60 protein-coding genes (2 of these 60 cut by a window edge) are annotated in these 56,229 nt (G+C 68.3%); 23 read left to right on the top strand and 37 right to left on the bottom strand.

All coding sequences use genetic code 11. The features are described 5' to 3' along the window. The 3 genes in view from GOPIP_RS01070 to fdxA are tightly spaced (at most 7 nt apart) and all read right to left on the bottom strand, a layout consistent with a single transcriptional unit that may run on beyond the window. A protein-coding gene (locus tag GOPIP_RS01070; RefSeq protein WP_210739580.1) for a helix-turn-helix domain-containing protein crosses the window boundary here: on the bottom strand, positions 1-658 show its 5' portion. The gene continues 89 nt to the left of window position 1, outside the view; the window shows 658 of its 747 coding nt (coding positions 1-658); it begins with the start codon at positions 656-658; its stop codon lies beyond the left edge, outside the window. Beyond that, positions 621-1,736: a succinyldiaminopimelate transaminase gene (gene dapC, locus GOPIP_RS01075; protein ID WP_006367639.1), complete on the bottom strand. Its 1,116-nt coding sequence runs from the start codon at positions 1,734-1,736 to the stop codon at positions 621-623. The genes GOPIP_RS01070 and dapC overlap by 38 nt, the downstream gene beginning before the upstream one ends. 7 nt (positions 1,737-1,743) lie before the next feature. After that, positions 1,744-2,076, bottom strand: coding sequence for a ferredoxin (gene fdxA / locus GOPIP_RS01080; protein ID WP_014360612.1), 333 nt, complete (start codon positions 2,074-2,076; stop codon positions 1,744-1,746). 357 nt (positions 2,077-2,433) lie between these two features. Here fdxA and GOPIP_RS01085 point away from each other — a divergent pair, with 357 nt between their 5' ends. Genes GOPIP_RS01085 through GOPIP_RS01095 form a run of 3 tightly spaced genes read left to right on the top strand, consistent with a single transcriptional unit; the run spans position 2,434 to position 3,886 of the window. Beyond that, positions 2,434-3,063: a cysteine dioxygenase gene (locus GOPIP_RS01085; RefSeq protein WP_006367641.1), complete on the top strand. Its 630-nt coding sequence runs from the start codon at positions 2,434-2,436 to the stop codon at positions 3,061-3,063. A gap of 18 nt (positions 3,064-3,081) precedes the next feature. After that, positions 3,082-3,456, top strand: coding sequence for a rhodanese-like domain-containing protein (locus GOPIP_RS01090; RefSeq protein ID WP_006367642.1), 375 nt, complete (start codon positions 3,082-3,084; stop codon positions 3,454-3,456). A gap of 13 nt (positions 3,457-3,469) precedes the next feature. Continuing rightward, the gene (locus tag GOPIP_RS01095; protein WP_006367643.1) at positions 3,470-3,886 is read left to right on the top strand and encodes a pyridoxamine 5'-phosphate oxidase family protein; all 417 of its coding nucleotides are present in this window, start codon (positions 3,470-3,472) and stop codon (positions 3,884-3,886) included. A 90-nt stretch (positions 3,887-3,976) separates the two neighbouring features. Here GOPIP_RS01095 and cofG read toward each other — a convergent pair whose 3' ends face one another. From cofG to typA, 7 genes are all read right to left on the bottom strand, one after another. Further along, positions 3,977-5,221, bottom strand: coding sequence for a 7,8-didemethyl-8-hydroxy-5-deazariboflavin synthase CofG (gene cofG, locus GOPIP_RS01100; RefSeq protein WP_006367644.1), 1,245 nt, complete (start codon positions 5,219-5,221; stop codon positions 3,977-3,979). Between the two features lie 6 nt (positions 5,222-5,227). After that, entirely contained in the window at positions 5,228-6,733 is a 1,506-nt protein-coding gene (locus GOPIP_RS01105) for a flavin-containing monooxygenase (RefSeq protein WP_006367645.1), read from the bottom strand. Continuing rightward, positions 6,730-7,857 carry a hypothetical protein gene (locus tag GOPIP_RS01110; protein ID WP_006367646.1) on the bottom strand — a complete coding sequence of 376 codons (1,128 nt, stop codon included), beginning with the start codon at positions 7,855-7,857 and terminating at the stop codon, positions 6,730-6,732. The genes GOPIP_RS01105 and GOPIP_RS01110 overlap by 4 nt, the downstream gene beginning before the upstream one ends. 50 nt (positions 7,858-7,907) lie before the next feature. Further along, positions 7,908-8,282 (bottom strand): hypothetical protein, encoded by a 375-nt coding sequence (locus tag GOPIP_RS01115; protein WP_006367647.1) that lies wholly within the window; start codon positions 8,280-8,282, stop codon positions 7,908-7,910. Further along, positions 8,279-9,187: an N-acetyl-1-D-myo-inositol-2-amino-2-deoxy-alpha-D-glucopyranoside deacetylase gene (mshB, locus tag GOPIP_RS01120; protein WP_006367648.1), complete on the bottom strand. Its 909-nt coding sequence runs from the start codon at positions 9,185-9,187 to the stop codon at positions 8,279-8,281. The genes GOPIP_RS01115 and mshB overlap by 4 nt, the downstream gene beginning before the upstream one ends. After that, positions 9,184-11,070, bottom strand: a complete 1,887-nt coding sequence (locus tag GOPIP_RS01125; RefSeq protein WP_006367649.1) for an ABC transporter family substrate-binding protein — start codon at positions 11,068-11,070, stop codon at positions 9,184-9,186. Before GOPIP_RS01125 ends, mshB begins: the two co-directional genes overlap by 4 nt. A gap of 91 nt (positions 11,071-11,161) precedes the next feature. Next, positions 11,162-13,087: a translational GTPase TypA gene (gene typA / locus GOPIP_RS01130; RefSeq protein WP_006367650.1), complete on the bottom strand. Its 1,926-nt coding sequence runs from the start codon at positions 13,085-13,087 to the stop codon at positions 11,162-11,164. A gap of 152 nt (positions 13,088-13,239) precedes the next feature. On the opposite strand from typA, the gene GOPIP_RS28965 reads away from it, so the two are divergent. Continuing rightward, positions 13,240-13,416 (top strand): hypothetical protein, encoded by a 177-nt coding sequence (locus GOPIP_RS28965; RefSeq protein WP_006367651.1) that lies wholly within the window; start codon positions 13,240-13,242, stop codon positions 13,414-13,416. 81 nt (positions 13,417-13,497) lie between these two features. On the opposite strand, the gene GOPIP_RS01135 is transcribed toward GOPIP_RS28965, so the two are convergent. Next, positions 13,498-14,100 carry a TetR/AcrR family transcriptional regulator gene (locus tag GOPIP_RS01135; RefSeq protein WP_006367652.1) on the bottom strand — a complete coding sequence of 201 codons (603 nt, stop codon included), beginning with the start codon at positions 14,098-14,100 and terminating at the stop codon, positions 13,498-13,500. A 66-nt stretch (positions 14,101-14,166) separates the two neighbouring features. Between GOPIP_RS01135 and GOPIP_RS01140 the strand changes: the two genes are divergently transcribed. Continuing rightward, complete coding sequence (locus tag GOPIP_RS01140) at positions 14,167-14,841, top strand: lysophospholipid acyltransferase family protein (protein ID WP_006367653.1); 675 nt, start codon at positions 14,167-14,169, stop codon at positions 14,839-14,841. A gap of 79 nt (positions 14,842-14,920) precedes the next feature. On the opposite strand, the gene GOPIP_RS01145 is transcribed toward GOPIP_RS01140, so the two are convergent. Genes GOPIP_RS01145 through GOPIP_RS01160 form a run of 4 tightly spaced genes read right to left on the bottom strand, consistent with a single transcriptional unit; the run spans position 14,921 to position 19,135 of the window. Further along, positions 14,921-15,331 (bottom strand): (deoxy)nucleoside triphosphate pyrophosphohydrolase, encoded by a 411-nt coding sequence (locus GOPIP_RS01145; RefSeq protein ID WP_006367654.1) that lies wholly within the window; start codon positions 15,329-15,331, stop codon positions 14,921-14,923. Next, on the bottom strand, positions 15,328-16,371 hold the full coding sequence (locus GOPIP_RS01150) for an ABC transporter ATP-binding protein (protein ID WP_006367655.1): 1,044 nt from the start codon (positions 16,369-16,371) through the stop codon (positions 15,328-15,330). The genes GOPIP_RS01145 and GOPIP_RS01150 overlap by 4 nt, the downstream gene beginning before the upstream one ends. Further along, positions 16,371-18,089, bottom strand: a complete 1,719-nt coding sequence (locus tag GOPIP_RS01155) for an ABC transporter permease (protein ID WP_014360623.1) — start codon at positions 18,087-18,089, stop codon at positions 16,371-16,373. Before GOPIP_RS01155 ends, GOPIP_RS01150 begins: the two co-directional genes overlap by 1 nt. Beyond that, entirely contained in the window at positions 18,065-19,135 is a 1,071-nt protein-coding gene (locus tag GOPIP_RS01160; protein ID WP_006367657.1) for a thiamine ABC transporter substrate-binding protein, read from the bottom strand. The genes GOPIP_RS01155 and GOPIP_RS01160 overlap by 25 nt, the downstream gene beginning before the upstream one ends. A 423-nt stretch (positions 19,136-19,558) precedes the next feature. Here GOPIP_RS01160 and GOPIP_RS01165 point away from each other — a divergent pair, with 423 nt between their 5' ends. The 4 genes from GOPIP_RS01165 to GOPIP_RS01180 all read left to right on the top strand — a co-directional run bounded on the left by GOPIP_RS01165 (position 19,559) and on the right by GOPIP_RS01180 (position 23,588). Next, entirely contained in the window at positions 19,559-20,419 is an 861-nt protein-coding gene (locus GOPIP_RS01165; protein WP_020170705.1) for an Rv1157c family protein, read from the top strand. A gap of 201 nt (positions 20,420-20,620) precedes the next feature. Further along, entirely contained in the window at positions 20,621-21,634 is a 1,014-nt protein-coding gene (locus GOPIP_RS01170; protein WP_035726817.1) for a hypothetical protein, read from the top strand. Next, the gene (locus tag GOPIP_RS01175) at positions 21,631-22,902 is read left to right on the top strand and encodes an alpha/beta hydrolase family protein (protein ID WP_006367660.1); all 1,272 of its coding nucleotides are present in this window, start codon (positions 21,631-21,633) and stop codon (positions 22,900-22,902) included. Before GOPIP_RS01170 ends, GOPIP_RS01175 begins: the two co-directional genes overlap by 4 nt. Then, positions 22,899-23,588 carry a lysoplasmalogenase family protein gene (locus GOPIP_RS01180; RefSeq protein WP_006367661.1) on the top strand — a complete coding sequence of 230 codons (690 nt, stop codon included), beginning with the start codon at positions 22,899-22,901 and terminating at the stop codon, positions 23,586-23,588. Before GOPIP_RS01175 ends, GOPIP_RS01180 begins: the two co-directional genes overlap by 4 nt. Before the next feature lie 7 nt (positions 23,589-23,595). Here GOPIP_RS01180 and GOPIP_RS01185 read toward each other — a convergent pair whose 3' ends face one another. Both GOPIP_RS01185 and GOPIP_RS01190 read right to left on the bottom strand, forming a co-directional pair. Beyond that, positions 23,596-25,083 (bottom strand): sugar porter family MFS transporter, encoded by a 1,488-nt coding sequence (locus GOPIP_RS01185; protein WP_006367662.1) that lies wholly within the window; start codon positions 25,081-25,083, stop codon positions 23,596-23,598. Positions 25,084-25,294: 211 nt separating this feature from the next. Next, entirely contained in the window at positions 25,295-25,768 is a 474-nt protein-coding gene (locus GOPIP_RS01190; protein WP_006367663.1) for a hypothetical protein, read from the bottom strand. Positions 25,769-25,989: 221 nt separating this feature from the next. Here GOPIP_RS01190 and GOPIP_RS01195 point away from each other — a divergent pair, with 221 nt between their 5' ends. Together GOPIP_RS01195 and GOPIP_RS01200 are read left to right on the top strand one after the other, a co-directional pair. Further along, entirely contained in the window at positions 25,990-26,568 is a 579-nt protein-coding gene (locus GOPIP_RS01195; protein WP_006367664.1) for an HhH-GPD-type base excision DNA repair protein, read from the top strand. A gap of 19 nt (positions 26,569-26,587) precedes the next feature. Beyond that, positions 26,588-27,550 carry a hypothetical protein gene (locus GOPIP_RS01200; RefSeq protein ID WP_006367665.1) on the top strand — a complete coding sequence of 321 codons (963 nt, stop codon included), beginning with the start codon at positions 26,588-26,590 and terminating at the stop codon, positions 27,548-27,550. Positions 27,551-27,569: 19 nt separating this feature from the next. Here the strand turns inward: GOPIP_RS01200 and GOPIP_RS01205 are convergent, their stop codons facing one another. From GOPIP_RS01205 to GOPIP_RS01240, 8 genes are all read right to left on the bottom strand, one after another. Next, entirely contained in the window at positions 27,570-28,907 is a 1,338-nt protein-coding gene (locus GOPIP_RS01205; RefSeq protein WP_006367666.1) for a hypothetical protein, read from the bottom strand. Between the two features lie 78 nt (positions 28,908-28,985). Further along, positions 28,986-29,183 carry a CsbD family protein gene (locus GOPIP_RS01210; protein ID WP_006367667.1) on the bottom strand — a complete coding sequence of 66 codons (198 nt, stop codon included), beginning with the start codon at positions 29,181-29,183 and terminating at the stop codon, positions 28,986-28,988. A gap of 130 nt (positions 29,184-29,313) precedes the next feature. Next, positions 29,314-29,871, bottom strand: a complete 558-nt coding sequence (locus GOPIP_RS01215) for an Asp23/Gls24 family envelope stress response protein (protein ID WP_006367668.1) — start codon at positions 29,869-29,871, stop codon at positions 29,314-29,316. Further along, entirely contained in the window at positions 29,868-30,476 is a 609-nt protein-coding gene (locus GOPIP_RS01220; RefSeq protein WP_006367669.1) for a DUF6286 domain-containing protein, read from the bottom strand. The genes GOPIP_RS01215 and GOPIP_RS01220 overlap by 4 nt, the downstream gene beginning before the upstream one ends. Beyond that, the gene (locus tag GOPIP_RS01225; protein ID WP_006367670.1) at positions 30,473-31,042 is read right to left on the bottom strand and encodes an Asp23/Gls24 family envelope stress response protein; all 570 of its coding nucleotides are present in this window, start codon (positions 31,040-31,042) and stop codon (positions 30,473-30,475) included. The genes GOPIP_RS01220 and GOPIP_RS01225 overlap by 4 nt, the downstream gene beginning before the upstream one ends. After that, entirely contained in the window at positions 31,035-31,217 is a 183-nt protein-coding gene (locus GOPIP_RS01230) for a hypothetical protein (RefSeq protein ID WP_006367671.1), read from the bottom strand. The genes GOPIP_RS01225 and GOPIP_RS01230 overlap by 8 nt, the downstream gene beginning before the upstream one ends. Continuing rightward, positions 31,210-31,623: a hypothetical protein gene (locus tag GOPIP_RS01235; RefSeq protein ID WP_373278816.1), complete on the bottom strand. Its 414-nt coding sequence runs from the start codon at positions 31,621-31,623 to the stop codon at positions 31,210-31,212. The genes GOPIP_RS01230 and GOPIP_RS01235 overlap by 8 nt, the downstream gene beginning before the upstream one ends. A gap of 5 nt (positions 31,624-31,628) precedes the next feature. Then, the gene (locus tag GOPIP_RS01240; RefSeq protein ID WP_006367673.1) at positions 31,629-32,132 is read right to left on the bottom strand and encodes an Asp23/Gls24 family envelope stress response protein; all 504 of its coding nucleotides are present in this window, start codon (positions 32,130-32,132) and stop codon (positions 31,629-31,631) included. 162 nt (positions 32,133-32,294) lie between these two features. Here GOPIP_RS01240 and GOPIP_RS01245 point away from each other — a divergent pair, with 162 nt between their 5' ends. Together GOPIP_RS01245 and GOPIP_RS01250 are read left to right on the top strand one after the other, a co-directional pair. Continuing rightward, positions 32,295-32,975 carry an RNA polymerase sigma factor gene (locus GOPIP_RS01245; protein WP_006367674.1) on the top strand — a complete coding sequence of 227 codons (681 nt, stop codon included), beginning with the start codon at positions 32,295-32,297 and terminating at the stop codon, positions 32,973-32,975. After that, complete coding sequence (locus GOPIP_RS01250) at positions 32,972-33,439, top strand: hypothetical protein (protein ID WP_006367675.1); 468 nt, start codon at positions 32,972-32,974, stop codon at positions 33,437-33,439. Before GOPIP_RS01245 ends, GOPIP_RS01250 begins: the two co-directional genes overlap by 4 nt. A gap of 58 nt (positions 33,440-33,497) precedes the next feature. Here GOPIP_RS01250 and GOPIP_RS01255 read toward each other — a convergent pair whose 3' ends face one another. Then, the gene (locus GOPIP_RS01255) at positions 33,498-34,670 is read right to left on the bottom strand and encodes an acyl-CoA dehydrogenase family protein (protein WP_006367676.1); all 1,173 of its coding nucleotides are present in this window, start codon (positions 34,668-34,670) and stop codon (positions 33,498-33,500) included. A 497-nt stretch (positions 34,671-35,167) separates the two neighbouring features. Between GOPIP_RS01255 and GOPIP_RS01260 the strand changes: the two genes are divergently transcribed. Next, the gene (locus GOPIP_RS01260) at positions 35,168-36,355 is read left to right on the top strand and encodes an AI-2E family transporter (protein ID WP_006367678.1); all 1,188 of its coding nucleotides are present in this window, start codon (positions 35,168-35,170) and stop codon (positions 36,353-36,355) included. A gap of 16 nt (positions 36,356-36,371) precedes the next feature. Here the strand turns inward: GOPIP_RS01260 and GOPIP_RS01265 are convergent, their stop codons facing one another. Further along, entirely contained in the window at positions 36,372-37,193 is an 822-nt protein-coding gene (locus GOPIP_RS01265) for an enoyl-CoA hydratase (RefSeq protein ID WP_006367679.1), read from the bottom strand. A 126-nt stretch (positions 37,194-37,319) separates the two neighbouring features. Next, positions 37,320-39,032 (bottom strand): LCP family protein, encoded by a 1,713-nt coding sequence (locus GOPIP_RS01270; protein WP_006367680.1) that lies wholly within the window; start codon positions 39,030-39,032, stop codon positions 37,320-37,322. A gap of 462 nt (positions 39,033-39,494) precedes the next feature. On the opposite strand from GOPIP_RS01270, the gene GOPIP_RS01275 reads away from it, so the two are divergent. Continuing rightward, a complete protein-coding gene (locus GOPIP_RS01275) occupies positions 39,495-39,824 on the top strand; it encodes a transglycosylase family protein (protein WP_006367681.1) in 330 nt (109 codons plus the stop codon). A 148-nt stretch (positions 39,825-39,972) separates the two neighbouring features. Here GOPIP_RS01275 and GOPIP_RS01280 read toward each other — a convergent pair whose 3' ends face one another. Further along, positions 39,973-41,190 (bottom strand): cation:proton antiporter, encoded by a 1,218-nt coding sequence (locus tag GOPIP_RS01280; protein ID WP_006367682.1) that lies wholly within the window; start codon positions 41,188-41,190, stop codon positions 39,973-39,975. 104 nt (positions 41,191-41,294) lie between these two features. Between GOPIP_RS01280 and GOPIP_RS01285 the strand changes: the two genes are divergently transcribed. Continuing rightward, on the top strand, positions 41,295-41,795 hold the full coding sequence (locus tag GOPIP_RS01285; RefSeq protein ID WP_006367683.1) for an acyl-CoA thioesterase: 501 nt from the start codon (positions 41,295-41,297) through the stop codon (positions 41,793-41,795). 15 nt (positions 41,796-41,810) lie between these two features. On the opposite strand, the gene GOPIP_RS01290 is transcribed toward GOPIP_RS01285, so the two are convergent. Both GOPIP_RS01290 and GOPIP_RS01295 read right to left on the bottom strand, forming a co-directional pair. Beyond that, positions 41,811-42,251, bottom strand: coding sequence for an Rv0313 family protein (locus GOPIP_RS01290; RefSeq protein WP_006367684.1), 441 nt, complete (start codon positions 42,249-42,251; stop codon positions 41,811-41,813). Positions 42,252-42,364: 113 nt separating this feature from the next. Next, entirely contained in the window at positions 42,365-42,853 is a 489-nt protein-coding gene (locus GOPIP_RS01295; protein WP_014360646.1) for a MarR family winged helix-turn-helix transcriptional regulator, read from the bottom strand. A 22-nt stretch (positions 42,854-42,875) separates the two neighbouring features. Between GOPIP_RS01295 and GOPIP_RS01300 the strand changes: the two genes are divergently transcribed. Continuing rightward, complete coding sequence (locus GOPIP_RS01300; RefSeq protein WP_006367686.1) at positions 42,876-44,144, top strand: multidrug effflux MFS transporter; 1,269 nt, start codon at positions 42,876-42,878, stop codon at positions 44,142-44,144. Positions 44,145-44,152: 8 nt separating this feature from the next. Here the strand turns inward: GOPIP_RS01300 and GOPIP_RS01305 are convergent, their stop codons facing one another. Then, the gene (locus tag GOPIP_RS01305; protein ID WP_006367687.1) at positions 44,153-44,806 is read right to left on the bottom strand and encodes a response regulator; all 654 of its coding nucleotides are present in this window, start codon (positions 44,804-44,806) and stop codon (positions 44,153-44,155) included. Between the two features lie 34 nt (positions 44,807-44,840). Then, complete coding sequence (locus GOPIP_RS01310) at positions 44,841-46,043, bottom strand: sensor histidine kinase (RefSeq protein ID WP_006367688.1); 1,203 nt, start codon at positions 46,041-46,043, stop codon at positions 44,841-44,843. A gap of 124 nt (positions 46,044-46,167) precedes the next feature. On the opposite strand from GOPIP_RS01310, the gene GOPIP_RS01315 reads away from it, so the two are divergent. From GOPIP_RS01315 to GOPIP_RS01330, 4 genes are all read left to right on the top strand, one after another. Continuing rightward, positions 46,168-47,088 carry an ABC transporter ATP-binding protein gene (locus GOPIP_RS01315; protein WP_035726820.1) on the top strand — a complete coding sequence of 307 codons (921 nt, stop codon included), beginning with the start codon at positions 46,168-46,170 and terminating at the stop codon, positions 47,086-47,088. After that, positions 47,088-47,888, top strand: a complete 801-nt coding sequence (locus GOPIP_RS01320) for an ABC transporter permease (RefSeq protein WP_006367690.1) — start codon at positions 47,088-47,090, stop codon at positions 47,886-47,888. The genes GOPIP_RS01315 and GOPIP_RS01320 overlap by 1 nt, the downstream gene beginning before the upstream one ends. 137 nt (positions 47,889-48,025) lie before the next feature. Then, positions 48,026-49,471: a S1C family serine protease gene (locus GOPIP_RS01325; RefSeq protein WP_006367691.1), complete on the top strand. Its 1,446-nt coding sequence runs from the start codon at positions 48,026-48,028 to the stop codon at positions 49,469-49,471. A 64-nt stretch (positions 49,472-49,535) separates the two neighbouring features. Next, positions 49,536-50,624 carry a hypothetical protein gene (locus tag GOPIP_RS01330; protein WP_231386640.1) on the top strand — a complete coding sequence of 363 codons (1,089 nt, stop codon included), beginning with the start codon at positions 49,536-49,538 and terminating at the stop codon, positions 50,622-50,624. On the opposite strand, the gene GOPIP_RS01335 is transcribed toward GOPIP_RS01330, so the two are convergent. Continuing rightward, positions 50,546-51,178, bottom strand: a complete 633-nt coding sequence (locus GOPIP_RS01335) for a TetR/AcrR family transcriptional regulator (RefSeq protein ID WP_006367693.1) — start codon at positions 51,176-51,178, stop codon at positions 50,546-50,548. The two genes, GOPIP_RS01330 and GOPIP_RS01335, sit on opposite strands and share 79 nt — an antisense overlap. Positions 51,179-51,306: 128 nt before the next feature. Here GOPIP_RS01335 and GOPIP_RS01340 point away from each other — a divergent pair, with 128 nt between their 5' ends. Next, on the top strand, positions 51,307-52,404 hold the full coding sequence (locus tag GOPIP_RS01340) for an oxygenase MpaB family protein (protein ID WP_006367694.1): 1,098 nt from the start codon (positions 51,307-51,309) through the stop codon (positions 52,402-52,404). On the opposite strand, the gene GOPIP_RS01345 is transcribed toward GOPIP_RS01340, so the two are convergent. The 3 genes from GOPIP_RS01345 to GOPIP_RS01355 form a co-directional block, all read right to left on the bottom strand. Next, a complete protein-coding gene (locus tag GOPIP_RS01345) occupies positions 52,368-53,513 on the bottom strand; it encodes an acyl-CoA dehydrogenase family protein (protein WP_006367695.1) in 1,146 nt (381 codons plus the stop codon). The genes GOPIP_RS01340 and GOPIP_RS01345 overlap by 37 nt on opposite strands. Before the next feature lie 20 nt (positions 53,514-53,533). Next, positions 53,534-54,775 carry an acyl-CoA dehydrogenase family protein gene (locus GOPIP_RS01350; protein ID WP_006367696.1) on the bottom strand — a complete coding sequence of 414 codons (1,242 nt, stop codon included), beginning with the start codon at positions 54,773-54,775 and terminating at the stop codon, positions 53,534-53,536. A gap of 115 nt (positions 54,776-54,890) precedes the next feature. Beyond that, entirely contained in the window at positions 54,891-55,868 is a 978-nt protein-coding gene (locus GOPIP_RS01355) for an AraC family transcriptional regulator (protein ID WP_006367697.1), read from the bottom strand. Between the two features lie 214 nt (positions 55,869-56,082). Here GOPIP_RS01355 and GOPIP_RS01360 point away from each other — a divergent pair, with 214 nt between their 5' ends. Next, positions 56,083-56,229 carry the beginning of a cytochrome P450 gene (locus GOPIP_RS01360; RefSeq protein WP_006367698.1) on the top strand. Its footprint extends 1,128 nt past the window's final position, so the window shows 147 of its 1,275 coding nt (coding positions 1-147); its start codon is at positions 56,083-56,085; its stop codon lies beyond the right edge, outside the window.

Consider the following 56,229-nt stretch of genomic DNA (forward strand, 5'->3'; position numbering starts at 1 on the left):
CGGCGTACCCGGCGCGCGCAGCGATACCGCTGAGATCCTCCCCGGCGTCGTCGAGTAGCGCCAGCGCAGTCCGCATCCGCAGGATCCGGGCGAGCGTCTTGGGGCCATACCCGAAGTGCTGCAACGACATCCGATGCAGGGTGCGCGCCGATACCGACACCGTGTCGGCGCATGCGGAGACCGGGACACCGCGTGCAAGCATCAAGGGCAACGTCGGCACCCACGGCGGGGGTGATTGACCGGGCGTGGCGTCGCACAGCGCGGACAGCGCGGCCCCGACGTCGTCGGCGGCCGCGAGCGTGTCCTCCCAGCGTCGCACGTCCGACGACGGCCAGAGATCGCTCAGCGGCACCCGCGAATCCCGGAACTCCGACGCGGGGGCGCCGAGGAGTCCGGGCGCGTACCCGGGCGCGAAGCGCAGTCCGGTCATGTCCCGGCGCCGGTCGGTGCCGAAGACATACGGCCCGGTGTCGGGGCCCGCGATCAGGAGCTCCTCGCCGGTCCAGATCAGGTCCATGCATCCGTCGGGCAGGATGACCGACTCGCCGGGAGCGGTGTCGGCGCGCCAGCACGTCGCCGGTCTCGCAGAGCGCTCGGCCAATGTCACCTGCGGTCGCGGCTCAGGCCAGTCGTTGTACCGCGGTGGCGATGCGCTCATCGGTCGCCGTCAGCGCGATCCGCACGTGGTCGACGCCCGCGGGTCCGTAGAAGTCCCCTGGCGCGGGAAGGATGCCGCGCTGCGCAAGCCAGCCGACGGTCTCCCGGCACGGTTCGCCGCGGGTGGCCCACAGATACAAACCGGCTTCGGAGTGGTCGATGGTGAAACCGGCTGCGCGGACCGCCGCGGCCAGCTCGGTCCGGCGTTTGGCATAGCGGGCACGCTGGACCTCGACGTGCGCATCGTCGGTGAGCGCTGCGGTCATCGCCGCCTGAATCGGGTACGGCACCATCAGCCCGGCATGTTTGCGTACGGCCAGCAGTTCGGCGATCAGTTCCCGGTCACCGGCGAAGAAACCCGCACGATAGGACGCCAGGTTGGAGATCTTCGACAACGAGTGCACCGCGAGCAGCCCGGTGTGATCGCCGTCGGAGACACGCGGGTCGAGCACCGAGACGGCCTCGGCGTCCCACGACAAACCGAGATAGCACTCATCGGAGATGACGACGGTCCCGCGTTCGCGCGCCCACTCGATCACCTTGCGCAGGTGGTCGATCCCGAGGATTTTGCCGGTCGGGTTGGACGGCGAGTTCAGGAACAGCACGGCCGGGCGCGCCGGCCCGAGCGCCACCGTCGAATCGGCACGCACCGGTGTCGCACCGGCCAGCAGGGCACTGACCTCATAGGTCGGGTAGGCGACCTCCGGGATGACGACCATCTCGCCGACGCCGACACCGAGCGTCGCGACCACCCCGGCGATGGCCTCCTTGGTTCCGATCACCGGGAGGATGCTCGACTCGTCCACGCCGACGGCGCCGTAGCGACGACCCAGCGCCGCGGCTGCGGCGTCGCGCAGAGCCGTGGTCCCGATCGTCGTCGGATAGCCCGGGAACTCCGAGGCCTGTGCGAGGGCCTCACGGATGACCGGATCGACGGGATCGACCGGGGTGCCGACCGAGAGGTCGACGATGCCATCGGGATGAGAGTTCGCGGTGGCCTTGGCCTCGGCCAGGGTGTCCCACGGAAAGTCGGGAAGGGCGGCACTGACCCGGCGTCGGGCCGGACGGTCACCGGTCACCGCGAGCTCAGTCCTCGTCCTCGTTCATCGGGGGCAGCTGCTTGATGAAGGGCGGGTCGAAATCGGTCTTACCGACCTTGCTGGCACCGCCCGGCGAGCCCAGCTCGTCGAAGAAGTCGGCATTGGCACTGACGTACGGATCCCATTCGTCGGGGACGTCATCCTCGTAGAAGATCGCCTCCACCGGACACACCGGCTCGCAGGCACCACAGTCCACACATTCATCCGGCTGGATGTAGAGACTGCGACCACCTTCGTAGATGCAATCGACCGGGCATTCCTCCACGCATGCCTTGTCCATCACATCCACGCAGGGTTCCGCGATGATGTAGGTCACCACACACTCCTTTGCTGCAAGCACTTCGGTCGGCCGCCGTCGCGCGGCGGGCCGAGATGTACGCGAGGGCTGGTCGCGCCGAGCACGCATGCAGCGGCAATCCGCAGCTCTGAAAGACCGCACACACGTGTTGCCCTAGAGTATCTGCCCACCGGGCGGCCCTCCCACACCCGCCCCTGCTCACCGACGGTCGTTGAGTCACAGATCACACCGGGTCCCGGTTGCGCCCAGGGTGAGGAGAACCCTCCCGCTCACGCCGATCCGCGGTCACCCTGGTCGCGTGAGCACTCCATCGAGGCGATGTCGCGGCCGTCACCGTATCCGGCGCACTCCCCTCGACCCTCGTTCACAGGAGAACTCATGACCTCGACCCTGCCCTCCCGTACCCAGCCATCTCGTACCCAGCCACCCCGCACGCTCCGCCCGGACCGTTCTGCCCGCCACACCGCTGCCCACCTACCGACCCGGCTGCGCCCGGCAGACCTGCTGCGGATCACCGACCAGGGCGTCGCCGACGTCCTCGACGGACGTTACGACCACCTGCTGCCCACCGCCTGGGACCCGGTGGAGCGGTGGTCGACCCGTCTGGAATCCGACGACGACCTCGACCTGTGGCTGATCAGCTGGACGCCGGACCGCTCGACCGACCTGCACGACCACGCCGGATCGCTGGGCGCACTGACCGTGTTGAGCGGCGCACTGCGCGAATACCGTTGGACCGGTGACGATCTCGCGCTGCGCATCCTCTCGGCCGGCGATCAGGCGGCTTTCCCGCTGGGCTGGGTCCACGACGTTCAGCACCACGGGAGCATCCCGCCGGCGCGTGGTCTCACCGTCCCGACGGGCGATACCTCGGTGGCCACTCCGAGCGGCCCGACGCTCAGCGTCCACGCCTACTCCCCGCCATTGACCGCGATGTCGTTCTACGAGGTGACCGAAGGCGGCGCACTCCGCCGGACCCGGACCGAACTGACCGACGAACCGGAATAGAACGCCTATCGTGAACCCATGCCGATGACCATCGACGACATGCTGCTCGTCGCGCGGGAGTCCCTGCAACGACTGCCTGCCGAGGATCTCGACGCCGAACTCGCCGCCGGTGCCGTGCTCGTCGACATCCGCCCGGCCGCGCAACGTGCCGCCGAGGGTGAGGTTCCCGAGGCACTCGTCATCGAACGCAACGTCCTGGAATGGCGATGTGATCCGGCCAGCGACGCACGGATCCCACAGGCCGTCGACCACGACGTGCGGTGGATCATCCTGTGCTCGGAGGGATACACCTCCAGCCTGGCGGCGGCATCGTTGCAGCAGTTGGGATTACACCGCGCCACCGATGTCATCGGGGGATATCGGGCCCTCGCGGCACATCACGATCCCCGGTGAATCGCCGACCCCGATGACCCCGACCGAATTCATCGCCTTCATTCGCTCCCACCCGCTCGGGGTCGTCGCGACCGTCTCGCCGGACGGAGCACCCGAGGCGGCGCTCGTCGGGATTGCCGTCACCGACGCCGCGGAGATCGTCTTCGACACCTCACGGTCATCCCGCAAGTTCGCCAATCTCGCGGCCGATTCCCGGGTCGCCCTCGTGGTCGGCACCACCGAGGAAATCACCGTGCAATGTGAGGGGCGGGCGGACATTCCGCACGGCGAGGCTGCGCAGCGATGCCGGGACGCGTACTTCGCGCAGTATCCGGACGGACGGCAGCGGGCGGCCGATCCCGACATCGTGCACGTGCGCGTCCGACCGCAATGGGTACGCTGCGCCGACTATCGGCCGGACGGCGGCGGGGTCACCGAGAGACACTGGTGAGCGGCGCCCCGCTCACGATCGGCAGCCAGACCGCTCACGCCACCGCCGACCACGCCCGGGGTGACGGAATCCGGTCGGCAGCCAGACCGCTCACGCCACCGACGACCACGCCCGGGGTGACGGAATCCGGTCGGCAGCCAGACCGCTGTGCGGATCGCTCAGGGCCACCACGTGCTCGTGCAGTGCCGGGTCGATCCAGGACGACGCGTCGAGGATGTACGGCGGCTGCGCGGTGAGACGTTCGGTCAGGGTGAACCCGGCGCCGGCGGTGAGATCGGCGAGCACGTCGAGGTTGGGCCAGGGACGTTCGGGATTGACGTGATCGGGCGTCAGCGGTGACACCCCACCCCAGTCGTCGACGCCGGAGGCGATGAGTGCCTCGCACTCGGCCGCCGACACGAGGTTCGGCGGCGCCTGGATACGCATGTGCGGACCGAGCACGATCCGCGCGGTCGCGACCGCGGCGAGGAACTCGGTCATCTCCGCGTCCGGGGTACCACGCATCGCGGTGTCCGGCTTGGCCCGGAAGTTTTGCACGATCACTTCCTGGATGTGCCCGCCGGCCGCGGCGATCTCGGCCATCGCAAGCAACGATTGCGCTCTCTCGGTGAGACTTTCACCGATGCCGACGAGGATTCCGGTGGTGAACGGAATCCCGAGGGCACCCGCATCACGCAACACCTGCAGCCGTACCAGGGGATCCTTGTCGGGGCTGCCGTAATGAGGCATGCCCTTCTCGGTGAACAGTCGGCGCGAGGTGGTCTCGAGCATCATGCCCATCGACGGCGCGACCGGGCGAAGGGCGGTCATCTCCTCGGCGCTCATCACACCCGGATTCAGGTGCGGCAACAGTCCTGTTTGTGACAGGACCGCGATGGCGGCGGCGCGGACGTAATCCAGCGTGGAGGTGTAACCACGCTCGGACAGCCATTGCGCGGCCTGCGGCCACCGATCCTCCGGGCGGTCACCGAGAGTGAACAACGCTTCCTTGCAACCGAGTTCGGCACCCCTGCGTGCGATGTCGACGACCTCGTCGAGTTCGAGGTACATGCCCGCACCGGCGCGGGCGAGCTTCCCCGGGATCGTCACGAAGGTGCAGTAGTGGCATCGGTCGCGGCACAATTTGGTCAGCGGGATGAACACCTTGCGCGAGTAGGTGACCTGCCCGGATCGTCCGACGGCCGCAAGGCCCTCGTCGCGGAGATCGGCGGCGATCCGTTGCAGCGCATGCAGATCGGCGCCGGACGCCGACAACAGGGTGCTCACCACCTCGACGTCGGTGATCTCGGTGGTCGTCGCGGCATCGAGTGCCGCGGCCATGCTCATGGACGGCATGGGTGCTCACTCCCCTCGTTCGCTGGTGGTGGCCACTGTCGATCGGGTGACGAACGGCTCCGGCTCGAACGTGCCGTTGCGCTCTCGGAACGACAACGCCGTACCCGGCCAGAGCAGTGTCAGCCGACCACTCTCGGGATCGACATACCAACTGTCACAACCGGTCAACCACACCGTATCGGAACTCCGGTCGTCGATCTCCCGGGTGTACGCGGCCTCGGCGTCCGCGGTGACCTCCAGTGCGGCAACCCCCGCCTCGGCCATGTGATCGAGGGCGCCGACGACATAATCGAGTTGCGTCTCGATCATGTAGATCGCCGAATTGTGGCCGAGCGCCGCATTCGGGCCGTCGAGCACGAACATGTTCGGGAACCCGGCGACCACGGTCGAGGCATAGGAGATCATGCCGTGCCGCCAGTGGTCGGCGAGCAACTCGCCGTCCCGGCCGTGCACGCGCGTGGCGACCGGCGGTCGTGCCGCCTCGAAACCCGTTGCCATCACCAGGATGTCGAGTTCGTGACTGCGACCGCTGGACGCGCGCGCCTTGGCTTCGACGACCGATTCGAGCGCCCCCGGCTCGAAGACGACGTTCTCACGCAACAGCGTCGGATAGAAATCGTCACTGAGAAGTATTCGCTTACAACCGATCTCGTAGTCCGGGGTGAGTTCGGCACGCAGCACCGGATCGGGGATCTGCGCGCGCAGGTGGGTCAATGCCCGCGCCCGGATCTCGTCGATGTCGGGACGGCGGCGCAGACGTTGCGCGAACGCGGCGTCGGCGTTGCGCAACAGTTCGTTTCGATGTGCGGCCGCCCGCTGCGGATCGACGAGCTCGGCACGCTCGGCGGGATCGAGCTGACGATCCTCCCGCGGCACGATGTAGGGCGGGGTGCGGCTGAAGATGACGAGCTCGGCGGCGCGGGCGGCCACATGCGGCACGATCTGGATCGCCGACGCCCCGGTACCGACCACCCCGACCCGGGCGCCCGCCAGATCGAGGTCGGGCTCCCAGGCGGCCGTGTGGACCACGGCCCCCGGAAAGTCGTCGAGGCCTTCGATGTCGGGGATTCTCGGCTCCGACAACCGGCCCACGGCCAGCAGCAGGATCCGGGCGGTCAGCGACTGCGCACCGTCAACGCCCTCGGTGACCAGATGCCAGCGAGCTCCCTCGGCATCCCATGTCGCACAAGTGAGTTCGCGGCCGAGTCGGATGTGGTCGGTGAGCCCTTCGTCGAATACGAGCCGGTCGAGATAGGCGCGGATCTCGGCGCCGGCGGGATAGACCGCCGACCAGTCGGCGGGGGGACGGAACGAGAACGAATAGAGGTGACCGGGGATGTCGCAGGCGATGCCGGGATAGATGTTGTCTCGCCAGGTGCCGCCGACCGCGTCGGCGCGTTCGAGGACCACGAACGATTCCCTCGCGCGCCGCGCCAGATGCGTGGCCATCCCCAGCCCGGCGAAACCCGCCCCGACGATCGCGACGTCGACCTGGGGTGCGGCCGCGGTCACCGGCCTGCCCGGTGCAGGATCGGCCGGTCGCCGGGCTGCCGATAAGCGGTGGTCCGCTGAACCGGCGTTCGGCCGGCGCGCTCGGCGAATCCGGCGAGGCGCTCGGAGTCGAGGACCCGACCGGCCTCCGGTCCGGCCGACGGCATCATCGCGCCGTCGAGGAGCATCCCGCCGATGTCGTCGACCCCGCCCCGCAGCACCTCGTCGACGACGTCGGCGTCGAGCTTGGTCCAGGCGACCTGGATGTGGTCGAACCGACCCAGGGTGACCAGCCGCGTGACGGCGTGGATCGCCCGCGTCTCGCGGCGTGAAGCGCCCGCCACCGCGACCGACCGCAGATGAGGTGGGGTGTTGTCGGCAACCATCGGCATCAGGATGAGCTCACTGAACCCGCCTGTACGCGACTGGATCCCGCACAGGGTCCGCAGATGGGCGAGGACGTGGCCCGGCGTTTCGACATGCCCGTACAACACCGTCGCCGTCGAAAACAGTCCCGCCTCGTGCGCTGCGGAGATGACCTCGATCCACCCGTCCCGGGTGTACTCGGTCCCGGGCGGTGCGAGAACCGCACGAACCTCGTCGTCGAGGATCTGCGCCGCGGTCCCCGGCACCGAACCGAGTCCGGCGCCGCGTGCGCGGCGCAGGAACTCCTCGACGTCGATGCCCAGCCGGGCGGCGGCGACGCGGATCTCCGGTGGGCGGAACGCGTGCAGATGGACCGGCGCCGCGGCGGTGATCCGCTCGATCAGGCGCAGGTACCCCTCGGCCGAGGCATCGGCGGGCAGTGGCCCCTGCATGCAGATCTCGGTCGCCCCGAGCCCGTGGGCCTCGACGACCAGATCCTCCAGCGACGGGTCGGTGGTCAGGCTCGCGGCCACCGCGGTGTCGAGATTGCGATTCACCACGTAGGTGAGGGCCTCGGGGTCGGTGACCGCACGGCGGGCCGCGTCGGCGTGCGCGCACAGCTCGTCGAGGAGATCGCCGTCGGCGCCGAGCAGCGCGATCCACTCGTCGTCGGAGAGGTCGGCCGGCGTTCCCACCGGGGCGGCGGACAACCGCTCCAGCGCCGCGGCGACCCGCTCGACGGGCGCCCGATGATCGGTCGCCCACGCGCGCAAAACCATGGACCCACTCTAACCGCAGGGTCCCCGGCGCCCGGGGTGGCTCGGGGCGCTCAGGCGTCCGGACGTGGCAGCCGGCCCGACCAGATGAGCGCCACCGGGATGCCGAGGCCGAACAGCACCAACATCAGCGTCGCGGGAACGGTGGTGCCACCGAGGTAGAGCACCACGTCGCCACCCGGACCGGTGAACGCCGCGACCAGCAGAACCAGAACCCACGCGGCCAACGGCGCGAACCGCAGCGGCGAGTCGGTGGTGCGCGCGGCCAGCCACAGCAGTATCGCGTTCACCAGGCCGGCGACGATGGCGATGACCGGAACTGGCTGTCCCCAGAACCGCAGGTAACAGAACGCGACCGATCCCAGCCCGACCACGACACCGTCGACGATCAGCATCGCGAGGAGGAAGCGGTCGAGCACGCGGGTCACGGTCGCGCCTGTGCGGGACGGCGTTGCGGGGTGAACAGATCGTCGTTGCGGGCAGCGGGCCCTTCCGGTGCGGGGCTGCGCAAGATGAAGTGCTCGACGTCGAAGATCGGCTGAAGGATGTTGTTGGACAAGGCGTATTCGGTCCGCGACGGCGCCACCGTCACCTGCGTCGCGTGCGCGGCCAGGGCATCGACCTTGCGCTGATACACCCCGCCGACGTCGATGGCGGTGGTGATCCGATCGTCGGGGTAGCTGGGCAGTTCGGTGTCATGCGGCATCCGCCAGCCGTCGGGAACGCGGTCGGCCGCCGTGGCGAGACCGGCGCGCAGTGCGCTCGCCTCGGTGACCGACTCGTACACCAGGTACTCGGTTCCGGTCCGCCTCGACGCGATCGGTAGCGCGGCGACCGAGGCCTCGTGCACCGTCATGTGGTCGGGATGTCCGTAGGTGCCCGCGGTGTCGTAGGTGACGACCACCTGCGGATCGAACTCGGCGATCTCGTCGGCCAGCGCCGCGACGACCGCGTCGAACGGGCCCTGCGCCAGTGCGCGCGGATGCTCCGCCGACGGCGTCCCGGCCATCCCGGAGTCCCGCCAGCGTCCGGCGCCACCGAGGAATCGCGGGGTGAGCGGTGGCCGACCGGGCGGGGTGAGCGCCTCGAGCGCCCGGGTCAATTCGAGGATGCGGTAGCCGCCGAGCTGATCGGCACCGCCGTCGGCAACCAATTGCGCCCAGCGATCACCGATCACCTCGCCCTCTTCACCCAGGGTGAAGGTGACCACGCGCACGTCGACACCCTCGTCGAGATACCGGGCGATGGTGCCGCCGGTCATGATGGTCTCGTCGTCGGGGTGGGCGTGCAGCAGCAGCAGTCGGCGTCCTGCCGACTCGGACGGTTCGGTCATTTGATGTCCCAGGTGGCGGCGGTGCCGTAGATGGAGGTCTGGATCGGCCCGGACAGCGGCACACCGGTCACCGCCGGCGTCACCCCCACGAGCATGCTGTCCTGGTAGAGCGGCAGATAGATCGCCTGATCGGCCAGCAACGGTTCGGCCTCGGCGAGCATCGGCGTCGGGTCGTCGGCCGAGAGCGCATCGCGGGCAAGGGAGATCAGCGCGGGATCGCACACCCCGGAGATGTTGCTGGCGTACACGGTGGTCGCCCCCGACGCGTCCTGGCTGGGTGCGACGCTGGTGGGCGTCGGGGGTGTCGACAGCGACGGCGCGGTCCCGGGCTTGGGCTGATCGCAGTCGACCTGCGAGGCCAGCGCCGCCGCCGGGGGCACACCGAGCCCCGTCCACCCGACGACGAGATCGATGCGTGAATCGGTCAACGCGACGCCGTAGAGGTCGCTGTTGGGCAGGGACACCACCCCGGCGCGCACACCGGCGGAACGCAGTTGATCGACGATGTTCGCCGCGGCCGACGTGGACCGGGGGTCACCGCTGATCGCCCCGACCCGGACCGTCAGGTCCTGGCCGTCCTTCTCGTACGGGATGACGCCGTCGGGCACCGGGGCAACGCTGGGCGCCGCCGCCGTCGGGGTACTGCTACTCGGTGCGGATGAGCTACTCGGGCTCGCCGAACTCGACGGGCCGGCCGAACCCGATGGGCTGGGCGTACCGGATGTCGGGGGCTCCGGAGCGGGTGGCGTGCGCTTGTATCCCGCGGCGGCGAGCAGATCGTCGATCGCCTGCGGAGCCGGGCGTGGACGGTTCACCGGGAAATACCCCGGGTCCGACGGTGCGTACACGGTGTTGGCGTACTGCTGCACCACCCATTCACCCGCACCGGCGAGCGTGGCGAGGTTGGTGTCGATCATCGACAGGATCGCGCGCCGCACCTCCACCCGATTCATCACCGGGGTACGCGCGTTGACGCTGACCGTGAGGGCCCGCGCGGTCGGGCCGCGCTGATCGGTCACCCCGGGTACCGCGGTGAGCTCGGCCGCGGTCGCCGGGCCCGCGCCGACGGTTGCCAGCGCCGAGCCACCCGAACGGATCGAATCGATCATCTGCGAGTCGGTACCGGCCCGGCGCAACACCACCTGATCGAGCTTCGACGGCGTCATCCAGTAGCGGTCGTTGCGGATCAACCGCACCTCGTCACGGGTGGGGTCGAGCGAAAAGATCTGAAAAGGACCGGCCGACACCGGTTTTCCCGAGTCCATGCCGGTCTGGAAACCGGCCGGGGTGCCACGCAGCACGTGGCTGGGCAGCAGGTTGGTGAACAGCTCGCGCCACCGCGGATAGGGCTGGGCGAAGCGGACCTCGACGACCTTGCTCCCCGCACTGGAGGTCACCGAGTCGATCAGCCGATAACCGGCCGGCGCCACCACATTCGGCTGTCGCGACATCTGCTGCCACAGGTAGTTGAAATCGTCTCCGGTGACCGGCAGACCGTCGGACCATTGCGCATTGGTGTGGATGCGGTAGGTGACCGTGAACGGCGCGGTCGAGGTGACCTCCGCCGAGGTCACCAGCGCGTCGTTGCGTTGCCACACAACACCGTCGGGCGTCTGCACCGGAAGGAACGCACTGGGCAGGGTCATCGCGGCGATGGCCGTGGTGACCGGATTCTGGTCGGCGCCCAGATGCGGATTGAAGCCCGTGCCGATCGAGTCGGTGGCGACGTAGATCGTCTTGCCGTCGGGATACTCGGTCGGCGTCTGCGGGGTCGCGGTGTCCCGCACGGGCGGCGGCGGGTTGGCGGTACACGCCGCCACCCCGAGCACCGCCGCGAGGACCGTGAGGACGAGCAGGAGCGATCGCCCGGCCGAATGCGTCACACGACGCCGCCTCGACCGCTCACATCCCACGTCCATCACGAATCCACTCACCCCCAGACCACGACCACGTTCACCCGACCGCGTACGGGACTCAGCCCGCCGCGGCATCCCGCGTCTTGGCGCGCGAACGCTCACGGGCTCGGGTGGTGGCATCGAGATGCACCTTACGCACCCGCACCACCTCGGGAGTCGCCTCGACACACTCGTCGGCGGCACAGAACTCCATCGCGCCCTCGAGCTCGAGATGCATCGGCTTGGCGAGGGTCTCCATCACATCGGCCGACGACTGCCGCATGTTGGTCAGCTTCTTCTCGCGGGTCACGTTGATGTCGAGGTCCTCGGCACGCGGGTTGATGCCCACGACATGGCCCTCGTAGGTGTCGTCGCCGGGATTGACGAAGAACGTGCCGCGGTCGGCGAGCTGGATCATCGCGAACGGCGTGACGGTACCCGCACGGTCACTGACCAGCGACCCGGTGTGCCGGGCGCGGATCTCGCCGGCCCACGCGGCGTACCCGTCGAAGACGGCATTGGCGATACCGGTACCACGGGTCTCGGTGAGGAAGTCGGTGCGGAAGCCGATCAGGCCGCGGGAGGGCACGGTGAACTCCATGCGCACCCAGCCCGAGCCGTGGTTGTTCATCTGGTCCATCCGCCCCTTGCGGGCGGCGAGCAGCTGGGTCACCGCGCCGAGGTACTCCTCGGGCACGTCGATGGTGAGGTGCTCGAACGGCTCGTGCACCTTGCCGTCGACCCGGCGGGTCACCACCTGCGGCTTGCCGACGGTCAACTCGAAGCCCTCACGACGCATCTGTTCGACCAGGATGGCCAGCGCGAGCTCACCACGACCCTGCACCTCCCAGGCGTCGGGCCGGTTGATGTCGACGACGCGCAGCGAGACGTTGCCGATGAGCTCGGTGTCGAGTCGATCCTTGACCATGCGCGCGGTCAGCTTGTGGCCCTTGACCCGACCGGCCAGCGGCGAGGTGTTGGTGCCGATGATGACCGAGATCGCCGGCTCGTCGACCGTGATGCGCGGCAACGGGACCGGGTTCTCGGCGTCGGCGAGGGTGTCGCCGATCATGATCTCCGGGATGCCCGCGATCGCGACGATGTCACCGGCCACAGCGGATTCGGCCGGACTGCGCTCGACACCGACGGTGGCCAGCAGTTCGGTGATCTTGGCGCGTTCGATGACGGGCTCGAGCGTCCCGTCCTCCTTGGTGACCGCACGGCACCAGGCGACGGTCTGCCCCTTCTTCAGGGTGCCGTTGTGGATACGCACCAGCCCGAGACGACCGAGGAACGGCGAAGCGTCGAGGTTGGTCACGTGGGCCTGTAGCGGCGCCTCGGGATCGCCTTTGGGGGCGGGCACGTGCTCGAGCAGGACGTCGAAGAACGGGTCGAGGTTCTCCCCGTCGGGCACCTCACCGTTGGCGGGCTGCTCGGTTGAGGCGATACCGGCGCGACCAGAGGCGTAGAGGACGGGCAGGTCGAGCACCTGTTCTGCCGCCGACGCGGCCTCCTCGTCGAGGTCGGAGGCCAGATCCAGCAGCAGATCGTGTGTTTCTTCGACGACCTCGGCGATTCGGGCATCGGGACGGTCGGTCTTGTTGACCACGAGGATCACCGGCAACGACGCGCTGAGCGCCTTGCGCAGCACGAACCGCGTCTGCGGCAGCGGGCCCTCGGAGGCGTCGACCAGCAGCACGACCCCGTCGACCATCGACAGACCACGCTCGACCTCACCGCCGAAATCGGCGTGACCCGGGGTGTCGATGACGTTGATGACGACCTCGGTGCCGTCGGGCTGACGACGGTGGACCGCGGTGTTCTTGGCGAGGATGGTGATGCCCTTCTCGCGCTCCAGGTCACCGGAATCCATCACGCGGTCGACGAGCTCGGCGCGCTCGCCGAACACCCCGGACTGTCGGAGCATCGCATCGACCAACGTGGTCTTGCCGTGGTCGACGTGCGCGACGATCGCGACGTTGCGGAAGTTGGGAGCAGGGCTCACTGAGATCTCTTTCGTGTACGGGGGCGGTCACTCGGCGCACGCGGAACCGGCGCCGGCAGACTGACGACGGCTAACAGCGTATCGGGTCCGCGGGAGAGACCGCGATCACAGCGGAGTGTCAGTGGGTGAACAGCCGGTGCTAGCGTCACCGCATGGGCACGAAAAACCCGGCAAAGGTCGCCGACCTCAAGCCCAAGAAGAAGTGTTGTCGCTCCAAGACCCGCTGCGTACGCTGCCCGGTCGTCATCGCGCGAATGCGCAAACTCGACATCGACTCGATGAGCAAGAAGGACCTCGGCAAGGCCCTCAAGAAGGCACGGGCCGCCTGACCGATCCCTCGCCGACAGCGCCCGTCCCACCGCCGACAGCGCCCGTCCCAACGCCGACAGCGCTGTGACCACGCGGAGCGACTACGCAATGGCGTCGACCGCACCGATCACCAACGCCTCGACGTCGATCTCGACCACCGCTGCCATCGGTTCAAGCGCACGATTGGCCACCAGCACGGCCAACCCGTGAATGGACATCCAGAAACGGACGGTGGCGGTCCACGAATGATGATCACCGACGAATTCCGCAACGACTGAGTGCAATTCGGCGATCATGGGTACCGATAGCGATCGCAGGTCGCCACCGGCCCCGTCGAGAATGTCGTGGCGGAACATCAGCTCGAACATCGCGCGCCGGCGTCGGGCAAAGCCGACGTACGCGTTCGCCGCGGAGACGAGTCGATCCCGCGGAGGCGTTGAGCGGTCTCGCAGTACCGGCGCGATCTCCGTACCAAGGTCGTCGAGTCCGCTACGAGCGACGGCGGCCAGGAGTTGCGCATGCGTAGGGAAGTACCGCCGTGGGGCACCGTGAGACACACCCGCGCTCCTCGCGATCGCCCGCACCCCCAGTGCCGCGAGCCCGTCACTCTCGAGCAACTCCACTCCCGCCGCCACCAGACGAGAACGTGTCGTGTCAGAGGGTTTCGCTTCGTCGGCAGCAACCATGTAGACATTGTCTACCATGGGCGCGTAGACAGTGTCTACGCCTATTCAACGGTCCTTTCATCGACGAGCACAGGGGAAATGCGCATGTGGTACCGGCTGTTCAAGTACGTCCTGATCGGGCCGGCATTGTTGGTGACCTGTCGCCCTCGGATCGTCGGCCGCGATCTCCTACCCCCGACTGGTCCGGTCATCGTCGCGGCCACTCATAGCGCCTTCATCGACTCGCTCCTTCTGTGTCTGGTCCTCCCCCGCCGGTTGACCTTCGTCGCGAAAAGCGAGTACTTCGACCGACCGGGCTTGCGCGGGCGGATGCAGCGATGGTTCTTTCTCGCGGCCGGTCAGACTCCCATCGATCGATCCGGTGGGGACCGTGCCGCCACCACATTGGCCACGGCGACCAGCCTGGTGTCGAGAGGTGGCGCGTGGGCCATCCATCCCGAAGGGACTCGTAGTTGCGACGGCCGCGTGCACCGCGGCCATACCGGCGTGATGCGGGTTGCCCGGGCAACCGGCGCGCCGGTGGTCCCTATTGCCTTGCGCGGCACCGAGCGGGTAAATCCCCCGGGTCGTCTGATGTGGCGCCCGCATCGGGTCGACATCGTCATCGGATTCCCAGTTCCCGTCGACCAGGCAATGGCAGACGACGACCTACGGAGCGCCACCGACCGCCTGATGATCGAACTCGCGGCAATGGCGGGGCGACCCTACGAGAATTCCTACGCCGAACGCCGTCCGCAGGCACCGACGGCAACACCGTGAGCGCTATCGCCGACGTGGAGAGCGCCGTCGGCGAGCTGGAGAGTGCCGTCGGCGAGGTGGAGGGCGCTGTCGGCGCGGATCAGGCGCGGCGTAGCCGCGCCACCAGTTCCGGAACCCACACGGTGTCGGCGGGGACCAGGCGGCCCTCGTCACACAGCGTCGACAGTTCCTCCGCATCGACCCACCGCACCGCCTGATGTTCACGCGCAGTGGGTTCGCCGGCGATCACGCGCGCCCAGCGGGCGATCAACACCAGCTCGTCGGAGAGCACCACCTGATCGCGTAGCTCGAACTCGACGCCGACGGCGATACCCAGCTCCTCCGCGAGCTCACGACGCAAGGCTTCCTCGTCGGTTTCCCCCACCTCGGCCTTTCCGCCGGGCAGTTCCCAGAGACCGGCCAATTCGACCGGCCGCGCCCGTCGCGCCAGCAATATCCGCGTGCCCGAGGAGTCGAGGATGGCACCGGCCAGCACGTGCCGGCGTCTCATCGTCCGATCACCGCGACCCGGTCGGGAATCAACCGCACCAGGACCCGGTCGCCGACCGCGATCGCACCGGCGCCGATCGCGTCGATCTCACCGTGATCGGTGGCCACCCGTACGCGAGGACCTCCGGGTAGGTCGGCGACAACCATCGCCGTGCCGACTGCACCCGATGTCGTGTCGCTCTCCTCTGTGTCACGATCTTCGGCCGGCTCGGCAAGCACCGACTCGGCCCGCAGACCCAACCTCGCGCCCGTTTCCGGCAGATCGACGGCAAGTGATCCGAAGACGGTGTCGGCCAGACCTTCTCGCTTCTTGCGGCCATCAATGATCGTGGTACACCCGAGGAATCGCGCCGTCCACTCGTCCGCCGGCGCCGACCACAGACCGGCCGGTCGCGCTGTCTGGACGATCTCGCCATCGCGCATCACCGCGACGGAGTCGGCCATCAATGCCGCCTCTGTGTGGTCATGGGTGACGACGATCGTCGGAGTGCCTGCGGCACGGACGATTTCGGCAATCTCCACAGCCAGGCTGTCACGGAGGCGGCGGTCGAGGGCGGCCAACGGCTCGTCGAGGAGCAGCAGCCGCGGCCGGGGAGCCAGCGCGCGCGCCAGCGCCACCCGCTGCGCCTGACCACCCGAGAGCGACTCGACGCGGCGTTTCTCGACGCCGGGGAGTCGTACGAGTTCGAGCATCTGGCCGACCCGAGCGGCGATGTCGGCTCTCGACCACCCCCGAACGCGCAGTCCGTAGCCGATGTTCGCGGCCACCGTGCGTCCCGGAAAAAGCTGACCGTCTTGGAAGACGACCCCGAAATCCCGCCGGTGGGTGGCGATCTCGGCGAGATCGCTTCCGTCGAAACGGATCGTCCCGGCGGTCGGTCGCTCCAGTCCGGCGACCGCGCGGATCAACGTCGACTTGCCGCATCCGGAAGGCCCAAGTAGCGCGGTGACGAGTGAATCCTGGCCGCCCACAGACCAATCGAGCCCGTTGACGACCGCTTCGGCCCCATACGCGACGCTCAGTTTCTCGATCTGCAGCATCAGATCAGTGTCCCCGAGCGAGGTCGGAAGATCTCCACCGCGAGCACCGCGACAGTGGTGACGACCACCAACACCATCGATGCAGCCATCGCCGTGGCGAGTTCGGTGGCACCCGGGCGGTTGAGGGCCGATCCGATCAGGACCGGCAGGGTGGTGGTGTCGGCGCGCGCGAGAAAGCTCGTCGCACCGAACTCCCCGAGTGCCATGACGAAAGCGAAACCACCTGCGGCACCGAGCGATCGGCCGATCAGCGGAAGATCGACGGTGCGGAACACCCGCCACGGCCCGGCACCGAGGACCGCCGCGGCCTGGCGCAATCGCTCGGGTACCGATTCCAGCGCCGGGATCACGATGCGGATGACGACGGGGATCGCGATCAGCGCCTGTACGCACGGGATCACCAACGGTGAGGCGGCGATCTCGGCCGGCAGGGCGGCCAACACGATCAGGTACCCGAATCCCAGTGTGACCGCACTGATCCCCAGGGGAATCATGGCGATCGCGTTCCCCACCAGGCCGGCAACACCACGTGACCGATGCAGGGTGATCGCCGCGAGGCCACCGACCACCAACGCGATGACCATGGCCAGGATCGCGCTGAGTAGCGAATACCGCAACGTGTCCAGCGGCGTCACGCCGTTCACCGGTTCGGACAGTGCCCGATAACCGGCAAGTGTCCACGATCCGCCGACGGTCGGACGCACCGACCGGATCGCCAGCACCGCAATCGGTCCCACCAGAACCAGCACCGTCCACGCCCATGCCAGGACCACCGGTATCCATCCGATGCCGGCGATCGCCGACGGCCGACGCCGCGCGCCTGCGCCGCCGGACGCGCCACCCGGGGCGACGATCCGGGTGCACAGCAACACGGCGACCACCACGACGATCTGCAGCAGCGACAGCATCACCGCCTCCGGCAGCCGGAAGTAGCCGATCGCCTGTGTGTAGATCTCGGTCTCCAGAGTCCGCAGGGCACCTCCGCCGAGGATGATGATCACCCCGAAACTGGTGGAGCAGAACAAGAACACGAGGGCGGCGGCACCACCGGCGGCGGGGGCCAGCCGCGGTGCGACCACCGACCACCAGGCCCGGGTCCGGGTCGCACCGAGCACACGGGCCGCCTCCTCGGTGCGGGTATCCAGCGAGCGCCAGGCCGCTCCCACCACCCGCACCATGACGGCGACGTTGAGAAAAGCGTGGGCGGCGAGCACCGCGGGCCACCCGCTGCCCATCCCGAGGCCGGCGAGCGGACCGTTCAGTAGAGCCCGGAAGGCCACCCCGACCACGACCGTCGGCAGGACGAAGGGCACGGTGACGATCACCGTGAGGACCACCGATCCCGATCCCGGCAGCCGGGCGTAGAGCCACACGATCGGCGCGGCAACGACGGCTGCGACCACGGTCGACGCACCGGCCTGGCCGAGGGTGACCCAGAGCAGGTGCAACGCATGGGTGCGTTCGAGCAATGCGACCGGCGAATCACCGGCGGTCCCGACATCGATCGCCCGACGCACCAGGGCCGCCACCGGCCATAGGAAGAACACCCCGAGGAACACCATCGGGATCGCCTGCAGAGCCGGCGTGGCGATGCGTCCCGGCACGATCGCACGCCGACGTCGAATCTGCCGACCGTCACGCGGTGGCCCCGGCGGGGACGGTTCCCCGCGGGTCGTCTCGGTGGACGGATCGATCAACGACCGACCGCGGCGCGCCACTGCTCGAGCCACGACTCGCGGTTCTCGGCAACGTATTTCGGCGGCATGCTGACCGTCCACTGCGGCAACGGCGCACGCTGGGCCCAGCCGTCGGGCAACGGTGTGTTCTTCTGCACCGGATAGACATACATCGACGACGGGAGCGCCTTCTGCACGGCGGGGCTCAGCATGAAGTCGACGGCCTTGCGTGCACCGGTGACGTTCTTGGTGCCCTTGAGGATTCCGACGTACTCGACCTGACGGAAGCACCCGTCGAGAAGCGCGCTGGTGCCCGGTGTCGCCGCGGGCGACGACGCGTAGGACAACACGATCGGCTTGGGCCCCTTGCCCTCTCCGGCACTGAACTGCTGGTTGTAGGCGATCTCCCATCCGGAATCGATGGCGGCTCCACCCTTGGTCACGTCCTGCCAGTACGACTTCCAGTCGTTGCCGAACATCCCGATCGTGCTGAGCAGGAAAGCCATTCCGGGTGAGGAGGTACTCGGGTCGATGAGCGCGGCCTGCGCGGCGTAGGTGGGGTTGCGCAGATCGCGCACGCTGGTCGGCGGCTGCTGGTGGTGACTCGCGTACCACTTGTCGTCGATGTTGAGGCAGACGTCGCCACGGTCGACGGCGGTCAGTTCATTGTTCGAATCCGGCACCGCGAACTGGACGGCGCCGTCGGCGGCGGCGGGAGGGTTGTAGGACTCGAGTGCCCCGGCATCGATCGGACGGGAGGCGAAGGTGTTGTCGATGCCATACACGACGTCGGCCTTGGGTGATCCGGGGGTCAGCGACACCGTCGACGCAAGGGTGCCGGCATCGCCGGACTTCACGATCTTCAGGTTCAGCCCGGTGTCGGTGCGGAAACTGTCGAGCACCGACTGCGGCAGGCTGAACGAATCGTGGGTGAGCATCACGACATCCGCCGACGACGAGGCATCGTCACCGCATGCGGTCACCAGGGTGGCGCCTGCGGCGAGGACGACGGCAGCGATCCCCACGCGCCGCAGCGACGACGCGCCGGCTCGGACGGATCTGCGCACGGACTCGCTGAAGTGACTCACGGGCTCCCCTGGACGGTGACGCGGCAATCGGGTGGACGGGCTCGGCGGGGGCACCCACCGGTCACCGGTTCTGCCGATGTCCGACGCGCGGCCGCATTGCACGCCCGCGTTGATCTAACCAGGTGATCAGTGCCCACACGAGCCCAGCCCGCGTGACACCAACAGTAACAATTGCATCAATTGCCTCACTTGTCACAACCGTTCGGAGTTAGGCTGCCTGGACACCGCCCCACCCGAGGGGCTTAGAATGACCGGCGACGTCCGCGGTGTGCTCACTGAGCGCCGGGTCCGATTACTCGGCACGCCGCAGTGCTCGAGGGTGTCGGGGGGACGTCGGAGCCAGAGAACGCCAGCGTGGGCCGTGAATGATCTCGGCGCACACCGACTTTGATAGGACCTCGCCTCGTGCGCCTGCAAGCACCGATGAGCCGATCCCGACGCCTGATCGCCGCCACCGCGGTGGCCATCGCCACGTCGCTCGCCATCCCCGCCGTCGCCATGGCGGCACCCACCAGCCCGGCGCCGACATCGCAGACCCCGAGCCCGCAAACCCCGAGCCCGCAGACACCGAACGAGCAGACACCGACCCCGGATCAGCGCACGCTCGACTCCCTCGGAGCCTTCGCACCGGCGATCATCGGTGCGGTCACCACGCCGGGTCCGGACGGCAAGGTCAACGCCGACCTGCTGCGGCAAGCACAAACTCTCGCCGACAATCCCGCGCTGCCCCCACAGATCAAGGACATCTGGAAGCAGATCACCGATTTCCTCGGTGAGCCGGGGCGTCAGCAACTCGCCGCCCAGCGGGCCGCCGAGACCCGCGTGGCCAAGCCCGGTGACCCGGTGATCCCGCAGGGCCCGAACGCTCCGCGTATCCAGGAGTTCCTGTATCCGACACTGGGCTTCGGCTGCATGCCGGGCAACGGTAACTCCCTGGGTCGGGCTCTGGTGACCGCGGGTCCGCAGGCCGCGCCCGCGCCCGGACCCAAGAGGGGCGAGGCCGGTTACGTCTACACCAGCCTCGGCACCGGTCCGGCCGTCAACAGCCCGGTCCGCAAGCTCTGGGTGAGTTGGCTCAACATCGACAACGGCCGCACTGGCCAGCTGCAACTCAAGCGCAACGAGAAGATCAATGTCGCGGCGGGACCGGGCACGTTCACCGGGATCGCGGCCACCGGCAAGGGCCGGATCATCTCCACCATCTACGGCGACGTCACCACCAAGACCAAGGGCCGGGTCCTCTCGTGCACGATCGCACCGACGATCGGCATCGCGATCATCTGAGCGCTCTGCTGCCACGCCAACGCCCCGGCCTCTCGGCCGGGGCGTTGGCGTTCTGACGGGCATATCCCCACGGTCGCGGGCGCATCACAACTCGGACTCGCGACTTGTCGATCCGGCAACCCTCATGCTTTCTTTTAACTTGAGCACCATCTGTCACATTCGCCCCACTGGTTGCGGGCGAGTTGCCGCCTGAGGAGAGCCATGTCCATTGCGCCACGTTCGACGTCATCGTCGTCGCAGTCTCCGCACCCGACGCCTTCGGCGCGACATCCGCACCGGCGATGGGGTCTCGGCGTGAGCGGTATCGCCCTGGCGACCGCGATCACCCTGGGCGGCGGTGCTGGACTGGCACACGCCGCACCGGCACTCGCACCGCATGCCCCGACCACCCACGCCCCCACCACGCGCGCAACGGCCACCACCTCACCCACCGACCAGATCGGTGACCTGATCAACCAGATCGAACTCGGCGCGGTCCCGCTCGACAGCGAACTCGCCGACGCCGTCCGCAAATTGAAGGCGGCCGGCGTGGATCAGATGGCGCTCAAGGCCGCCGAGGCCGTCAAGAGCAGCCTCGGCCAGATCTCCCCCGACCAGATCACCGGCCTGCTGGGCCAACTGCCGCTCGGCGGACTCTCCTCGGGAACCTCCCAGGTCTCCGCGCGCCGTGACGTCGACACGGTCGCCGACCCGCTGGCCGTCCTGCGCGCCGCCGGCATCCAGACGTTCACCCCGTCGATCGCACCGTTCTGCGCCGCACCGACTGCCGACAACCCGCTCGGACTGGTCACCGCCGGAGCCGGCGCGGTCGCCGGGCCGTGGCCGATGAAGTCCGAGCCGACGACCCCGATCAACCAGATCCTGCAGATGATCCCGGGTGTCAAGGTCCCACCGCTGGCACCGATCAATCTGGTCCGCGACGGTCAGACCGGATACGCATTCGTGCCGGCCTCTCCGGTCACCGACGGCAAGATCCAGGTCGCCTGGTTCAACACCAGCACCCTGCAGGGCGGTTTCGCCGATCTGCAGTCACTGACCGACAACCCGCAGGCGGCACTGCTGACCAAGATGCTCCCGGCCCTCGGCGCCATTCGACTGGCGCCGGTGGACACCGGCAAGGGCACCATCCTGTCCGCGGTCTACGGCACGGCTCGCAACGGATCGCAGTCCTGCTTCTTCCTGCCCGCCGTCGGCATCGTCGACGCGACCTCATGATCACCCTGCGGCGCCGGCCCCGCTGGGTCGCCAGACGCACCCGACTCGGTACCGCCCTCGCGACCACCGCGGTGGTGGTGTCCGCGGGCATCACCGGCTCGGTGATCGGCCTGGCGCATGCCGCGCCGGGCTCCGACTCCACCACCGAGGCCACCTCGACCACCCCGTCGGCGGGTCCCTCCGCCGATGCCACCACCTCGACGGGCATGCCGTCGGCGAGCGCGGGACAGCAGGCCGGAACCGTCTACGCCAACCGACAGATCCCCGGGTCGAACCTGTTCGCCGGGGCGCGTCAGGGCAATCAGTTCACCTACTGGAGCGTCGGCGCCGACGGTGCCGCGCACCTGAGCACCGGATCGCTCTACCTGCCACCGCAGGCAGCCCCGGCCGGCGGTTACCCAATCGTGGTGTGGGCGCATGGCTCTCGCGGTCTCGCCGACACCTGCGCCCCGTCCGTTCACCCGACCGACACCGACCTCGACGCGTTGCGCACCTGGTTGCGCCGTGGCTATGCCGTGGTCGGCACCGACTACGCCGGCCTCGGAACCACGGGCACGCCACAGTATTACGACGTCGAGGCGACGGCCCGGAACATCGTCGACGCGGTCCGCGCCGGCCGGGACATCTCCGATCAGCTCTCCGCCCGGTGGGCCGTCGTCGGTGAAGGGCAGGGCGCGTCGGCGGCGATCGCCCTGGCTCGTTCGGCGCCGAAACTGCAGGGCCCGAAGCTCGATTACCGTGGCAGCGCGGCGACGTCGATTCCCGCCGACTTCGCTTCTCTGCTCAGCAATCTCGGTCCCACGACGACTCTGACCGCACCGCCGGGATGGGTGTCCGACGCGCTGTACACCCTTGCCGCGATCCGCACCGCACACCCCGAGGTCGGTCTCGACGGCTACCTCAGCGACGCCGGACGTGCGTGGATGACCAAGGCGCAGAACCAATGTGTCGGCGATCTGACGCGCGAGGTTGCCGGGCTCTCGCTCGGGTCGCTGTTCAGCAGGCCGCTGGCCCAGAACTCGACGCTGACCACCATCCTGTCGTCGGCGTCGACGCTGCCGTCGAGCGGGTTCACCCGGCCGGTGCTGATGACACAGACCCTGCAGGACCCGAATGTGGTTGTGCCGCTGACCCTGAAGTACATCAACGACGCCCGCACCGCCGACCGGCGTGTCTCCGGTCGCACCTACCTGACCCTCGACGAGCGCCAGGCAACCTCGATGTCGGACAACGACACCCGTGACTTCGTCGCCGGCCTGATGCGGTGAGGCGCCTACCCTACGCACTCGCCGCGGGTGTCGCCTCAGTGGCGGGCGCCTACGGGTCCCGTCGGGCCGCCGCACTCACCAAACCCGTACCACTGGCGTTGCTGGCGGCCGAGGTCGGTCGTGGTTGGCGCACACGGACACCGGTCGACAACGCACTGCTCGGCGCCGCGGTCGCGTTCTCGGCCGCCGGCGATCGCGCGATGCTCGCCGAGGAGTTCGCCCCGGCCGCCCCGGAGGATCACCACACTCGTCTGCCTCTCGCTCATCCGTTGAGCGCCAAGGATTCCCGGCTGGCGCTGGGGGCTGCACTGTTCGCCGGTGCGCAGCTGTCGTATTGCACGCTGCTGTGGCGCCGTGGAGCCCGCCCACGGGTGCCCGACGTCGCCCCGCGAATGCTCGCACTCGCCGAGTCGGCGGCGGTCATCGGCTACCACCGACCCCGACTGCTGTCGGTTCTCGGCCCCTACGGCAACACGCTGGCGACCATGTCGGCGCTCGCCGCTTCCGCACCCACCGGGCAACCCGCTCTGCGCGTCGGCGGATTGTTGTTCCTGGCTTCGGATCTGAGCATCCTCAACCGCCGTCATCTGATGAGCGACCCGGCGCGGCGACGAGCCGTCGAGGTGTGGGTGCTCGCCTCGTACTTCGCCGCGCAGGCATTGCTCGTCGGGACGCTCGCCGAGTAACCCAGAGCTACTTGACGCGCGAGGACTTGGCCGCGTACTTGCTTTGCAGCGCCGACAATTCGGAGTCGGCCATCGCATCCATGTCCTCGAGTTCCATACCCTTGGTCTCGCGGACCTTGAATCGCACGAAGAAGTACGACGCCGCCGCGCAGAAGGCGAAGAACCCGTAGATCCACCCCAATCCGACGACCTTGCTCATCTGCGGGAACAGCATCGAGATGATGAAGTTGGCGACCCAGTTGAACGCGGTGCACACACCGAGGGCAACGCCGCGGATACGGTTGGGGAACATCTCGCCGAGCATCACCCACATCACCGGACCCCACGTCGCGGCGAAGGCGACGACGAACAGATTGGCACCGACGAGGGCGAGCGGCCCCCACGGATCGGCCAGTGACGTCTTGGGTTCACCGTCGACGACGGTGGTGACCGCCTGGGTGAAGGCGACACACGCCATGACCAGTCCGATGAACATGCCGACCGAACCCCACAGCAGCAGCACCCGACGACCGATCCGGTCGACGAACAGGATCGCCACGAACGTCATACCGACGTTGATCGCCGAGGTGATGACCGAGGTGGTGAACGCGTCGTCGGTGGAGAAGCCCACCGACTGCCACAGCGTCGTCGAGTAGTAGAAGATCGCGTTGATACCCACGAACTGTTGGAAGATCGCGAGCCAGATACCCACCCACACCAGGGGATGCAGTCCGAACGAGGGTCCACGGATGTCGGCGAGCGAACTGTTGCGTTCGCGCTTGACCGTCAACCGGATCTCCTTCACCCGCTCGAGCGGGTTGGGTTCACCGGTGACCTCCTGCAGGATGCGCGCCGCCTCCTCGTCACGGTTGCGTCCGACGAGATAACGCGGGGATTCCGGGATCGACAGCGCCAAGAGGCCGTAGATGACCGCCGGGATGACGCCGACGAGGAACATCCACCGCCATGCGTCCAGTCCCCACCAGAGGTCCTTCTCGGGTCCGCCGGCCTGATTCTGTAGCAACGTGTCCGAGAGCAGCGCGGCGAAGATGCCGAGGGTGATCGCCAGCTGCTGCATCGACGCGAGGGCGCCGCGGTAGCGTGCGGGCGCGATCTCGGAGATGTACGCGGGAGCGATGACCGACGCGATACCGATGCCGAGGCCGCCCAGGATGCGCCACAGCAACAGATCCCACAACGTCTGGGTGTAAGCGGTACCGATGGCCGAGATGATGAACAACGCCGAACCGAGCAGCATCACCCGTTTGCGGCCCCAGGAGTCGGCGAGCCGACCGGCGAACCATGCACCGACCGCGCACCCGAGAAGCGCGACGGCCACTGCGAATCCGTTGACGAGGAAGCTCAGCTCGAAGGTGTCCTGGATGGAGTTGACGGCGCCGTTGATGACCGAACTGTCGAACCCGAACAGGAAGCCGCCGACCGCGGCGGCGATGGAGACGCCGATGACCTTGGCCGTGTGTTGTTCGGCGATCTCGGCGTTGTGCGCTTCTGACATGATCCGAACCCCTTCGTCCGGGCCCGATATCGGAAGGGATCGGGCTACCGCGGATTACGCTACCCCGCGAATTCGCCCGGCCCCCATGGTTTCGCCCACCCGCATGTCGCCCATGACCGAAGTGTTATCGGCCTCGGGCGCTCGCCACACGAGGTGTACCGGGCCAACACCGAGCTGGGCCAACACCAAGCTGCGCCAACACCAACTGGGCCTAGGCGGTTGCCTGGCCCCGACAGCTGGAGTACTGCGGGTTGACCATCGGCACGAACGCCAGCGCACCGATCTTCTGGTTGATCGTGAAGCTCACGGGGCCGCTACCGGGGTGCAACACCACTTCCCAGCCCACCACCTGGGTTCGGGTCGGGACCCGCACCGTGCCGGTGCGTCCGGTCCGCAGATTGCGCCACGCGACCGTCACCTCGACGGTGAATTCGAGTACGCCGGGCTTGGCTCGCGAGGACCCGACGAGCGAGATCGCCGGCCCGGGCAATCCGTCGGAGGGGAAAGCGATCTGGTTGTAGACGTCCACCCACACCGGAATGCGGGGCGCGGGCCACGGATTGGCGCTGTCGCAGCGCAGCGTGGTCACGTAATTGGGTTGCGGGTCGGGTAACGCCGACGCCGTACCCGAGGCCTGGGCGGTCAGCCCGAGCACCACCGCCGCCACCGAGACGACCGCGATCACCGCCGTCCGGAAGCGCCGACCGCATCGGCCACGCAACCCAGACGTCGACGGTCTTGTTGTTGTAATCGGCGTTGTTGTAATCGGCGTTGTTGTAACCGGCGTTGTTGTAACCGGCGTTGTTGTAACCGGCGTTGTTGTAATCGGCGGCGTCTCCCCCGAGCGCCGAGAATCCACGGACCCACGCAGCATGGGGCTCAGTGTAGGGGCACTACCCTGGTGCCATGGCGAAACTGCAGATTGCCCAGGATCCCACCGCCGACGAATTGTTGTCGACCGATCCGTTCGCGCTGCTCACCGGGATGCTCCTGGATCAGCAGTTCCCGATGGAGCGCGCTTTCGCCGGGCCGGCGAAGATCAAGGACCGCTTCGGCTCGCTCGATCCCGAGGCGATCGCCGCCGCCGACCCCACCGAATTCGCCGACCTCTGCGCCACCCCGCCGGCGATTCACCGCTACGGTCGCTCGATGGCCGGGCGGGTTCAGGAGCTCGCCCGAACCGTGGTGGCGGAGTACGACGGTGAGACCGAACGGATCTGGACCGAGGCCACCACCGGCGCCGAGCTGTTCGCGCGGCTGCGCAAGCTCCCCGGCTTCGGTGAGCAGAAGGCCAAGATCTTCACCGCGTTGCTGGCCAAACAACTCGACGTGAAGCCGGCCGGGTGGACGAAGGTGGTCGGCGACTACGGCAAGAAGGGTTTCCGTTCGGTCGCCGATGTGACCGATGCGGATTCGCTGCTGCGGGTGCGCGAGTTCAAGAAGGCCGCCAAGGCGGCGGCCAAGGCCGAGTCCGCACAGCGCTGACGCGCGCTATCGTTCCCCCATGAACTCCCCCGACACCGGCGACGCCGGCGCGAGTGGGTCGGTGCCTCGCCGACAGTCTCCTGGTCCGATCGACGTCCGGTCCCTGATCGAGTTCCCCTTCCAGTTGGGTTTCGCGGTCACCGGTGTCACGCTCACCGCCGCGGAATCGGCGGTCAACATCGCCCGCATCACCGCCGACAGCGTGCAGCACGAGCTCAATCACGCTCTGGGGATCTCCGGCGACGAGCTCAGCGGAGCCCGGGCGCCGCTGGCGTTACTCGGTCAACTGGCCGATCTCCTCGGTCCCGATCGTCCTTTCGGCCGGATCGTCGCCGCGGGCGGACCACTCGAACGCCTTCTCAATCCCGGTGGCGTCATCGACCGCCTGACCGCCAAGGACGGATTGCTCGAAAAACTCACGGCGCCCGGCGGAATCCTCGATCAGATGTCGGAGGACGGCGGCATCCTGACGCGGTTGACCGCCAAGGACGGTCCGCTGGACCGCCTCACCCGCACCGGCGGGGTGATCGACCAGTTCACCGAGAACGAGGGCATTCTCGAACGCCTGACGTCGGAGGGCGGCATCATCGACAAGTTGACCGCACCCGACGGCGTCCTGGAAAAGGTCACCGCCGACGGCGGAATCCTCGATCGCCTCGCCGAGGACGGCGGTCTGCTCGACCAGCTCGTCGGCGAGAACGGCGCGGTCGAGCGTGCCATCGCGCCGGACGGCCCGCTCGACCGCATCACCGAACTCACCGAGGTGATCGGTCAGCTCGCACCCAATCTGCTCGCCATGCAGGACACGGTGCACGAGTTGGCCGAGACCGTCGATCTGCTCAATCAGACGGTGGCCCCGCTCGGCGGGCTCGCCGAGCGCCTGCCGAAGCGCCTGACGCGAGGTCATCGGGGCGGCAATGATTCTCCGACGTCGACGCGCGGGTCGGAGCCGGACGACGGCCCTCCCCAGATCACGTCCTGACCGACTCGTTCCGGGCAGCTCACCGTCGGAGGGCGTCGGTCAGCAACGCGAGGTAACGGTCGATATCGGGGCATCGGCGGGGTGCAGCGATCACCGAAAGCGTCACGCGCGCACCGAGACCGTGCACGCCGTGGTTGAGTCCGTGCACCGGGGACAGTGCCGGGAAGCCTGTGGTGATCACGGATCTGCTGCCCCCGCCGAGCGTGAGATCGGCCGGTCCCCGATCGACGGAGGAGACCACGCTGATGCCGTCGATGCGCTCCGGGATCGGCGCCGCCCCGGCCTGACGGGCGCCGAGGATTCGGAGCGGGGCCGGTGTGGCGTGTTCGGCCCGACGGGCGGCTGCGCGTTCGGGGGTCATGTGTTCGTCACGGGCGCGGGCGATCTCGGCGGCGATCGCCGAGGCTCGACGGTCGAGGTCGGCGATGTCGGTGTGCAGGTCGATGCCGACGGTCCGAAAGTCATTGCGGGGAATGGCATTCGGGTCCGTGGCGGCCCGTCGCCGGGCGACGGTGAGGGTGATCGTCACCGGCATCGACGGGTCGCCGAGGAAGCGCGGAAGTGCGTCGGAGATCGCGGTGAGGGCCCCGACGGTGACGGTGCCGCCACGGGCGGTGAGCACATCGGCGGGGACGGTCAGGGTGCGCAGTTCGCGTCCGCGACCGGGTGGCCCGTTGATCGATGTCGGCGCGACACCTGAGGTCGCCTGACCCGAACCTGTTGTCCCCGAGACCTGTCGGTGGCGGTGAAACGCGAGACCGCCCCAGAAGAGCATGCGTGCGACGTCGATGGGCATGCGGGCCACGCCGAGTGCCGCGGCGGCCGGGACGTGCATCACCGTCGTCGGCCACCGTTCGGCCAGGCACCGCGCCTGTACCTCGATCTCCTTCTCGGAGAACAGTTGTCGCGCAATGGCCGACGATCGACGGCCGTCGCCAAGCGCGTGTGCGACCTGCAGAACCGCGACGACGAGATCGCTGCCCTCGGCCACGCCCGGGGCGGGTGTGACCGCCCCGTAGAGATGTAACCGCCACATCTGTTGCCGCGCATCGAGTTGATCCTCCATCGACTGCGCGATGTGATCGAGGCACGCCTGCCACGACAGGGGACCCTGGGTCACCCGCACCTGATCCACGGAGACCGGAGCGCGCCGCCAGTACGGCCGGTCGAGGTGTGCCGGGGCGTCGGCGACACGCAGTCGCAGATCGTCGATCGTTGCGGCTCGACGCCGCAAGTACCCGGCGATGACGTCGAGAGACGTTCGCGGCGAGGTGAATCCGTAGAACAGGAACTGGTCACTGGGCATCGTCGACGACATCCAGTACCACATCGCGTCGACGGCACTCATCCGCTGCATCGGGCTCACCCTACCGCCGGATGCGCCGGGGCGGACATCGTCGATGACGATGCCCGCCCCGGTGTTGCCGCGCGCGGCTCAGTTGCCGGTCAGCTTGTCCTTGACCTTGCCTGCGGCGTCCTTGACGCTCTCGATGCCGTCCTTGACCGCGGCCGAGGCCTGATCGGCCTTGCCCTCGCTCTTGAGGCTGTCGTCGCCGGTGACGTCGCCGCCGACTTCCTTGGCCTTGCCCTTGGCGTCTTCGACCTTGTTCGAGATCTTGTCCTCGAGTGCCATGACAGCTCCTTCTCTTGATGGTCCCGGCGCGCAGTGCGCTCGGGTCTGCCGGGGGTCCCGGCGAGTTCGTGGCGACACCGAGATGCGGTGTCGTGTCTGATATTCGTGAGTTCTGCGCTCGCGTGCGGACTCAGCGACTCGGATTCTGCAGGTGGACCAACGCCTGGACGTGGATGTCGGCCCCGTCGACCGCGCGACGGATGTTCTCCACGGCGGGCCCGAGTACCTCGGCGATCTCGTCGTAGGAGTAGCGCGGCGGTGCGGTGACGTCGATGCGGATGATGCTGCGTCCGCGATCATCGAGGGCACGCACGGTCGCCTTGTCGAACATCGTCCGTTCGGACAGTTCGTCGGCGACGGCGGCGGCGATCAGCTTGGGCGGAACCGTCAGGATTCCGTCGGCACCGCTGCCGGTCAGGGTCAGGTCGTCCACCCGACCGGGACGCGACGCCGCACCGAGCAGCGCGAACCCCCAGATCACCGCGATGACGACGACCCCGAGAAGCACCGCCCACCACCAGTTCTCCGCTGTGGTGCGGCTCGCCCAGGTGGGATCGAGATGATCGACCCAGCCGTGGATGGGGGTGATGTCGAGTTGCCAACCGATGGCACCGACACCCACCACCAGAAGTGCCAGGCCGATCACCGCGACGGTGAATCGGTGCAGGATCGCTGGACGCCGGTTCACGAGCGTGCCTCCTTGCTGCGGACCACGCGCCGGATCACCACGCGTGGAGGATGTTTCACCGGGGCCAGTGCCTCGGCAACGCGGTCGCGCATGGTCTGCTCGTCCACACCGCCCGACACGGTGACGGTGACCTTTGCCCGTCGTCGGGTGACCACGGTCGTGGCGTGCTCGACCCCGGGGACGGTGAGCAGTGCGGCACTCGCACGGCGCGCCATGTCGCCGCGGCGGGTCCACATCACCTCGAAGTCTCCGAGTGGGACGTGGGTGCGGCGCCGGGGCTTGACGGCCAGCCACACCAACCACAGTCCGACGATCACGCAGATCACCGCGACCGGCCACATCCAGTCCTGCCACGTACTTCTCGTGATCCAGTCGGCGGTATTCGTCGTCCATCGGGTCCCGTCGATCCATCCGGCGTACACGATGAGATCTCGGATCCCGACGCACGCCAGGCCGAGGAACAGGAGCCCGATCAGCGACCCGACGATCGCCGCGCCAGGGTAGGCCGCCGGGGCGAAGACCTTGCCGCCGGCGAGATCCTGGTTCTCGGCGACGACCTCGGCCCGTGGCCGCGATGCGGATTCGGGTGTCGTCGATGTGGTCATGAGTGAACCCTCTCCTGCCCTGTCTCGGTGTCGGTGACCATGTCGGTGTCGGTGTCGCGCGTCTGCGACTCGCGCTTCTCGATTTCCGAGGGAGCCGGTAGTTCCACGTAGCCGTCGCGGGTGGTCGAGTCCCCGTTGTCGGTGGTGATCGTTCCCACCGTCACATCGACCCGAGAGGGCCGAATCCCGGTGAGCCGCGCCAGTTCGTCGGCGACGTGGGCGCGCACGTCCCGGCACACCTGCGCCACCGCGCACGGCCAGGTCAGCGCAACCGTGACCTCCACGAGCGGCGCGGTGTCGGACATGTCGACGCGCACCGCGGGGTAGGCCGCGCCCAGCGCTCCCGGTCCGAGCAGTGATCCGATCGTGTTGCTGTACTTGGTGACCCCGTCGATGTCGAGTGCTGCCCGGCGGGCGATCTTGGCGCCCACACGGTCGGCGATGATCAACGCCCCCTTGGCATCCCCGGTGGCCGGGGCCGCGGTCCCGACGGCATCCGGACGCACCTTGTCGACGCCTCGCGTCACGGTGGCGCCGGTGCGCGTCGGGGTCGACGACTCAGCCACGGTTCCGGCTTCGCAGCAGCGCACCGAGATCGATGGCGCCGTCGCGTTGTAGACCCAGTGCCAGCCCGATGCCGCCGAGGACCAGCGCGAGGACGAAACCGCCGAAGCCCCCGGTGGTGACCGCGAGTGCGAGCAACAATCCCACGATCAAGCCGATAGTTGCGTTGTTACCCATTCTGATTCCCCTCTGTCGCGCCGGGTTGGTCACCGCCGGCGGGGGTGCCGCGGCGGGAAGCCGAATTCTGTTGTTCCGCCCGTTGTCCCGGGAAGCTGATGTCCTCGATGGTCACATCGACCGGCACCCCGGCGACCTCCGTGGCAACAGCCACCGCGTGCGCGGCGACGGTACGCAGGTCGTGGGAGATGTCGACGATCACGTGCACTCCGCCGCGGTCGTCGTCGAGTTGCACACCGCTGACCCGGCCGCCGGGGAGATAGGTGGCGATCTCGCCGAACATGCCGCCGTGCAGACCGGTGACCCCGTCGACCGCGGTCACGGCGTCCGCGACCTGCTGCGCAAGGTCGGCGCCCGGCCCCCCGGAACGTGTGGGGAGCCGGTCACTTCCGGATTCGGCCTGCACGGCGATCACTGAACCCGAGGCGGGGTGTCGGTCTGGTCGTCGTCGTCATCGCCGAAGTTGATGTCGTGCACGGTGACGTTGACCTCGGTGACCTCGAGCCCGGTCATGGATTCGATCGCGTTGATCACGTTGCGCCGGATCGCCGCGGCCAGTTGATGAATGGCGACGCCGAAGTCAGCGACGATCGATACGTCGACGGCGGCCTGCTTCTCGCCGACCTCGACGTTGATGCCCTGGGTGGTGCTGACCGAGGTTCCGGGAATGACCTCGCGCATCTTTCCGACGACACGCTCGGCTGCGCCACCGACATCGTGGACGCCGTCGACCTCGCGGGTCGCGATGCCGGCGATCTTCGCGACGACCGCATCGGCGATCACGGTCCTGCCGCGGTCACCGGGCGCGCCACTCTCGCGGGCCAGTGCCAGGCCCTTTCCCGTGGGCTCACTGGTGTCCGTCGCTGCGGCGGCGGTGGTGGTCTTGGTCTTATCGGTCACAGTTGAATCGGTCACGAGAACTCCTCTGTACTCACTCGACTACACACGGTGGACACTGTTCGCGGCATCCGCCGCACCGAGCGCGGCGAGAAGACCTCGGTGGTCTCATCGTCGTCCCGGATTGCGGCGCACGATGCCGGTATAAGGTCAGTCGTAGTGGAACCGAAATGTGCACGCGTGAATTCGAGTGAGTCCGGTCACAGCCCGGCGGCTCCGGGTCTGGCGTTGGGCGGTCTGTCCGACGACGAGTTGGCCGCGGCCGCCGCCGTCGGCGACACCGAGGCGTTCTCGGAGCTGGTCGCCCGGCTGTCCCCACCCTTGCTGCGGTATCTGCGCCGTATGGTGCCCGATTCCCAGACCGCGGAGGACCTGGCCCAGGACACGTTGCTCGATGCCTGGCGGGGGCTGCCGGACTTCGCTTTTCGCAGCAGCGTCAAGACGTGGGTCTTCGCGATCGCGCACCGCAAGACGATCGATTATCGCCGCCGTCGCCGAGACATTCCGACCGACGACGTCCAATTCGCCGACCTGGCCGCCGCCGAACCGCTACCGTCGGATGAGGCGATGCGGCAGACCCTGGTCGAGGCGCTGGGTACCGAGTTGCTCACCCTGCCGCAGAATTCCCGGGCGGTGTGGTGGCTCCGCGAGGTCGAGGGATTGTCGCTGGCCGAGATCTCGCGAATCCTGCAGATCAGCACCGGATCGGTCCGCGGACATCTGCAGCGCAGTCGCCGCTATCTCGCCACCCGGTTGGAACCCTGGCGGCCCGGTGGCCGATCGTCGGACCCGCCCAACGACCCCGGCGCCGACACCGACACCGACCCGACGCCGACACAGCAGGAAGGAGCCCAGGAGTGAGTAGCCAACTCGACGACGAACAGACCGACGCCTGGCTCGTTGCTGCCGGACGTGAACTCGACGGTGCCACCGACCGTCTCAGCGAGGACGCCAATCGCCTCGTCACCGCGATCACCGCGAATCTCGGGCGGGTGCGCCGGCCGGGCCGCCCCCTCGACACCGACACTCCCGGGGTTCAGGTCTCCGACCGGGTCCTCAAGCAGGTCCTCGCGGTGCGCATCCGCCGCACCGTGGGTCGCCTGGTGGTGCATCTGCTCGTCGACGGCGAGGACGGACGCGTCGACCGCATCCGGATCGGCCTGATCGCCCGCTACCACGACGTGCTGCCGTCGGATTCGGAGCAGGTGCGCGACATCATGACCGAGGTGCTGACCGAGTTACTCGGGCCCGAACACGCGGCGGTGGCCGCCTCCCACCTCGATGTCCGCTGGCAGGATCTGGAAACGCACGAGTGGTCGGCGTGAACCGCCGACCACTCGCCGTCACTTCCACCCGCGCCCGGGCCGGGCGGGTGAGCTCCCCTTACTCGCCCTGTGCTGCCTCGTCTTTCACCGACCTGCGGTCACCTGCGCTCCACGCATAGGGCAGATCGGCGCCGTTGAGGACATGATCTCCGATGGCGCGCAGCTTGAAGATGAGCGGGTTGTGTACCGAGATCACCCGCGCGTTGCGCCAGTGCCGGTCCAGGCGCAGCCGTTCGGAGGTGATCGACGCCCCGCCGACCTCGAACAGGGCTGACGTGGCGTCGAGCACCGTCGTGATGACCGCGTGCTGGGCGCGCGCGACGTCGAACTCGACCTCGTCGAGCAGCGCCTCGTCGGTGGCGCCCTCGTCGAGGAGCAGATCGAGCTTGCCCGCGATGTCGAGGACCAGGGTGCGCGCGGTGTAGGCAGCAGCGGCCAGGCGCCCGATGACCTGCTGCACCAACGGATCCTCGCGGGGTAGATCCGCCGCGGCGTGGGTGAAGGTGCGGGTGCGGGCACGCACCCATTCGGAGGTGTCGTCCAGCGCGCGTTGCGCGATACCCGCGAGCACCGACAACTGCACCAGCTGCAGATACGACGTCGCATACGTCCGGCCGGGGGCTCCGTATCCGGCGCCGAGCAGCCGATCAGCGGGCACCTCGACACCGGTGAACTCCGTGGTGCCGCTCGCGGTCAGCCGCTGACCGAAGCCGTCCCAGTCGTCGTGCTGGGTGACCCCGTCGGCGTCGGCGTCGACGAGAACCGAGACACGTTCTCCCCCATGATCACCCGCGACGAGGATGTGGTCGGCGTAGAGACTGCCGGTGCTGTAGTACTTGGTGCCGTCGACGCGGTATCCGCCCTCGGTGTCGGTCACCGTGGTGCGATAGCGGTCCACGGCGCCCACGCCGGGCTCGGTGATGGCGTTGCCGACGAGCGTTCCGTCGGCCACGGCCTGCAGCCACCGCTGTCGGGCGGGCGAGTCGTCGGCGAGCAGCTGATCCTCGACGAAGGACCAGTGCACCCGAAGCGCTTGGGGCAGATTGGATTCCGCCGCAGCCAGATCGATCAGCAGCCGGAACAGGGTCTGTACCGACGCCCCGTAACCACCGAATTCGACGGGGACACGCAACGCACCGAACCGGACCTGTTTGAGCCACGCGATCTCCTCGTGGGCGAGACGGCGGTCCTCCTCTCGCGCGACGGCCCCCTCGGCGATCCGGGCGAACACCGGCCCGAAGACGGCATCGAGGTCGGCGTCGGTGTACTCGCCACTTGCGGGGGTGCTTGCGGCGCTCGAGGTGCTTGCGGCGCTCGAGGTGCTTGCGGCGCTCGAGGTGGTTGCGGCGCTCGAGGTGCTTGCGGCGCTCGAGGTGGTTGTTGCGGTCACGGTGGTCCTTCCACGGCACCGACCGCCGGTGTGCGGATGCGGCGGCCGAAGTCTTCTGGGTCTGTCCTGTCGTCTGTCCTGTCGGAGCTGCCGGTGCGGCATCGCGACACGAGGCCCCGACAGTCTCCTCCGCCGTTCCGCTGCCGCCCACACTTCTACGCAGTGCGCGCAGAAGGCGTGCGGATCGGCGTGACTCATCCCTGCCGGGTGATTTGTCCGGACTCGCGGTCGCCGAAGCACCCACGACGGGCACCACCGGACCTAGTCTTTTCGCAGAGCACGTCATCACAAGGCGCTCGGTGGTCTCCGCGCGCCGCCGGAGAAGGGGCACACCCGAAATGGCCAAAGGCCACGCACCCATGTCGTTGCGCGCGAACCCGCCGGCGTGGTCGATGCCGCGCGGTGCCATCGTGCTGGTGTCGATCGCCGGCATCGTGGTGGCCGTCGCGGGTATCCGATCGGTCTCCTCCCTGGTGGCACCGATCTTCTTGGCGTTGATGCTGACGGTGGCGGTGGCCCCGGCCGCGAGTTGGATGCGGCGCAAGGGTTTACCGGCCTGGCTGGCCTTCGTCACGGTCCTGGTGCTGGTGTACGGAATCCTGGTGGGACTGTTCGCCTCGCTCGCCTACTCGGTGGCGCGCCTGGCGACGATCCTGCCGAACTACAGCGACAGGTTCAACGATCTCCTCGCCTCGTTCCAGCGATTCCTCACCTCGCACGGGGTCAGTGAACAAAAAGTGCACGACATGCTGCACAACATCGACTCCAGCAAGATCATCGGCGCGGCCACCGACATCGTGCAGTCGACCGCCGGCGTCGCCTCGTCGTTGGTCCTGATCCTGGCGCTGCTGTTGTTCATGGCCGCCGACTCGGTCGGTTTCGGGGACCGGATGGAGTATCTACGCGCCGAGCGCCCCGACATCGCGTCGGCCTTCTCCGCCTTTGCCCAGGCCACTCGCAGTTATCTGTGGGTCTCCACGCTGTTCGGTCTGATCGTGGCGGTGTTCGACAGCGTGGCGCTCGCGATCATCGGCATACCGCTGCCCATCCTGTGGGGCCTGTTGTCGTTCATCACCAACTACATCCCGAACATCGGATTCGTCATCGGCGTCATCCCGCCTGCGCTGCTCGGGCTCCTCGACGGCGGTGTGCCGACGATGCTGGTGGTCATCGTGGTCTACAGCGTGATCAACGTCGTCATCCAGTCGGTGATCCAACCGAAGTTCGTCGGCGACGCCGTCGGGCTCTCGACCACCTTGACGTTCGTGTCATTGCTGTTCTGGGCGTGGGTCCTCGGTCCGCTCGGGGCGATCCTGGCGGTGCCGTTGACCATCATGTGCAAGGCTCTGCTGCTCGACATCGATCCGTCCACCCGATGGGTCGACGCGCTGCTCAATTCCTCTGTCCCGCAACGGGCGACGACGCCGTCCGACAAGAACGACGAGCCAGACGAGCCAGACGAGCCCGACGATCCCGATCCGGCAACGCCGCCGGAGGACGGACCAGACCCCACCGAGACGCGTTAGGAGGACTCGGAGGAGTTCACCGGTCGGTCCACACCGGCGCTCGTTTGGCCAAGAACGCCGACATCCCCTCCTGCGCATCGCAGGTCATCGCGTTGGTGGCCATCGTCTCGGCCATGAGCTCGTATGCGCGCGTCTCGGTTTCGTCGATCTGCTGATAGAAGGCACGTTTGCCGATGGCCAAGGTGGAGGCGCTCGACCCGGCGATGCGCAGCGCGAGTTCACGGACCGTCGTCGCCAGTTCGTCGGGTGACACGACGTCGTTGACCAGTCCCCAGTCAGCGGCGGTGTCGGCGTCGATGGCGTCACCGGTGAGCAGCATCTTCATCGCCCGCTTGCGCCCGATCGCACGCGTGAGCGCCACCATCGGCGTCGAGCAGAACAATCCGATGCGCACACCCGGGGTCGAGAACGTCGCGGTCGTGGCGGCAACGGCGAGATCGCAGGTCGCAACGAGCTGACAGCCGGCGGCGAAGGCCGCCCCGGCGACCTCGGCGATGACCGGACGATCGAGTTCGTGGACCGCGGCCATCATCTCCACACAGGTGTCGAAGACAGCGCGCTCGTCGTCGAGGGTGCGGTCGACGAGCTCGGACAGATCATGTCCGGCGGAGAACGCCGGCCCGTGCGCGCGGATCACGACCACCCGGACGGCGTCGTCGGAACCCAACGTCCGCAGGGCCGCGGTGACGGCGCGCATCGTCTCCGTCGACAACGGGTTGCGCCGACGCGGGCGGGTCAACGTCACGATCCCCAGTGGCGCCTCGACAACCACCTCGACCGGATCCGGATCCGAGGACCCCGTGCCGACCCCTGCTGCCGGCTGTGCTGTGTGCGTCATGTCTTCTCCTCGCTCCCACCCCGCGTAGGGCTGTACCCGAGTCCAGTGTGCCGATCACCTCGACCCGGCATCGGCATTTCCCGACGAACCCGCCACGCCCCGTCCGTGTGGGCAGGTGGCGACCCGTCAGTCGACGCAGGGAATGGTGCCCGTGTTGACCACGGCCGGGCCGCTGTCGGGCGCGGGTCCGGAGTCGTCGGCACTGGCATCCTGGGCCCCGTCGGAGGAGTCGTCGGTCGTCGGGGTGGCCTCCGACCCGGAGTCCGACGACGACGCACCGGACTGGGAACCGCCGGACTGGGAGGTATCGGATGAGGACGGCGCGGGCGCGGCGACCGGCACACCGAAGGCGCGCTGGACCTCGGCGCGGATCGCGACGGGATCGATGATGTTGACGTCTTGATCGTCGACGGTCGCATACCGCACGACGGGCAGGGTCTGGAAGCTGATCTTCTGATCGGGCACGCCGATCATGTCCTGGGCCCAGGACACCACATCCCAGCCCTGGGAGAAGACGACGTCGTCGTCGACGACGCTCATCAGCCGGTTCAGCTTGCCGACGTCGGTGAGCGTCCCGGCGCTCTGCACCTGATGGAGGGCGGAGAGCAGGAAGGCCTGCTGGCGGTGGGTGCGGTCGAGGTCGCCGCGGGTCAGCCCATGACGCTGGCGCACGAAGGCCAATGCCTGCGACGCCGACAGCCGATGCATGCCCGCACTGAAGTTCGCGCCCGAATAGTCGTCGGACACCGCGTGATTGAGGCACACCTCGACGCCGCCGAGTGCCTTGGCGACGTCGTAGAAACCGATCAGGCTGACCTCGGCGAATCGGTCGATGGGCACTCCGGTGAGGGTGCGCACCGCCTTGATCGTTGCGGTGCGGCCGGCATCGCGGCCCTTCGCCTCGAGCGTGGCCGGATCGCTGATGCCCTCGTTGGCCAGTTGGTCCTCGGTGGCCGCCTTCGTGCGGCCGTACACCTCTTTGATCTTGGCCTGGGACACGTCGAGATCGGGCGTCTCGACGAGGTCGTCGCGCGGGATGGAGTAGGCGACGATGTTCTTCCGGTCGGCCGGGATGTGCATCAGGATCAGCGTATTGGTGTTGTAGCCGCCTGAGTCGCCGTCACCGGCGTGTAGCTGTCGCATCACATCGTCGGGAAGATCGTTGCCGTTCTTGTCTTTTCGGGTGTCGAGCCCGATCAGCAGGATGTTCTGGGCGCCATCGGTCGACCGCGGCGCACCCTGCAGCGCGTTGGAGTACCCGAGCCCGCCACGAAATGTGCTCGCCCCCATCCACATCGCCCCACAGACGACGAATGCGATGACCGAGCACACCACGACTGCCGCACGCGCCAGTCCGATCGCGGTCCGGCGGCGCGCGGGCCGCGCGGAATCGTGCCCTGATCGTCGTGGTGCACGACGCCGTGCGGGGTCGCGTTCGACCGAGCGGCCCCGTGCGGTGCCGCTGCGGGCCGGGATGGCCCGAAATGTGCCGGCATCGGCCCCCACCGCGTCGTCGTCCGGCGTCGACGCTGCCGCCCGCTCGTGCGGCCGGGGGCGACGATCCGGTGTCGGGGTCGTCGGGATGGGTCGGGTCGGGTCCTCGGAGACCGAACGGCGGGTCGGCTGCGGCTCGGTGGGGCTGACATCGAGATCGGGGTGATCCGGCACGTCCGGTTCCGCGGGGAAGCCCCCGACCGGCGTCCAGACCGAGGTGTCCTCGTCGGCTCGGCGCTGCGCCGCCCGGCGATACACCTCGCCCGCAGTCGGCCGATCGGGCCGTGCGGCGCGGTGACGTCCGGAGGACGCACGCGACCGACGTCGATCGAACTCGCTGGCCATCCGTTCTCCACTCGTCGTCAGGGCGCCGTTGCGCGCCGCATCGTCCCCTGGGGCCGGCGGCGTCGGCACGTAAACCGCGCAAGGCTAACCCCCCGGACTGTGAGGGGACTGAGCACGCGCTCACCCGCCCGGTCCGACGTAGACGACGAATTGCGCATTCCGCGAGCAACTTTCGACATCAATGCCGCGAAACGGACAGCGACGCAACCGAAAACGCGTGACACGAACCACAAACTCACTGTGCGCTTGGTCACAAAACAAGGGTCCCGCCAACCCCTGGTCGAGGAGCGCGACACGCCGTGATGCGCAGGCATTTCCTGGTCACTTCACAGCGTTATCTCACCGTGATGATTTTCCCGCAGGTCGCAAGCGCGGGCGTGACCTGACCGTTATCGAGCCCGTAGGGTCGCCTCCGGTCCGAGAATCACCTGCCCACCACCGGGCGGATGAGAGGAGGAATGGATGACGACCACCATGAAGAAGCTTGCTGTGCGCGCCGGAGTGATCGGTGCCCTGGCGGCGGCCCCGTTCGGCGTGGCAACCGCGACCGCATCGGCCGACACCGGCCACAACTGGGACGCCGTCGCGCAATGCGAGAGCGGCGGCAACTGGGGCATCAGCACCGGCAACGGCTACTACGGCGGCCTGCAGTTCACCCAGTCCACCTGGGAAGCCAACGGCGGCACCGGTAACCCCGCCAACGCCTCGCGCGAAGAGCAGATCCGCGTCGCCGAGAACGTGCTGGCCACCCAGGGACCGGGCGCCTGGCCGGTCTGCGGTCAGTACCTCTGATCGACAACGACGCAGCACGGATCCGGTGTCTCCCGGATCCGGCCGAGGGGACGATCCACTGCGTGGGTCGTCCCCTTGCTCGTCTGGCGGGCTTGCTCGTCTGGCGGACGTGCTCGTCCTGACGGGCGCCGAGACGCGGCCCACGGCGTCACGACACCGCGGACGCCGCCGTGGAGTCCTTACGCGCGATCAACCGAGCAGCCAGCGGGAACACCAGCACCGTCGTGGCGCCCGCGGCCACGAGTGTGGAGGCCAGCGTCGGTGACATCAGATCGCTGCTCGTCGCGACCTGGGTGACGGCGACGATGATCGGCAGGCCGGTGGCAGCGTAGAGCGCCAGCGAGATGCGCTCGCGTCCGACGCGCAGACTTGCCTCGTGGGTCACCAGCCGCTCGCCCACCCACACCGGGACGCCGCGGGCAACGCCGATACCGACGACCAGGATCACCCACAGCATCGGCGCCGACGCCACCGCCGACGGATCGATGTTCATGCCCGAGGTCACGAAGAAGACCGGGATGAGCAGGCCGAAGCCGATGACCTCGAGGCTCTCGACCACCCGGGTGTCCTCGGGGAGCAGGCGCCGAAGGGCGATGCCGGCGGCGAAGGCACCGAGCACCACGTCGAGATCGAAGACCGCGGCCACCGCCATGAACGCCGCGAGCAGCACCACGACGACGCGCACGGGCAACTGAAAGGTGCCGCCCTCCATCTCGACGAGCGCGGCGCGCAGGGCCGGAATCCGGCCGACTCGTCGCGGTAGCGCGAACAGGACCAGGGCCGCGACGGCGAACAGGGCGAGCACGATCGCCGCTCCGCCGATGTTGCGGCTGGTCAACAGCAACGACATCGCCAGGATCGGACCGAGTTCACCGACCGCCCCGTGGGCCATCACCGCGCGTCCCAACGGCTGTTCGAGTAGCCCGTCGGCCTTGATGATCGGCAGCAACGTTCCCAATGCCGTCGAGGTCATCGCGATCGCGATCGCCACGTGTGCCGTGAAATCGCCCGGCGCCACCAGCAGTGCCACCGCGATCGTCGCGATGAGCAGACTCAGCAGCCAGATCCCGCCCGCGAGCGCACCGGGCTTGCCGCGCAGGATGTGCGGGTCGAGTTCGAATCCGGCGAGCAGGAAGAGCATGCCGAGGCCGAGCTGGCTCACCGCGGCCACCGAGTCCGGATCACCCACGGCGAGGACGTGCGGCCCGAACACCATGCCGAGAATCAGCAGCACCACCACCTCGGGGACGTAGCGGCGAGTGAGTCGGGCGACCAGCGGCGCGGCCACCGCCGCCACCGCGATCCAGAACAGGGTCACCGCGGTGCTGCGGTCGGGATCCGAGGCCGCCTCGGCAAGCACGCTCACCCGCGTTATCCTGCCGCATCGCCCTCGACGTGCCTATCATGACGCGACCACCGGCCCGCCACATCGCACCGTGAGCGCCGGCCCCGATCGCGAGGAGCGCCCCGATGACCCCGCCCGCGCAGGTGCCGTCGCCGCCCGACGCGCACATCCATCCGGGAACCGACCGGTCGACGCTGTACATGTCGCTGCTGATGACGCCCGACCTCGCGAACTTCGCCGGAAACGTCCACGGCGGTGCTTTGCTCAAACTGCTCGATCAGGTCGCCTATGCGTGTGCGAGCCGGTATTCGCGCCACTACGCGGTCACCCTGTCGGTGGACCGCGTCATCTTTCGGGAGCCGATCCGGGTCGGTGAACTGCTGATCCTGTCGGCGTCCATCAACTACACCGGTCGGACGTCGATGGAGGTCGGCATCCGGGTCGAGACCGAGTCGATCCAGACCGGCGAGCGCCGGCACACCAACAGCTGCTATTTCACGATGGTCGCGATGGACGACGACGGTCGTCCGTGCGCGGTGCCGCAGCTGGTGCCGGAGAACGACGTGCAGCGCCGACGTTTCACCGAGGCGCAGCAACGACGCGAGGCGCTGCGCTCGGCCAAGTGAGTCGCCCGGTGCGGGTCAGCTGTCGGCGGACTCCCCGGCCGCACCGCCGCGATCCTCGTCCTCGCTGCCACTGTTGTCGGCGGCGATCGCCGAACCGCCGAGCGCGCTGACCGCGATGCCGTAGGGCAAGAATCGCACCCGGCGTCGCGGGTCGGTGTTGTGCTGATTGGCGCGCAGGGCGTCGATCTCGGTGGCGAATACCTGTTCCACTCGCGCATCGCCCCGATCGTCGACGTCGAACACCGCCCAGACGCCCGCACCGACCTCACCCGCCGTGGGCGGTTCCGGCTTGGTGCGGCGGCCAGAGGTGGCGTCGACGAACGTCGAGAACACACTCGACGCCGCCGGCTCGGAGACGAAGCGCCCGAAAACCTGGCGCAAACCGTCGGCGGCCTCCCGGGCGAAGCGATCGAAGTCCTCGGGATCGAATCCGAAGTTCTCGTTGTGACCAGCCATCGTTGGGCCTTCCGTCGTGGCCTGTCGTCGGCGTCAGGCGCTGTGGTCTCCAGTGTGGCGAGCGGGTCCCGACTTCGCCACCGCGATCGGTTCGATGACCGCGATGAATTCGATCACCGCGCCCGCGGCAATCCCTCGTCGAGTGCGCAGAGCACCTCGAGGGTGGTCCGCAGCCGGTCGAGCTCGATCGGCTGCGCACCGGCCGACGTCTCCGCCTCCAGGGCCGCGGACATCGTGTGTGCCCAGAACTCGTGGAGTCGGGCGATGCTGTCGAGGGCGAGGTCGGTCGGATACAGCCGCACCGAGCGGGCATCGCCGGGATCGGGTTCCCGGACGATCATCGCCTTGTCCTCGAGGGAGCGCATGGCGACGCTGAAGTTGCTGCGCTGCAACCTTGTTGCGGTGGCACCCTGAGCCGGGGTGCCGCCGGGGTGACGGTGCACCCACCGCATCACCGCGGCCTCGCTGCCGTTGAGAGGCACCACGCCGGACGGACCGTGCGGTCCGCGGGGCTCGACCTCGCGTGCCACTCGCAGCACCACGTCGGCGATCTCGACGAGGAGTGCTGCTCGTGACCTCGGTGTGCGTTCGACAGGCGGCATATGGGTATGTTCCCATAACCATATGACGTCGTCGACACCACCCGGGATCGCAGCCGAACACAGCGGCATCACCCAACCCGACCTCACCCACCCCGGTGTCGCCCGACCGGTCCTGCTCGTCCTGGCCCTGCTGTCGGCGGTGGCTCCGTTCGCCACCGACCTGTATCTGCCGGCCTTCCCGGAGATGACCGGCGATCTGGGCACCGGGGCGACCGCAATCCAGTTGACGCTCACCTCCTTCCTGATCGGTATCACCGCCGGCCAGCTCGCCTTCGGTCCACTCTCGGATCGATTCGGCCGTCGGGGTCCACTGCTGGCCGGGGCACTGCTGTGTGTGGCCTCCGGCGTGCTCGCCGCGCTCGCCCCCACGGTCGGTGTGCTCGTCGCCGCCCGGTTCCTGCAGGGATTCGGTGGTGCTGCGGGCATGGTGATCGGCCGCGCGATCATCTCCGACCTCGCGACCGGACGCGCAGCCGCCCGGGCGTTCTCGCTGATGATGATCGTCGGCGGAGTGGCGCCGGTGCTCGCGCCGCTGCTCGGCGGGTTCCTCGTCGATCCGATCGGGTGGCGCGGAATCCTCGGTGTGGTCCTCGCGATCTCGGTCGTCATGCTCGTCTCGATTGCCTGCGTCATCACCGAGACCCTGCCCCGAGATCGCCGGCTCGTACGCCGCCGCGCCGACCACCCGGGATCGACCCGCGAGCTGCGCCGGCTCGGATTCCTGGGCTACAGCGGCACTTTTGCGTTCTCCTTCGCGGTGATGATGGCCTACATCTCGGCGTCGCCGTTCGTCTATCAGGACATGATGGGGCTCTCCAGCGGCGTGTACGGGCTGGCGTTCGGGGTCAACGCGGCGGGCCTGATGGCCGTCAGCGCCCTGGCCGCGCGTCTGGTCGCCACCCGCGCGGTACGCGGGCTCGTCGCCGTCGGGATCAGCGTGATGTCCACCGCCACCATCGGTTTCGCGCTGCTGGTGGTGACCGGCGCACCGCCGGCCTGGCTGGCGGTGCCATTGTTCGTGATGGTCTCGAGTCTGGGCCTGGTCTTCGGCAACGCCACCGCCCTGGCCATGTCGTCCGTCGGCACCAACGCCGGCGCCGCATCGGCGGTACTGGGCGCCCTGCAGTTCGGGCTCGGTGCGCTGGTGTCGCCCTTGGTGAGCGTCGCCGGACCGGACACCGCCGGCCCCCTGGCGATCGTCATGCTGGTCTGCGCGGCGATCGCGGTGTGCGCGTTCCTCGCCGCCGGCGCAGCGGCCGAGCCGCCGCACATGGTCGAACAGACTGTGTGAGAAGGGGTTCAGACCAGACCCGCGTCGTGGACGGCGATCGCCACCTGCACACGATTGGCCGCGCCGAGTTTACTGAAGATGTGCGAGATGTGCGCCTTGACGGTGGCCACACTCATGTAGAGCTCGGTTCCGATCTCGGCATTCGACGCTCCCTTGGCCAACGCGATCGCCACCTCGCGTTCCCGCTCGGTCAGTCGCGCGATGCCCTCGCGGGCCACGACCGACCCCGACCGCTGCCCGGAGTCGACGACCTGTTTGATCAGCGCCGCGGTCACCGATGGACTCAGCGCGGGCTGTCCCTCGAGGACATTGCCGATGGCCGCCACGATCTCCTGCGGTGGTGTGTCCTTCAACAGGAATCCGTCGGCACCGACCGCCAGTGCCCGCACCACGTAGTCGTCGGCGTCGAAGGTCGTCAGCACGATGACCGCGGGGGCCGGCTCGGCAGCCTTCAGGGCGGTGGTGGCCGCGATCCCGTCCATCACCGGCATCCGCAGATCCATCAACACCAGATCGACCGGGTCGCTGCGGTGCGCGTCGAGCGCCGCGCTGCCGTTGGCCGCCTCCGCGGCTATCGACAAGCCCGGTTCGCCGCCGAGCAGCAACTTCAGTCCCGACCGCACCAACGGGTCGTCGTCGACGATCATCACCCGTGCGACCACCGGCCACCTCCTCGTGTCTCCGTCACCCTGATCATCATGTTCTCGGGTCGTCTCTGGTCGGGTCGTCTCTGGTCGTCACGGCCGGCGGCAGCCAGACGTGCAGGATGAACATCCCGTCGTCGGTGCGGGTCGTCGAGTACCGTCCACCGCTCAACTCCACACGTTCGCCCAACCCGATCAGCCCCAGACCCGACGGCGGCAGCGTCGGTGACCGGTCGCCGATCGGCAGCGGATTGGCCACCAGCAGGTCGATCCCGCCCGAGCGTCCGGGTTCGACGCGCACGGTCACCGCCGACGCCGGTGCGTGCTTGCGTGCGTTGGTCAAACCCTCCTGCAGACAGCGATACAGGGTCCGTGCGGTGGTGGCCGCGACCGTCTGCAGGTCGTCGGTGCGCACATAGCTGACGCGCATACCCGCCGCGCGGCTCTGCTCGACGAGGTCGTCCACGTCGTCGCGGCCGGCCTGCGGCTGTTCCGGGTCGGCATCACCGGGGCCCTCGCGCAGCACCCCGAGTACCTCGCGTAATTCGGTGAGGGCCAGTCGCGAGTTCTCCTCGATCGTCGACGCGGTGTCGTGCACCTGCTCCGGCGTCAGATCGGCACGGTAGGCCAACGCCCCGGCATACATGCTCACCGTCGAGATACGGTGCGCCAGAACGTCATGCATCTCCCGCGCGATCCGCGCCCGCTCGACCGATCGGGCCTGGGCGACCTTCGCCTGCTGCTCCTGCTCGGCCAGCATGGCCCGCGAGCGCCAACTCGCGAGCAGTTCGCGCCGCGACCCGATGTACATACCCCACGCCACCAGTACCGCGGTGATCGCGACGATGAACGAGTATCGCACCAACGGTGACTCACTCGGATCGGGTCGATAGACGAACTCGTCTGCGACCGCGCTACACGCGATTCCCAGCACGATCTGCGGCGCGATCTCACGCCACCGCCGTCGAGTGGACAACGAGACCAGCGCCAACGCCCCGGCTCCCGAGGAACTGACCGACACCATTGCGGCCAGGTTGGTCAACGTACACACCAGAACCGGATGGGTTCGGCGCCACCAGGTCGCGACGAAGCACATCACACCGAGGGCCAGATCGAGGGTCAGCCACCAGATCACATGAGCGCCCACATGATCGGTGCGTCCGATCATCGCCACCGCGGAGATCGCCAGCATCAGCAGCAGACGCCACGTATGGCTCCACCAATTCAGCGGCGGCTGATAATCCTCGGGACGCACCCCCTCACCGTAGTGGGGGTGATCCCCCAGCCGCCTGCACCCGACGGCCAGGCAGTATCAGACTTTCGTCGTAGATCGGGTCCATCCTCGCGCCCGATGTGCACACCCGCCCGGTGCGGCAACGATGATCTCCATGATCACAGTGGAGAACCTCAGCAAACGCTACGGCGAGTACGTCGCCGTCGACAACGTGTCCTTCGCGTGCCGCCCGGGGCAGGTGACCGGCTTCCTCGGACCGAACGGGGCGGGCAAGTCCACCACCATGCGGGTGATGACCGGACTGACCCCGGCGACGTCGGGCTCGGTGACGATCGACGGGCAGGCCTATCGCGACATCCCCAATCCCGCCACCGAGGTCGGCGTACTCCTCGACGCGTCCGCACAGCACGCCGGACGCACCGGCGAGGAGATCCTGCGCCTGACCGCGATGACCATCGGGGTGCCCCGCACCCGGGTCGATGAGATGCTCGAACTGGTCAGCCTGACACCGCAGGAAGCCGGCCGGCGGGTCCGCAACTATTCCCTCGGTATGCGGCAGCGACTCGGAATCGCCAACGCGCTCATGGGCGATCCGCGGGTGTTGATCCTCGACGAACCCGCCAACGGCCTCGACCCGGCGGGCATCCACTGGATGCGCAGCCTGCTGCGCGGCTACGCCGATCGTGGCGGCACCGTGTTGCTGTCCTCGCATCTGCTGCACGAGATCGAGATCGTCGCCGACGACCTCGTCGTCATCGGCAACGGACGCATCGTCGCGCAGGGCACCAAGGCCGAGTTGCTCGCAGGCACCGGAACCACGGTGCGCTCGCTCGACGACCTGGCCCTTGCCGACGCGCTCGACGCCTCGGGCATCAGCGCGCAGCCGCAGTCCGGCGGCGGACTGTCCACCGACGCCGCCCCCGAGGAGGTGGGGCGGGTCGCCGCGGCGAACGCCATCGTGCTCACGGAGTTGCGCGCCGGCGACGGCGCCAAACTCGAGGAGATGTTCCTCGAACTGACCGCCTCCACCCAACGCGAACAACCGATGACCGCAGGAGCATTCTGATGACCACCCTCACCGTTGCCCCGGCCGCGTCCGCGCCCACGCGCACCGCCGGCATTCCGATGACCCGCCTGGGCCGGGTCGAACTCCGCAAACTCGTCGACACCCGCGCCGGATTCTGGTTGGCCGCATCCATCGGCGTGCTGTCGGTGGTCGTCGTGGTGGCGATGCTGATCGCCAACCGCAACAGTCTGACCAACCTCACCTTCGGCCAGTTCTTCGGCATGATGAACATCCCGCTGGGCATCATCCTGCCGGTGATGGCAATCCTGTTGGTCACCGGTGAATGGAGTCAGCGCTCGGCGTTGACGACGTTCACGATGGAACCGCGTCGCGAACGGATCATCGTCGCGAAACTACTGACCGCACTGATCGCCTCGGTGATCGCCGTCGGCCTCGCCCTCGCGCTCGGGGCGGTGGGCAACGTGATCGCCGGTCTCGCCTTCGCCGATCCGGCCGGAGCATGGTCGTTCACCGCTGCGGGACTGGTGAACTCCTTTGTGCTGCAACTGTTCGGGCTGCTCCTCGGATTCGGCTTCGCCGCGCTCATCCTGAACACTCCCGGCGCGATCGTCGCCTACTTCGTGCTGCCGACCGCGCTGACCCTCGTCAGCCAGCTGGTGCCGTGGTTCCACGACCATCTCGGAGCCTGGGTCGACACCGGAATGACCAACGCGCCCTTCCAATCCGAGCAGTGGGCGAGCGGTGGCGAATGGGCCAAGCTCGTCGTCTCCGGAATCGTGTGGATCGGTATCCCGCTGTTCTTCGGCGTGCTGCGCATCCTGCGCGGTGAGGTGAAGTAGCCGCAGCGGCCGCCACATCGGTACATCGGGACGTCGAGGCGCCCACCGACAACGGTGGGCGCCTCGACAGTGAATTGACAGCCAATTCCACACAATCCTCTCGGATTGCTCTCAGTGACCTTGGGCAACGTGGTCTGGTGACCACAGATCGCCATCCCGACAACCACGTTCCGGGCGAGAGCACCCCAGAGACGCCCACCGCGCCGGTGAGCCCGCCACCGCATGTGCCCGCCGGCGCAACCCACCCGTACGGCCAGCCCGCCGGAGGGTGGGGCCCGACCCCCGGCTACACCCCACCTCCGTCCGGCCCGTACGCGACCGGAGGATACGAGCCTTCTGGGCACCACCCGGGTGGCCACTACCCCACCGGCCCCTCCACCACCGGCCCCTCCACCACCACGCCGATACCCGCCGGAGCCACCGCACGTCGGTCGTCGATGAAACCGATCATCGCGACGGCGGTCATCGCGGGATTGCTCGGCGGCGCAGTCGCTCTCGGCGGAAGCGCGCTCGTCGATCACAGCACCGCGGCGGCACCCCAACTCGCCACCCCGGCCGCGACCACAGCCGCCCCCGCCCAGCCGGGTTCCATCACTTATGCCGCGCAGGCGGCGTCGAAGTTCACCGCCGACATCGAGGTCGCCGGCAGCCAGGGCACCGCGGTCGGCAGTGGCATCGTGCTCTCCCCCGACGGCTACATCCTGACCAACAACCACGTGATCGCCGGAGCTGGTGGCACCTCGGCGATCCAGGTCACCACCGCCGACCAGAAGACCTACCAGGCCTCGGTCGTGGGTACCTCACCGTCCTACGACCTGGCGGTGATCAAACTGCAGAACGCGTCCGGGTTGACCCCGGCAACACTCGGCAATTCGGACGGCCTGCAGGTCGGGCAGCAGGTCGTCGCGGTCGGCAGCCCGGAGAATCTGTCCAACACGGTGACCTCCGGCATCATCAGCAATCTCTCGCGCACCGTGACCGCAGGCGATGAGCAGGGTTCGCAGGTCGCGGTCTACAACGGACTCCAGACCGATACGCCGATCAATCCCGGCAACTCCGGTGGGCCGCTGGTCAATCTGTCCGGCCAGGTGATCGGGGTGAACTCGGCGGTCGACACCGGCCAGGCATCCCAGGGCGGCGTCCAGGCCTTCGGTCTGGGTTTCGCCATCCCCATCAACACGGCTCGGCGCGTCGCCAACGAGTTGCTTGCCGACGGCCACGCGACCAAGCCCGTGCTGGGGGTGACCGGTTCGCTGGCCGAAACCAACGCCGCCGACGTCGAGGGCGCCCAGGTGACCGCGGTGAGCGGGGACGGTGCGGCAGCGGCCGCCGGCATCAAATCCGGTGACGTCATCACCAAGGTGGGCGATCAACGTGTGACCAGCTACGCCGACCTGATGGCCCAGATCCTCACCCACGAACCCGGCTCGACGGTACCCATCACCGTGTCCAGCGGCGGCCAGGAACACACGGTCACCGTGAAACTCGGCAGTGCCGTGGACAATGCGCAGACCACGGTGCCCAGCAACGGCAACGGAAACGGTGGCACCGGCGGCGGCACGGGAGGCCTGCCCTTCCCCTGATCCCCACATCCGATTCGACGGCCTGCCGTGCACCCCGGTGGGTCCGGGTGATCAGATGGTCGGCATGAACTCCAGCGCCACCGGGGACTCGCTGTCCACCGAGATCGCCGCTCTGGCCACCGACGCGGCGCGCTTGGCCGAGCAGTTGGCCGCCGTCTCGGAACCCGATGACGCACTGCGGTTCCAACTCGCCGACGACGCGATACGCCGTGCTCGTCTGGATCTCACCTACGCCGACGCCGCGCTCTCCGACGCCGCGCTCGCCGACTCCTCGCCCGCCCGCTCCAGTGATCGCCGGGAGACCGTCCGACTCGTCGTCACCGCCACCCGAGCGCTGTTGCGGCGCACCGCGAACGAGGTGGCGCGAGCGCTGCGCGCCCGACCGCACGCGGTGCTGATCCGCGTGGTCATCACCCTCGCGATCAGCCTGTCGTTGGTGGTCGTCTATCGATCGGTGGGATGGGCGACCTACGAGAAGGCCGGGTCGCTGACCCTGTATGTCTTCGGTGGCGTCGTCGGGAGTGTGGTGTGCACCAACGCCTTGTGCTTCGACGCCGCACGGGTGTGGACCGACATCCGGGCCGGCGAACGTCTGTGGCGAATCCTGGTCGCCAAGAACCTGATGATCCTGATAGGGGTCGCGATAGCGGCCGTACCCATCCTCGCCTACCTCGCCGTCACCACCGATCTCGACCTCGCGGCGATGATCGACCAGTTCGTCGTCATGGTGCTCGTCTGGCTCGGTGTGGGCAACGTGCTCTCCGTGGTCGCGCCGCTGCGACACGAATCGCTCTCGGCGCGGCTTCGCGACGGGACGTGGCGTCCGTATCTGGTGTCGTTCGGCATCTCCTACGTCGTCGGGCTCACGGTGAATCTGATGATCTATTGGCGCCTGTGGGCACGCCAGCTGGCGTCGGAATCGCTGACCGCCCCGTCCTGGACACTGCAGTTGTTGCTGCTGGCCAGCGGTGCGCTGCTGTGGATTTCGTTGACCGTGATCGCGGTGTCGGTGGCCGGCCTCGCACCGGTGCGTGTGATGCTGCTGCGCGAGGTGCTCGCGACCCCCACCACCGATCAGGTACGGGCGGGTGCCGATCGCAGGACGAAGGCGGTCGCCGCGTCGACGACGACGTCGAGATCCGACCCCAGATGACCGCCCAGCCACTGCCGTGCCAGCTCGGCCATCGCGCCGGCGAACATCACCGCCCCGACCTGATCGGCCCTCGGACGTGACGTCCGATCCTGGTGGAGGCGAACGGTTTCGGCCAGGACCGACGACATGAGGAGTTCCTCGGTCGCCACGCGACGGGCGGCGAGCACCGGGTTGGCGCGGGCATGGGTGAACAGGATCGCGCCGCGCCGTGGATCGTCGCCGGCATGACCGAGCACGGCGCGGATACCCGCCGCGGTGCGCGATCGCACCGATCGGCCGGCGCACTCGATCGCCGCGGCGACCACACCCGCGAGGTCGGCGGCAACCTCGTCGTAGAGCTCGCCGAGTAACTCGTCGACGTCGGCGAAACTCTCGTAGAAGTAGCGGGAGTTGAGGCCGCTCGCGCGGCACAGCGCCCGCACCGACAGCGCCGACGGGTCGTGACCGAGCAGGTCGGTACCCAGCAGGTCGTAGGCCGCGGCGATCAGCAGCGCCCGTCGTTCGGTACGCCGATCGCTCAACGAGACCCCGGCCCATCGGGTCGTGTTCGACATCGTCTCACCGTACGGCGCGTGGCGAGATCACGAAAGGTCTGGTCACAGGTGTGACCAGACCGTAGTCTGGGCACATGCGTGGCCAGAAATTGTCCGGTCGCGCACCACCACGAGCGCAGGGAGAGACGATGAAGACTCCGTCCGCGATCAGGCTGCCCCGCAGCGGCCTGGGATCACTGCCGCTGCCGACCCTGCCGTTGCCGACCCTGCCGCACCAGTGGGTCGGCGACTGGCTCACCGGCTTCTTCGACGCGAACATCCGCGCAAAGTTCTTCCGGGGCATGGAGTTCGAGGAGCCGGCCGGCGATCCGGGATGGTTCGGTCCGGACAGCGCCACCTGGTATGTCCACTCGCACACGCCTGCCCTCGTCTTCGGGTTGCAGTGCGCGTCTTATCTGGAGCGCCTCGACCCGAGCATCTACTGGATGGGGATGCACCACTCCCGGCTGGTGGAACGCTCCGACGACCCGGCCGCACTGCCCCGGATCGATCCCGAGGGTGCATCCGTTCGCTTGGGACACTCGGTCGCCTTCTTCATCGGTACCGCCTACGGCAGCACCGAGACCGCCGAACGACTGGCGCGCACGGTCCGCGCCATGCATCACACGATCAAGGGCACTCGTCCCGACGGCGCCACCTACGACGCCGACGATCCCGAGTGGTTGCGCTGGAATTACGCCACCGTGGTGTGGGGATTGGCGACGGCACACGAGATCTACCATCCGCGGCCGCTGCGCGGTGCCGACCTCGATCGCTATTACGGCGAGTTCATCCGGGTCGGTCATGCGCTCGGGGGCACCGACCTCCCGACCACCAAGGCCGAGACCCTCGAGTGCCTGCGGTCGTATCTGCCGCGCCTGGCGGTGACCTACGGGGCGGCGATGGCGACCGGCACCAACGTGCCCAATCCCGCTGCGGCTGCGGTCGACTGGGCGATTCGCGACACCCTACCCCGGTGGGCGGCGCAACTGGTCATGTATTCCCCACCCCATCCCGTCGAGCGCCGCGCCCGGCGCAGCGCGGTGTGGTCACTGCTCAATGCCGCCCACGCCGGCATCGGCGAGCTTCCGGAGTTCACCGCGGCCCGCCGCCGGGTGGCCGGCGGGACGAGCGCCGCCCACACCGAGCCGACACATGTGCCCGGCACCGACCCGGTGCTGGGTCGGGCCGAGATCGAGGCCGAGTTCGCTCAGACCCGGGCGAGTTTCTCGACCCTCGCCAGATGAGCGTCGGCCGAACCGAATTCGTACTCGATGACGGTCAGTCGCCGGAAGTAGTGTCCGATCGCGAGTTCCTCGGTCATGCCCATCCCGCCGTGCAGCTGCACCGAGTTCTGGCCGATGAATCGTGCGGCCCGGCTGATCGTGGCCTTGGCCGCCGACACCGCCGCAGCCCGCTCGGCGGGTTCGGCGTCGAGCGACAGGATCGCCAGATACTGTGCGGCAACCGCCTGTTCGAGTTCGATGTACATGTCGACCATGCGGTGCGCCAATGCCTGGAAGCCGGCGAGCGGGCGCCCGAACTGCTGACGCTGGGTGGTGTAGGCAACGGTGTCGGCGAGCACCTTGCGCATCAACCCGACCGCTTCGGAGACCACCGCGGCGGTGGCGGTGTCCCATGCGCGTTCGAGTAGCGCGAGCGCGTCGGCACCGCGGGCGATCAATGCGTCGCCGCCCACCTGCACGCCGTCGAGGGTGAGGTCCGCGGCACGGCGGTCGTCGACGGTGCGGAACTCGTGCTGGGTCAGCCCGGCCGGCGTCGCGTCGCCGAGCGGGATAAGGAACAGGCCGATGCCGTCGCGGTCGTCGTCGCTGCCGGCGATCCGCGCGGTGAGGATCAGCTGGTCGGCGATCGGGGCGGTGGTGACAACGGCCTTGGCGCCGTGGAGAACCCAGCCGCCGTCGGACTCCTCGGCGCGGGTGGTCACGTGGTGCAGCCGTCCGCCCGAGGTGTCCTCGAGTGCGGCGGTGGCCACGAGGGTCTCGCCCGCGGTCACCGACCGCGCGACCTCGAGTGCGCCGTCGTGTCCGGTACGCGCGAGCAGGCCGGCGCCGAGGACCACCGTGTCGACGAACGGTTCGACGACGAGGGCGCGGCCGAGCGCCTCGGTGACGACCATCAGCTCCTCGGGGCCGCCGTCGTCACCGCCGACCGTCGAGGGCAGGCAGGCACCGATGACGCCGAGTTCGTCGGCAAAGGCGCGCCAGATCTGTGGTTGCCATCCGTCACCGACCTTGGCGACCTTGCGGCTCTCGGTGAGGTCGTAGCGGGAATCGAGAAAGCGGGTGAGCCCGTCGGCGAGCAGTTGCTGTTCGGCGGTGAGATCGAAATCCATGGTGGGTGAAACCTTTCCGGTCAGTACTGGGGCAGGCCCAGGGCGGCCTTGGCGAGGATGTTGCGCTGGATCTCGTTGCTGCCCGCGTAGATCGAGCCGGCGCGGTCGTTGAGGTAGAGCAGCGGCGCCACCGCCTGCCACGCCTGCCCGCTGACGTATCCGTCGGCCGGCGGCACGAAGTCGGCGATCGGCCCGCCCGGTGCGGCGGCGTGCGGCTGATATGCCCGTCCGCGGGGGCCCGCCGCCTCCACGCCGAGGGTGGTGATCTGCTGGCTCAGCTCGGTCGAGAGGATCTTGAGCATCGACGAGATCGCGCCCGGGTTGCGTCCGGCACTCATCTCCGCGAGCGCGCGATATTCGAGCACCTCGAGAACCTTTGCGCGCGTGCGGAGATCGGCGAGCTTGGCGGCGAACGCCGGCTCATCGGCCAGCGGCACCCCCGACGGCCCGGTGACCGTCGACGCGTGATCGGTGAGGTTTTCCACCATCACCTGTAGTGCCGGCGCGGCCGCGCCACCACCGCGCTCGAACACCAGCAGATACTTCGCGACCGTCCAGCCGTCGTCGATCGCGCCGAGGACGTTCTTCTTGGGCACCCGCACCTCGTCGAAGAACACCTGCGCCTGCACCTGCTCACCCGAGGCCATCACCAGCGGCTGCACCTCGATGCCCGGGGAGGTCATGTCGATCAGCAGGAAGGTGATGCCCTCCTGTTTCTTGCCGGTGCGTGAGGTACGGACCAGGCAGAACATCCAATTGGCCTCGGCGGCATGGGTTGTCCAGATCTTGCTGCCGGTGCACACCAGATCGTCTCCGTCGGAGACCGCCGACATCGACAGCGACGCGAGGTCGCTGCCGGATTCCGGTTCGGAGTAGCCCTGACAGAAGAAGACGTCGCCGGTGAGGATGCCGGGCAGGTAGAACGCCTTCTGCTCGGGGGTGCCGAAGGCGATGATCGCGTGGGCGACCATGCGGATTCCCATGGGGGACAGCGCGGGCGCACCGGCCAACACCGATTCGCGGCTGAAGATGTAGTGCTGGGTCAGCGACCAGTCGCAGCCGCCGTGCTCGACCGGCCACGCCGGCGCGGCCCATCCACGCTTGTGCAGGATCGCCTGCCATTCCATCGACGCCTCGTGATCGGTGTACACGCTGGTGCGCAGTCGACCGGCGGCGCGCAGCTCCGGGGTCAGTTCGGCGTCGAGGAACTCACGCACCTCGTCGCGAAAGGCGATGTCGTCATCCGACCAGGTCATGTCCATCGGTGTGCACCTCTGTCTGTATCAAATATATGATCTGCTTCAATGTACGACACAGGTCACTGTATCCACACATCGGGGGCTCGCCGATCGTTCCGCAATGGCCGTCGGCGCGCGGTCACCTGCGCAGCACTTCCGACGGCCGATCCCCGTACCGCCGACGATAGGCCGCGGCGAAGCGGCTCGCGCTGCTGAAGCCCCACCGCGCCGCGATGTCCGAGATCGTGCCCGCTCCGCTCTCGATGTCGTTGTGCGCGTGCGCCAATCGGATGTCACGCAAGGCCGCGGTCGGCGTCGCGCCGACGTATTCGGCGAAGGCCTCCTGCAGACGACGCACGCTGGTCTGCGCGAGCGCTGCCATCTCGGCGAGTGTCCACGGTCGCGCCGGGTCGGTGTGCAGGGCGTCGAGGACCCGTTTGACGGTGCGCGGTCGCAGTGGATGTGCCGCGTCGACGGGATCGGGCGCCACCGTGAGCAGGAACGCCGCGGTCACCGCGCCCGCCAGTTGCGGCCCGACCAGTGGATTGGCGAGCAGGTCGACGGGTTCGCGATGTTGGGCGGACAACGCCGCGACGAGGTCGAGCCACGATCGCCCGGCGTCGGTCGCGACGTCGATCTGGTCGGGCAGGACGAGGCGTCGGCGTACGGCACCGACGTGGATGCGGTCGGCTTCGCGTTCGAGGTGATCGGCATCGAACTTGACGCCGATCACGTCGCAGTCAGCGGTCCACCGGGTGATCTGCGACTCGCGGTCGGCGACGAAGACCGTCGCTCGTCCGGGGGTCGAGACCACCTCACGCGTTTCGTGTCGGGAGTGCAGTCGTCCCGACATCGGGATGTTGACCTCGTAGGCCCCCGGATAGGCGCAGGTGATCGCGACGTCGGTACCCCAGGTCAGTCGACCGATCGTCACGCCGCCGAGTTCGACGGTCCGCAGTGACAGCGCGACGTCTCCGGTGCCGTCGAGGTCGGTGAGTTCGTGCGGGAAGTACGCATCGGCGACGGCACGGTGCGCGGCGTCCCAGTCCCGGGTCTCCCCATCCGGTGCCCCGTGCCCGGTTGACGAGTGCCCGGTGGACGTGTGTTCGGTGAACATTCGGGTGGCGGTTCTTTCGTCGGCCCGGCCGGCGGGCTGCGCCGGCCTGGATCTTGTCTACCTCACATCGGCCACCTGATGCGATATCGATCACAACCTGATCGCGCATTCGGTGTCTCCCCCGCGCAATCGGTGTCGAGGCCGCTCCCGATCGGCCCTACCGTCTCGGGCCAGAGCAGTTCCGATTGCCTGCCACCGACCAGAGGAGTACGCCATGACGACCACCGACACACCCACCATCGAGTCGACCACCATCGGGTCGACCACCCCGTCTGACCGCGTTCCGGCACCGAGCTGGATCGACGAGATCACCATCACCGAGCTCGAGCGCAACCCGTACCCGGTGTACGAGCGGCTACGT

Origin of the sequence: Gordonia polyisoprenivorans NBRC 16320 = JCM 10675 (assembly GCF_000241325.1) — a bacterium.
GTDB lineage: Bacteria > Actinomycetota > Actinomycetes > Mycobacteriales > Mycobacteriaceae > Gordonia > Gordonia polyisoprenivorans.

Coding starts and splice junctions, on each gene's coding strand:
- GOPIP_RS01085 (WP_006367641.1), top strand. CDS start 2,434: ATGACCTCGACCCTGCCCTCCCGTACCCAGCCATCTCGTACCCAGCCA.
- GOPIP_RS01090 (WP_006367642.1), top strand. CDS start 3,082: ATGCCGATGACCATCGACGACATGCTGCTCGTCGCGCGGGAGTCCCTG.
- GOPIP_RS01095 (WP_006367643.1), top strand. CDS start 3,470: ATGACCCCGACCGAATTCATCGCCTTCATTCGCTCCCACCCGCTCGGG.
- cofG (WP_006367644.1), bottom strand. CDS start 5,221: ATGCCGTCCATGAGCATGGCCGCGGCACTCGATGCCGCGACGACCACC.
- GOPIP_RS01110 (WP_006367646.1), bottom strand. CDS start 7,857: ATGGTTTTGCGCGCGTGGGCGACCGATCATCGGGCGCCCGTCGAGCGG.
- mshB (WP_006367648.1), bottom strand. CDS start 9,187: ATGACCGAACCGTCCGAGTCGGCAGGACGCCGACTGCTGCTGCTGCAC.
- GOPIP_RS28965 (WP_006367651.1), top strand. CDS start 13,240: ATGGGCACGAAAAACCCGGCAAAGGTCGCCGACCTCAAGCCCAAGAAG.
- GOPIP_RS01135 (WP_006367652.1), bottom strand. CDS start 14,100: ATGGTAGACAATGTCTACATGGTTGCTGCCGACGAAGCGAAACCCTCT.
- GOPIP_RS01140 (WP_006367653.1), top strand. CDS start 14,167: ATGTGGTACCGGCTGTTCAAGTACGTCCTGATCGGGCCGGCATTGTTG.
- GOPIP_RS01145 (WP_006367654.1), bottom strand. CDS start 15,331: ATGAGACGCCGGCACGTGCTGGCCGGTGCCATCCTCGACTCCTCGGGC.
- GOPIP_RS01150 (WP_006367655.1), bottom strand. CDS start 16,371: ATGCTGCAGATCGAGAAACTGAGCGTCGCGTATGGGGCCGAAGCGGTC.
- GOPIP_RS01165 (WP_020170705.1), top strand. CDS start 19,559: ATGAGCCGATCCCGACGCCTGATCGCCGCCACCGCGGTGGCCATCGCC.
- GOPIP_RS01170 (WP_035726817.1), top strand. CDS start 20,621: ATGTCCATTGCGCCACGTTCGACGTCATCGTCGTCGCAGTCTCCGCAC.
- GOPIP_RS01175 (WP_006367660.1), top strand. CDS start 21,631: ATGATCACCCTGCGGCGCCGGCCCCGCTGGGTCGCCAGACGCACCCGA.
- GOPIP_RS01185 (WP_006367662.1), bottom strand. CDS start 25,083: ATGTCAGAAGCGCACAACGCCGAGATCGCCGAACAACACACGGCCAAG.
- GOPIP_RS01195 (WP_006367664.1), top strand. CDS start 25,990: ATGGCGAAACTGCAGATTGCCCAGGATCCCACCGCCGACGAATTGTTG.
- GOPIP_RS01200 (WP_006367665.1), top strand. CDS start 26,588: ATGAACTCCCCCGACACCGGCGACGCCGGCGCGAGTGGGTCGGTGCCT.
- GOPIP_RS01205 (WP_006367666.1), bottom strand. CDS start 28,907: ATGCAGCGGATGAGTGCCGTCGACGCGATGTGGTACTGGATGTCGTCG.
- GOPIP_RS01210 (WP_006367667.1), bottom strand. CDS start 29,183: ATGGCACTCGAGGACAAGATCTCGAACAAGGTCGAAGACGCCAAGGGC.
- GOPIP_RS01220 (WP_006367669.1), bottom strand. CDS start 30,476: ATGACCACATCGACGACACCCGAATCCGCATCGCGGCCACGGGCCGAG.
- GOPIP_RS01230 (WP_006367671.1), bottom strand. CDS start 31,217: ATGGGTAACAACGCAACTATCGGCTTGATCGTGGGATTGTTGCTCGCA.
- GOPIP_RS01260 (WP_006367678.1), top strand. CDS start 35,168: ATGGCCAAAGGCCACGCACCCATGTCGTTGCGCGCGAACCCGCCGGCG.
- GOPIP_RS01265 (WP_006367679.1), bottom strand. CDS start 37,193: ATGACGCACACAGCACAGCCGGCAGCAGGGGTCGGCACGGGGTCCTCG.
- GOPIP_RS01270 (WP_006367680.1), bottom strand. CDS start 39,032: ATGGCCAGCGAGTTCGATCGACGTCGGTCGCGTGCGTCCTCCGGACGT.
- GOPIP_RS01275 (WP_006367681.1), top strand. CDS start 39,495: ATGACGACCACCATGAAGAAGCTTGCTGTGCGCGCCGGAGTGATCGGT.
- GOPIP_RS01285 (WP_006367683.1), top strand. CDS start 41,295: ATGACCCCGCCCGCGCAGGTGCCGTCGCCGCCCGACGCGCACATCCAT.
- GOPIP_RS01290 (WP_006367684.1), bottom strand. CDS start 42,251: ATGGCTGGTCACAACGAGAACTTCGGATTCGATCCCGAGGACTTCGAT.
- GOPIP_RS01295 (WP_014360646.1), bottom strand. CDS start 42,853: ATGCCGCCTGTCGAACGCACACCGAGGTCACGAGCAGCACTCCTCGTC.
- GOPIP_RS01300 (WP_006367686.1), top strand. CDS start 42,876: ATGACGTCGTCGACACCACCCGGGATCGCAGCCGAACACAGCGGCATC.
- GOPIP_RS01315 (WP_035726820.1), top strand. CDS start 46,168: ATGATCTCCATGATCACAGTGGAGAACCTCAGCAAACGCTACGGCGAG.
- GOPIP_RS01320 (WP_006367690.1), top strand. CDS start 47,088: ATGACCACCCTCACCGTTGCCCCGGCCGCGTCCGCGCCCACGCGCACC.
- GOPIP_RS01330 (WP_231386640.1), top strand. CDS start 49,536: ATGAACTCCAGCGCCACCGGGGACTCGCTGTCCACCGAGATCGCCGCT.
- GOPIP_RS01335 (WP_006367693.1), bottom strand. CDS start 51,178: ATGTCGAACACGACCCGATGGGCCGGGGTCTCGTTGAGCGATCGGCGT.
- GOPIP_RS01340 (WP_006367694.1), top strand. CDS start 51,307: ATGAAGACTCCGTCCGCGATCAGGCTGCCCCGCAGCGGCCTGGGATCA.
- GOPIP_RS01345 (WP_006367695.1), bottom strand. CDS start 53,513: ATGGATTTCGATCTCACCGCCGAACAGCAACTGCTCGCCGACGGGCTC.
- GOPIP_RS01350 (WP_006367696.1), bottom strand. CDS start 54,775: ATGGACATGACCTGGTCGGATGACGACATCGCCTTTCGCGACGAGGTG.
- GOPIP_RS01355 (WP_006367697.1), bottom strand. CDS start 55,868: ATGTTCACCGAACACACGTCCACCGGGCACTCGTCAACCGGGCACGGG.